The 57,671-nt window shown below is 68.4% G+C and carries 45 protein-coding genes (1 of these 45 only partly in view); 13 read left to right on the top strand and 32 right to left on the bottom strand.

The genetic code is table 11. The features are described 5' to 3' along the window. Window positions 1–281: 281 nt before the first annotated feature. Entirely contained in the window at window positions 282–878 is a 597-nt protein-coding gene (locus ACQP0P_RS33020; protein ID WP_433382237.1) for an HD domain-containing protein, read from the bottom strand. Window positions 879–1,075: 197 nt separating this feature from the next. Further along, on the bottom strand, window positions 1,076–1,504 hold the full coding sequence (locus tag ACQP0P_RS33015) for a hypothetical protein (protein ID WP_433362352.1): 429 nt from the start codon (window positions 1,502–1,504) through the stop codon (window positions 1,076–1,078). A gap of 624 nt (window positions 1,505–2,128) precedes the next feature. Between ACQP0P_RS33015 and ACQP0P_RS33010 the strand changes: the two genes are divergently transcribed. The 8 genes from ACQP0P_RS33010 (at window position 2,129) to ACQP0P_RS32975 (ending at window position 22,374) form a co-directional block, all read left to right on the top strand. Then, the gene (locus ACQP0P_RS33010; protein WP_433362349.1) at window positions 2,129–3,511 is read left to right on the top strand and encodes a cytochrome ubiquinol oxidase subunit I; all 1,383 of its coding nucleotides are present in this window, start codon (window positions 2,129–2,131) and stop codon (window positions 3,509–3,511) included. A gap of 4 nt (window positions 3,512–3,515) precedes the next feature. Continuing rightward, on the top strand, window positions 3,516–4,529 hold the full coding sequence (locus ACQP0P_RS33005) for a cytochrome d ubiquinol oxidase subunit II (protein WP_433362346.1): 1,014 nt from the start codon (window positions 3,516–3,518) through the stop codon (window positions 4,527–4,529). Window positions 4,530–4,767: 238 nt separating this feature from the next. Then, window positions 4,768–5,379: a hypothetical protein gene (locus ACQP0P_RS33000; protein ID WP_433362343.1), complete on the top strand. Its 612-nt coding sequence runs from the start codon at window positions 4,768–4,770 to the stop codon at window positions 5,377–5,379. Window positions 5,380–5,973: 594 nt separating this feature from the next. Beyond that, window positions 5,974–12,225, top strand: coding sequence for a protein kinase domain-containing protein (locus ACQP0P_RS32995; RefSeq protein ID WP_433362340.1), 6,252 nt, complete (start codon window positions 5,974–5,976; stop codon window positions 12,223–12,225). 44 nt (window positions 12,226–12,269) lie between these two features. Then, on the top strand, window positions 12,270–15,233 hold the full coding sequence (locus tag ACQP0P_RS32990; protein WP_433362337.1) for a helicase-related protein: 2,964 nt from the start codon (window positions 12,270–12,272) through the stop codon (window positions 15,231–15,233). Further along, a complete protein-coding gene (locus tag ACQP0P_RS32985; RefSeq protein ID WP_433362334.1) occupies window positions 15,233–19,591 on the top strand; it encodes an Eco57I restriction-modification methylase domain-containing protein in 4,359 nt (1,452 codons plus the stop codon). The genes ACQP0P_RS32990 and ACQP0P_RS32985 overlap by 1 nt, the downstream gene beginning before the upstream one ends. Window positions 19,592–20,155: 564 nt before the next feature. Beyond that, window positions 20,156–21,391, top strand: coding sequence for an AlbA family DNA-binding domain-containing protein (locus ACQP0P_RS32980; RefSeq protein WP_433362332.1), 1,236 nt, complete (start codon window positions 20,156–20,158; stop codon window positions 21,389–21,391). Window positions 21,392–21,507: 116 nt separating this feature from the next. After that, complete coding sequence (locus ACQP0P_RS32975; protein WP_433362329.1) at window positions 21,508–22,374, top strand: hypothetical protein; 867 nt, start codon at window positions 21,508–21,510, stop codon at window positions 22,372–22,374. 268 nt (window positions 22,375–22,642) lie between these two features. Here ACQP0P_RS32975 and ACQP0P_RS32970 read toward each other — a convergent pair whose 3' ends face one another. The 4 genes from ACQP0P_RS32970 to ACQP0P_RS32955 are packed head-to-tail and all read right to left on the bottom strand — an operon-like array spanning window position 22,643 to window position 24,170. Beyond that, complete coding sequence (locus tag ACQP0P_RS32970; RefSeq protein WP_433362327.1) at window positions 22,643–22,846, bottom strand: DUF397 domain-containing protein; 204 nt, start codon at window positions 22,844–22,846, stop codon at window positions 22,643–22,645. Between the two features lie 48 nt (window positions 22,847–22,894). After that, the gene (locus ACQP0P_RS32965; RefSeq protein WP_433362324.1) at window positions 22,895–23,098 is read right to left on the bottom strand and encodes a DUF397 domain-containing protein; all 204 of its coding nucleotides are present in this window, start codon (window positions 23,096–23,098) and stop codon (window positions 22,895–22,897) included. A 45-nt stretch (window positions 23,099–23,143) separates the two neighbouring features. Beyond that, a complete protein-coding gene (locus ACQP0P_RS32960; protein ID WP_433362322.1) occupies window positions 23,144–23,341 on the bottom strand; it encodes a DUF397 domain-containing protein in 198 nt (65 codons plus the stop codon). 7 nt (window positions 23,342–23,348) lie between these two features. After that, complete coding sequence (locus ACQP0P_RS32955; RefSeq protein WP_433362319.1) at window positions 23,349–24,170, bottom strand: helix-turn-helix domain-containing protein; 822 nt, start codon at window positions 24,168–24,170, stop codon at window positions 23,349–23,351. A 288-nt stretch (window positions 24,171–24,458) separates the two neighbouring features. On the opposite strand from ACQP0P_RS32955, the gene ACQP0P_RS32950 reads away from it, so the two are divergent. Beyond that, window positions 24,459–24,872: an ATP-binding protein gene (locus ACQP0P_RS32950; RefSeq protein WP_433362316.1), complete on the top strand. Its 414-nt coding sequence runs from the start codon at window positions 24,459–24,461 to the stop codon at window positions 24,870–24,872. Further along, on the top strand, window positions 24,869–25,105 hold the full coding sequence (locus ACQP0P_RS32945) for a hypothetical protein (RefSeq protein WP_433362313.1): 237 nt from the start codon (window positions 24,869–24,871) through the stop codon (window positions 25,103–25,105). Before ACQP0P_RS32950 ends, ACQP0P_RS32945 begins: the two co-directional genes overlap by 4 nt. A gap of 96 nt (window positions 25,106–25,201) precedes the next feature. Here ACQP0P_RS32945 and ACQP0P_RS32940 read toward each other — a convergent pair whose 3' ends face one another. The 6 genes from ACQP0P_RS32940 to ACQP0P_RS32915 all read right to left on the bottom strand — a co-directional run bounded on the left by ACQP0P_RS32940 (window position 25,202) and on the right by ACQP0P_RS32915 (window position 30,992). Further along, a complete protein-coding gene (locus tag ACQP0P_RS32940) occupies window positions 25,202–25,696 on the bottom strand; it encodes a GNAT family N-acetyltransferase (RefSeq protein ID WP_433362310.1) in 495 nt (164 codons plus the stop codon). 2 nt (window positions 25,697–25,698) lie between these two features. Further along, entirely contained in the window at window positions 25,699–26,010 is a 312-nt protein-coding gene (locus tag ACQP0P_RS32935) for a DUF1778 domain-containing protein (protein ID WP_433362307.1), read from the bottom strand. A 379-nt stretch (window positions 26,011–26,389) separates the two neighbouring features. Beyond that, a complete protein-coding gene (locus ACQP0P_RS32930; RefSeq protein WP_433362304.1) occupies window positions 26,390–28,033 on the bottom strand; it encodes an N-6 DNA methylase in 1,644 nt (547 codons plus the stop codon). A gap of 193 nt (window positions 28,034–28,226) precedes the next feature. Then, a complete protein-coding gene (locus tag ACQP0P_RS32925; RefSeq protein ID WP_433362301.1) occupies window positions 28,227–28,991 on the bottom strand; it encodes an ABC transporter permease in 765 nt (254 codons plus the stop codon). Between the two features lie 181 nt (window positions 28,992–29,172). Continuing rightward, window positions 29,173–30,156 (bottom strand): ATP-binding cassette domain-containing protein, encoded by a 984-nt coding sequence (locus tag ACQP0P_RS32920; RefSeq protein WP_433362298.1) that lies wholly within the window; start codon window positions 30,154–30,156, stop codon window positions 29,173–29,175. Between the two features lie 380 nt (window positions 30,157–30,536). Then, entirely contained in the window at window positions 30,537–30,992 is a 456-nt protein-coding gene (locus tag ACQP0P_RS32915) for a DoxX family protein (protein ID WP_433362295.1), read from the bottom strand. Window positions 30,993–31,553: 561 nt separating this feature from the next. Here ACQP0P_RS32915 and ACQP0P_RS32910 point away from each other — a divergent pair. Then, entirely contained in the window at window positions 31,554–32,429 is an 876-nt protein-coding gene (locus tag ACQP0P_RS32910; RefSeq protein WP_433362292.1) for an alpha/beta hydrolase fold domain-containing protein, read from the top strand. A gap of 58 nt (window positions 32,430–32,487) precedes the next feature. Here the strand turns inward: ACQP0P_RS32910 and fxlM are convergent, their stop codons facing one another. The 16 genes from fxlM to ACQP0P_RS32830 all read right to left on the bottom strand — a co-directional run bounded on the left by fxlM (window position 32,488) and on the right by ACQP0P_RS32830 (window position 49,682). Further along, window positions 32,488–33,663: a methyltransferase, FxLD system gene (gene fxlM / locus ACQP0P_RS32905; protein ID WP_433362289.1), complete on the bottom strand. Its 1,176-nt coding sequence runs from the start codon at window positions 33,661–33,663 to the stop codon at window positions 32,488–32,490. 264 nt (window positions 33,664–33,927) lie between these two features. Then, the gene (locus tag ACQP0P_RS32900) at window positions 33,928–35,508 is read right to left on the bottom strand and encodes a CoA-acylating methylmalonate-semialdehyde dehydrogenase (protein ID WP_433382234.1); all 1,581 of its coding nucleotides are present in this window, start codon (window positions 35,506–35,508) and stop codon (window positions 33,928–33,930) included. Window positions 35,509–35,535: 27 nt separating this feature from the next. Continuing rightward, a complete protein-coding gene (locus tag ACQP0P_RS32895; protein ID WP_433362286.1) occupies window positions 35,536–36,315 on the bottom strand; it encodes a Cof-type HAD-IIB family hydrolase in 780 nt (259 codons plus the stop codon). Then, entirely contained in the window at window positions 36,312–37,115 is an 804-nt protein-coding gene (locus ACQP0P_RS32890) for an inositol monophosphatase family protein (RefSeq protein ID WP_433362283.1), read from the bottom strand. Before ACQP0P_RS32890 ends, ACQP0P_RS32895 begins: the two co-directional genes overlap by 4 nt. Next, entirely contained in the window at window positions 37,106–37,870 is a 765-nt protein-coding gene (locus tag ACQP0P_RS32885) for an HAD family hydrolase (RefSeq protein ID WP_433362280.1), read from the bottom strand. Before ACQP0P_RS32885 ends, ACQP0P_RS32890 begins: the two co-directional genes overlap by 10 nt. Beyond that, entirely contained in the window at window positions 37,867–38,967 is a 1,101-nt protein-coding gene (locus tag ACQP0P_RS32880; protein ID WP_433362277.1) for an ABC transporter ATP-binding protein, read from the bottom strand. The genes ACQP0P_RS32885 and ACQP0P_RS32880 overlap by 4 nt, the downstream gene beginning before the upstream one ends. After that, complete coding sequence (locus ACQP0P_RS32875; RefSeq protein WP_433362275.1) at window positions 38,968–40,794, bottom strand: ABC transporter permease; 1,827 nt, start codon at window positions 40,792–40,794, stop codon at window positions 38,968–38,970. Window positions 40,795–40,852: 58 nt separating this feature from the next. Next, window positions 40,853–41,512: a DUF47 domain-containing protein gene (locus ACQP0P_RS32870; RefSeq protein ID WP_386317002.1), complete on the bottom strand. Its 660-nt coding sequence runs from the start codon at window positions 41,510–41,512 to the stop codon at window positions 40,853–40,855. Then, a complete protein-coding gene (locus ACQP0P_RS32865; RefSeq protein WP_386317000.1) occupies window positions 41,509–42,489 on the bottom strand; it encodes an inorganic phosphate transporter in 981 nt (326 codons plus the stop codon). The genes ACQP0P_RS32870 and ACQP0P_RS32865 overlap by 4 nt, the downstream gene beginning before the upstream one ends. Further along, window positions 42,489–44,327 (bottom strand): 3D-(3,5/4)-trihydroxycyclohexane-1,2-dione acylhydrolase (decyclizing), encoded by a 1,839-nt coding sequence (iolD, locus tag ACQP0P_RS32860; protein ID WP_433362273.1) that lies wholly within the window; start codon window positions 44,325–44,327, stop codon window positions 42,489–42,491. The genes ACQP0P_RS32865 and iolD overlap by 1 nt, the downstream gene beginning before the upstream one ends. After that, complete coding sequence (gene iolB, locus ACQP0P_RS32855) at window positions 44,324–45,172, bottom strand: 5-deoxy-glucuronate isomerase (RefSeq protein ID WP_433362272.1); 849 nt, start codon at window positions 45,170–45,172, stop codon at window positions 44,324–44,326. Before iolB ends, iolD begins: the two co-directional genes overlap by 4 nt. After that, complete coding sequence (locus tag ACQP0P_RS32850; protein WP_433362269.1) at window positions 45,169–46,050, bottom strand: Cgl0159 family (beta/alpha)8-fold protein; 882 nt, start codon at window positions 46,048–46,050, stop codon at window positions 45,169–45,171. Before ACQP0P_RS32850 ends, iolB begins: the two co-directional genes overlap by 4 nt. Then, window positions 46,043–46,987 (bottom strand): 5-dehydro-2-deoxygluconokinase, encoded by a 945-nt coding sequence (iolC, locus tag ACQP0P_RS32845; protein WP_433382231.1) that lies wholly within the window; start codon window positions 46,985–46,987, stop codon window positions 46,043–46,045. Before iolC ends, ACQP0P_RS32850 begins: the two co-directional genes overlap by 8 nt. Before the next feature lie 23 nt (window positions 46,988–47,010). Further along, the gene (locus tag ACQP0P_RS32840) at window positions 47,011–47,847 is read right to left on the bottom strand and encodes a TIM barrel protein (protein ID WP_433362267.1); all 837 of its coding nucleotides are present in this window, start codon (window positions 47,845–47,847) and stop codon (window positions 47,011–47,013) included. Then, window positions 47,844–48,815, bottom strand: a complete 972-nt coding sequence (locus ACQP0P_RS32835; protein WP_399528968.1) for a Gfo/Idh/MocA family protein — start codon at window positions 48,813–48,815, stop codon at window positions 47,844–47,846. The genes ACQP0P_RS32840 and ACQP0P_RS32835 overlap by 4 nt, the downstream gene beginning before the upstream one ends. 123 nt (window positions 48,816–48,938) lie before the next feature. Further along, window positions 48,939–49,682 (bottom strand): GntR family transcriptional regulator, encoded by a 744-nt coding sequence (locus ACQP0P_RS32830; protein WP_399528969.1) that lies wholly within the window; start codon window positions 49,680–49,682, stop codon window positions 48,939–48,941. A gap of 221 nt (window positions 49,683–49,903) precedes the next feature. Here ACQP0P_RS32830 and ACQP0P_RS32825 point away from each other — a divergent pair, with 221 nt between their 5' ends. Next, the gene (locus ACQP0P_RS32825) at window positions 49,904–51,076 is read left to right on the top strand and encodes an ABC transporter substrate-binding protein (RefSeq protein ID WP_433362263.1); all 1,173 of its coding nucleotides are present in this window, start codon (window positions 49,904–49,906) and stop codon (window positions 51,074–51,076) included. A gap of 207 nt (window positions 51,077–51,283) precedes the next feature. Here ACQP0P_RS32825 and ACQP0P_RS32820 read toward each other — a convergent pair whose 3' ends face one another. Together ACQP0P_RS32820 and ACQP0P_RS32815 are read right to left on the bottom strand one after the other, a co-directional pair. Next, entirely contained in the window at window positions 51,284–52,090 is an 807-nt protein-coding gene (locus tag ACQP0P_RS32820; protein WP_433362260.1) for a hypothetical protein, read from the bottom strand. Between the two features lie 403 nt (window positions 52,091–52,493). After that, window positions 52,494–53,675, bottom strand: a complete 1,182-nt coding sequence (locus ACQP0P_RS32815) for a phytase (protein WP_433362257.1) — start codon at window positions 53,673–53,675, stop codon at window positions 52,494–52,496. A 393-nt stretch (window positions 53,676–54,068) separates the two neighbouring features. Between ACQP0P_RS32815 and ACQP0P_RS32810 the strand changes: the two genes are divergently transcribed. Next, on the top strand, window positions 54,069–54,524 hold the full coding sequence (locus ACQP0P_RS32810; RefSeq protein WP_433362254.1) for a hypothetical protein: 456 nt from the start codon (window positions 54,069–54,071) through the stop codon (window positions 54,522–54,524). Between the two features lie 188 nt (window positions 54,525–54,712). Here the strand turns inward: ACQP0P_RS32810 and ACQP0P_RS32805 are convergent, their stop codons facing one another. Further along, window positions 54,713–55,705, bottom strand: coding sequence for an NAD-dependent epimerase/dehydratase family protein (locus ACQP0P_RS32805; RefSeq protein WP_433362251.1), 993 nt, complete (start codon window positions 55,703–55,705; stop codon window positions 54,713–54,715). Between the two features lie 68 nt (window positions 55,706–55,773). Then, window positions 55,774–57,671, bottom strand: partial view of a SulP family inorganic anion transporter gene (locus ACQP0P_RS32800; RefSeq protein WP_433362248.1) — the 3' portion only. 352 nt of this gene lie beyond the right edge of the window; only the last 1,898 of its 2,250 coding nucleotides appear in the window; its start codon lies off the right edge, out of view; the stop codon is at window positions 55,774–55,776.

Below are 57,671 nucleotides of genomic sequence, written 5' to 3'. Positions count from 1 at the left end.
AACCATAGGATTTCCACTGACCAGAGGGCTAAGCGCCCATGAGATTGGCTGGAGGGTCCTCAGGCGATGGCCAGGAGCTTGGCCAGGTCGGCGGGCAAGGGGCATGGGTTCGGTGAGCCCGACGCGGGTGCGGCCGGTGTGGTCTTCGGCGTAGCGGCCCAAAGCGGAGTCGGCTCCGAAGTGGGCGCGCAAGCTCACCGACGAGGACCGCCGAGCTCTCTCACCGCTGTTCTGGGTACATGTCAACCCATACGGATGGTTCAGGCTCGATGGAGAGCGTGTCACACCACGGCGTACCCGTACGTGGTGACGAACGGTTCGAGATCGGGAACTCCGAAGCTTTCGCACATCGACTTGAAGATCGCGGCCTTTTCCTCGCCGAAGCGGCGGACCTGAGTGGTGTAGAAGGTGGCGGAAACAAATGTCGGGGGGTCGGTTTTGCTGTGAAACTTGTCCGTGTACATCACAAGTTCTTCTTCGCCTGATTCCGCCATGTAGTCGGCAGGTGGCAGCGGGAGACCTTGTCGCTGTACGTCGTGACGGCTGATTCCCATCCCGGTGTGACAGGAGCAGAAGCGGCAGATCTTCTCCGGGAACCCCTCGCCAAGGAGAAGTTCGTGGCCGAGTATCCCGTGACGCACATAGCGTGCGTGATCGAGCTTTCCAGCCTGGTCGTACAGCCGGTACACCCCGATGTCATGAAGCAGGCTGCCGGCCCGCACCAGGTCCGGATCGAGATCGGGGGCGGCACGGGGGAGGAGCTGTTCCGCGATTCCACACACGATTTCGCAGTGGGTGTGGACGAGCTCGAACGCTTCCCGGGTGGGCGCGTACTTCGCGTGCAGCGCGCGAATCTCTCCGTCCGTTGGAATCCGCATGCCGGGAGTGTCCCGGTGATCCGCCGTCTCGGCAAGGCGGCATGCGTGCCCGCCGGTGCTGTCGCCGCCGAGCCGGCCTGACGCATAACCGCGCTCCAGGGCTGTCCACCCGGGTCGTGTCACCGGCCCTGGCGGATGCGCGATACGTGAGGTTCCGGTTGACGACGGCTGTGCCACGTCGCTCAAGGTGACATGAGTCAATACAGCTTCGGGGGATTCCCTTTGGTCTCCACTACTTTTCGGGTCTGGCTCTCCCATTTCCAGATGAGGTCACGCCACTCCGGGGAGTCGAAGTAGTCGTCCACGGGGGTGGAGGTGTCGAACTCCGGCATGTAGCTGCCCAGGACGCCTTTTTCCAGTATGCCGTCGGCGATTACCCCGCGCTCCCGCAGGATCAGAGAGGGAAGCCCCAGTTGGAAGGCCATGGCCGGCTCGATGTGCGACCAAGGGCTCGTCAGCCATTGGTCGCTGACGATGTAGGGGGAGCGGCCCGGTAAGTCGGCCAGATGGTTTCCAACGGCCCGCTCAACGTATGTCCGGCGGAAGACAATCGTGATCAAGGCGTTTGACTCAAGCATCAAACGGCGGATCGCTTTCAAGGGGGCGTCCATGTCGTAGTCCGTCACGCCCAGGGTTCGGAGTGCGAAACCGCGGTCGTCGAGATAGCCGCAGAGTGCTTCGACGAACGCCTCTTGCCGAGAGTTGCACGGTTTCGGATAACTCAGAAAAATGGATATTTTAAATCTGGACCGGGGGACGGGGCGGCGGCGCTCACGTCGGCAGCCTACAACAGGCCGCAGCGGCGCTATGTTCAAAATAGTGAGCGGGGAAGAATCAAAGCCTAACCATTGGTGCGGGACATCATCACCGGTCACTCGGACCCAGGGCGAATGGTCTACCGGGATCTCCGGACACCCCGAGGGGAGGCGCGGGTGATCAGGAGGTTTCCTTGATCTGGGTGATTCCGCACACCGCTGGCGTGCGGAATCACCCAGATCAAGGAACTGGCCTGTTTTTCATGGTGATAAGACTGATTTATCCCCATTCAGTCAGGGGCGATAACCATGACCGGTTCCCGGTGTGGCGTCTCGCGCCGGATCCGTGGACATGGCCTCCCGTCGTTTGCGGCTCACGCGTACCGGGAAGAGCGCTTCCATGCAGGTCAGATGCTGTTTTCAGATGCGGGGCGCGTGGCCGGACGCGTATGGGGAGACCGGCCACCGTGTCACGCACGCTGAAGTGTCCGTGCCGTGACGGGGATCGGCATGCTGGCCGGGGCGGCGAGCGCGATGGATCTGCTGGCGGCACGGCTGCAGATGGCGGTGTCGCTGGGCTGGCACATCGTGCTGTCGTGCATGGGTGTCGGCATGCCGGTCCTGTTGGTGTTCACCGAGTGGCGGGCGATCCGCACCGGCGACGACGACTACATGCGGCTGGCCCGCAAGTGGGCCAGGGCCGTGGGAGTGCTGTTCGCGGTCGGGGCGGTCTCGGGGACGATCCTCAGCTTCGAGCTGGGCCTGCTCTGGCCGGGTCTCATGGGGACCTACGGCCAGGTGATGGGGTTCCCCTTCGCGCTGGAGGGGATCGCCTTCTTCATCGAGGCCATCTTCATCGGTGTCTACCTTTACTCCTGGGACCGGCTACCGCCCAGGATCCACCTGCTGACCGGGATTCCCGTCATGATCGCGGGGACGGCGTCGGCGTTCTTCGTGGTCTCGGCCAACGCGTGGATGAACCAGCCGGTCGGGTTCGAGGCGCAGAACGGGAAGATCACCAGCGTGGACCCGTGGGGCGCGATGCTCAACCCGGCCACACCGCTGCAGACGACGCACATGATCGTCGCGGCGTTCATGGTCGCCGGGTTCCTCGTCGCGAGCGTCTACGCGGTGGCCATGCTGCGTGGTCGGCGCGACCGTTACCACCGGCTGGGATTCCTGGTGCCCTTCACGCTCGCCTCGATATTCACCCCGCTCCAGATCCTGGTGGGCGACCTCATCGCCAGGTTTCTGGCCACCAACCAGCCGATCAAGCTCGCCGCCGCGGAGGCTCTCTTCCAGACCCGCGCCGGTGCGCCGCTGAGCATCGGCGGTTTCGTGGTGAACGACGAGCTGCGCTACGCGCTGGAGATTCCCTACGGCCTCTCCCTGCTGGTGGGCCTCCACCCCGGCACCGTGGTCCAGGGGCTGAACATCGTTCCCCCGGCTGACCGCCCGCCGGTCAACCCTGTGCACCTGGCCTTCGACACGATGGTGGGGATCGGTTTCTTCCTGCTGCTGATGGCGGCCTGGTTCGCCCTGACCTGGTGGCGGCGGCGCGACCTGCCGCGCTCCCCGTGGTTCCTGAGGCTCGCGGCCGTCTCCGGCGTCGCCGCCGTCGTCGCGGTGGAGACGGGCTGGATCGTGACGGAGGTCGGCAGGCAGCCCTGGGTCGTGTACAACAAGCTGCGCACGGCCGACGGGGTCAATCCCGCCCCCGGGCTGTGGCTGGGCTTCCTCGCCCTCCTGCTGGTCTATCTGTTCCTCACCGTCGCCATCGGCTACGTCCTGCGGCGGCTGGCACGTGAACCCAAGGAGGTCCCGGCGGAGGAGATCCCCCGCGAAGTGCTCCTGCACGCCCCTCAGGAACGGGACTGATCCGATGGACCCGGCGCAGATCGTGTTGCTTGTGCTCTGGGTGGGGGTGACCGGCTACGCGTTGCTGGGCGGAGCCGACTTCGGCGGCGGCATCTGGGATCTGCTGGCCGGGCGCAGCAGGGCGGGCATGCCGGAGCGCAACCTCATCGAGCACTCCATCGGGCCGGTCTGGGAGGCCAACCACGTGTGGTTGATCTTCGTGCTCGTCATGTTGTGGACCGGGTTCCCACCGGTCTTCGCCGCTGTCATGTCGACCCTTTACATCCCGCTGACGCTGGTGGCGTTCGGCATCATCGCCCGGGGATCCGCCTTCGCCTTCCGTAAGGCCGCCACGGAGCTGTGGCAGAAACGCCTGTTCGGCGCCGCTTTCGCGATCGCCTCCGTGCTGACCCCCTTCTTCCTGGGCGCCGCCGCCGGAGGGGTCGCCTCGGGGCGGGTTCCGGTGGGCCTCGCGGCAGGGAACATCGTGACCGGCTGGCTGAATCCGACCTCCATGCTGGGCGGGGTTCTCGCGGTCGGCACCTGCGCCTACCTGGCCGCGACATACCTGTGCGACGACGCGGTACGGGCGGGGATGGCGCACCTGGCGGAGAGTTTCCGGACCAAGGCGCTGATCACGGGATTGTGCGTCGGAGTCGTCGCGCTCGCCGGCATCGCGGTGCTCCGCGCGGACGCGCCCCGCCTGTTCGACGGCCTCACCCACCGGGCGCTGCCCTTGGTGATCGCCAGTGCGGTGTTCGGGCTGCTCTCCCTGGTCCTGCTGTGGCGGCGGAACTTCACGCTCGTCCGGATCACCGGCGCGCTGGCCGTCACCGCGGTGCTGTGGGGCTGGCCGCTCGCGCAGTACCCCCTGATGCTCCCGCCGTCCCTCACGGTGAACGAGGCCGCGGCGCATCCGGCGGTGCTGACCGCGACGCTCATCTCGCTCGCCGTCGGGGCGCTGCTCCTGGTGCCCTCCCTGGCCCTGCTGTTCCTGCTGCAGGGGCGCTGGTCGTACCGTCCTGACGCGTCTGACTGACCGGGCCGGTACGGGGCGCCGGGACGCGGCCCCCGCAACCGGTCGAGGTCGTCGGCGGGGCCGCGGGGCATGCCCGGCCACTCCGCACCGTGCGGAGACCCATACCTGGGTCCGACCGGCCATCGGCGAAACCGGTCTCTTTTTCATTACATGATCCGATATGGCAGCGTGGACCGTTCCCAGCTGCCACTGTGGTCGAGCCGCGCCACGGCCTTCCCTTTCCTCTCTGGAGTTCCACATGCGTTTCAAGACGCCTCTGGCGATCGTGGCCACCGCGATCCTCGCGGTCGGCCTGTCCAGCGTCACCACCGCCTCGGCGGCACAGACCTCGGCCGCTGACCTCATCTACGCGTGCAAGGCCAAGAGCACCGGCTACGTGCGGCTCGTCAACGCCACCACGAAGTGCAAGCCCACCGAGGTCAAGGTGTGGTGGGCCAAGGAGTCCGCCCAGGGCCAGAGCTCGGTCGCGGGCCCCGGCCCCCAGGGACCCGCCGGGCGTGACGGCAGGAACGGTACGGACGGCAAGGACGGGGCCCCGGGCCCGGTCGGACCCCGTGGCTACACCGGCAAGACCGGCCCGCAGGGTCCCGCCGGTCCGGCCGGCCCGAAGGGCGCTCCCGGTGAGGCCGGCCCTGAGGGGCCCCAGGGCCCCGCGGGGGAGGACGGCGGCCTTCCCGCCGTCTACGCCTACCGGGTCGGCCACATCTGGACGACCTGCAAACTGCTGAGCGGGTACGCCATCGCCGCCTACGACTGCAAGATCACCAAGGAGCCGGCGAAGGAGAACCCCGCTCCCACGCCGTCGGGCACCCCGTCGCCCTCCCACACGTCGAGCCCTACCCCTCGGTAGGCCGCGTACGGCGAAGAGCCTCGCCCCTCCACCGAAAGGGGCGGGGCTCTCCGTCTTCTCTGCGCTCTTTTCCGTGCCGATGGAGAGGGATCGGCCGAACACGCGCCCGCTCCCGAGGGCGCTGTGTCAGATGCCACGGTGCATCGCCCTGGTACCCATGGCACCAGTCCCAGAGCGCGTAGATGCCGGCCTGGCCCCGTGCGTTGTCGTCGTGGTCGGGTGATTCCAACTGTGGGCGTCGCTCGACGACTTTCGGAGCCGGATGGCCCCGGGTTCATAACGATCGGCGTATCGGCGTAACCCCAGCCCGCCTGGGCGCTGATAAGACGGGCATGTACCCACCCGCATGGGTTCGCCGTCGTCGCCTCAGGTCCCCGTCGTCTCGATCAGCCGGCCCGCCCGTTCCGCTCATGGAGCCAGGTGCCACAGATAACCAGATATGTGTGTTGACACTGTAAACGCATAATACGTGTCACATTTCACGGTGATCGTGTACTTTGCTGGGGATGGCGGGGTTCTGTCGACGCACGGTGCGGGAGCCCGCCGATTGCCGCTGGGCTCCGTTCCCAGCCTGGAGCGCAGGGAGACCGACGAGTGCCTGTGAACATGGACCGGGTGGCGAACCGGTTCCGTCTTCTGGGAGCCATAGGCAAGGGAAACATGGGGGAGGTCCACCGCGCGGAGGATCTCCAGGCGGCGGACGCCGAGAACCGCGTGGTCGCGGTGAAGCTGATCCTGCGCAGCCGCTCCGGCGCGATCATCGACTCGCGAGCCGACGCCAAGGCGGTCCAGCGGTTCGACCGCGAGGTGCGCATCATGCGCAAGCTCGACCACGCGAACCTTCCGCACATCGTCGACGGCGGTGTGGACGACACCGGCCTGCCCTATCTCGCCATGGAGTTTCTGGACGGGGAGACGCTGCGGGATCTGGTGAACGAGCATCCGCAGCTGCCCATCGCCTGGGTCGCGGCGCTGGGCGCGCAGATCGCGGACGGCCTGTCCGCGGCGCACACCGCCGGTGTCATCCACCGCGACCTCAAGCCCGCCAACGTGATGCTGCTCCGTGGCGGAGTGGTCAAGGTCCTCGACTTCGGCATGGGGCGGATCCTCGACGACATCGAGAGCGGCAGGGTGACGAGCACCGGTGTCACGGTCGGCACCGCCCGCTACATGGCCCCCGAACAGTTCCTCGCCGCGACGGTGACCCAGGCGGCGGACCTGTACGCCCTCGGCTGCATGCTGTTCGAACTCCTCACCGGTGTTCCGCCGTTCCACAGCGAGTCCGCGTACGAGCTCGGCCAGAAGCACCTCACCGAACCGGCACCCCCGGTACGGCTGCTCCGCTCCGACGTCCCCGAGGAGCCGGCGAGGCTAATCGGACAGCTGCTCGCCAAGGACCCGGCCGACCGGCCCGCCGACGCCGTCGCCGTCCGAGAGGCCCTGGCGCCGTTCGCGGTGGGGGAGGTGGACGTCCCCGGCTGGCGTGAGTCCGATCCGGTGCGTCACCTCACGACCGTGCGCGCCGAGGACCGCGTCGCCCGACCGGCCGTCGAGCCGGCGGACACCCCCGAGGCCCGGCCGGCCGGGTCCGGTATGGATGTCTTCGGAGTGCACAAAAAGCTCATTGAGGACTACCGGTCGTTCACCGAGGGTGGCACGATCATCCGCGATGACCGGATCGCGGCCTTCGTCGAGGACGATTTGGACGCCAAGTCCCAGTGGCCCGACCCCTGGCTGTCACTGAACCCGTTCTTCGCCTCGGGCGGCACCGTTCTCGAACTCGCGAGCGAAGGGGTGCTGCACCCGGAGTGCGCGCGCATCTTCCAGGCGGGCAAGACCAAGGACGGTACGGTGTGCGACGGCCGTCCGCTCACGCTCCACCGCCACCAGCGCGAGGCGATCGACACCGCCCAGTCCGGTGACTCCTACGTGCTCACCACCGGCACCGGCTCGGGCAAGTCCCTCTCCTACATCGTGCCGATCGTCGACAAGGTGCTGAAGGACCGCGAGCGGGAGGGCTCCAAGGCCCGCAAGCGGGTACGCGCGATCATCGTCTATCCGATGAACGCCCTGGCCAACAGCCAGATCAAGGAGCTCGACAAGTATCTGCGCGATGGCTACGGCCTCGGCCGCGAGCCGGTCACCTACGCCCGCTACACCGGTCAGGAGAACGACGAGCGGCGCCGGGAGATCCGCGACAACCCGCCGGACATCCTGCTCACCAACTACGTGATGCTGGAGCTGATGCTCACGCGTCCTGAGGACCGGCGCTCGCTCATCAGGATGGCGAAGGGGCTGGAGTTCCTCGTCTTCGACGAGCTGCACACCTACCGAGGCCGCCAGGGCGCCGATGTGGCCCTGCTCATCCGCCGGGTACGCGAGGCCTGCCAGGCCGAGCGCCTGCAGTGCGTCGGCACCTCCGCCACCATCTCCAGCGAGGGCACCGCCGAGGACCAGCGGGCCGTCGTCGCGCACGTCGCCACCACCCTGTTCGGCACCGAGGTGAGCCCCGGGAACGTCATCGGTGAGACGCTTGTCCGCGCCACCGAGGAACCCCCCCACGCGGTGCCGGTCGAGCGGCTCCGGGCCCCGGGAGCTCCGCGCGCCTACGCCGACCTGGTGAAGGACCCTCTCGCCCGCTGGATCGAGACGCGCTTCGGTCTTGCCGCCGAGGCGACGGGGCGCCTGGTCCGGCAGAGACCCGCCAAGATCGAGGAGGCGGCCGCCGAACTCGCCACGGACAGCGGGCTGACCGAGGCCGACTGCGTGCGGGCGATCCGCCACACCCTGAAGGCCGGTTCGGAGGCCAGGAACCCGGTCACCGAGCGCCCGCTGTTCGCCTTCCGGTTGCACCAGTTCCTCTCCAAGGGCGACACCGTCTACGTCACCCTTGACGACAAGCCGGCCCGCCACCTGACGCGCGACTACCAACTGGTCCAGCCCGGCTCGGACGGCAAGATCCTGCTGCCGCTGGCCTTCTGCCGCGAGTGCGGGCAGGAGTACCTGACCGTGTGGCGTACCGAGAAGAACAACCGGGTCGTCTACGAGCCGCGCCGGGACACCTCGGCCACCGGCGGCCGTGCCGGGGACGGCTACCTCTACATCGACTCCGACCGGCCCTGGCCGCGTACGCCGGAGGAGGCCATCGCCGACCGCCGCCTGCCCGAGTCCTGGCTGGAGATCGACGAGCTGGGGCAGGAGGTCGTGCGCGCCTCCTACCGGGTGCGGCTGCCCAGCGCCATCACCGTCGACCCGTACGGGATCGAGGGCCGGGGCGAGCTGAAGGCGGCCTTCATCCCCTCGCCGTTCCTCTTCTGCCCGCACTGCGGGGTGAGTTACGAGCAGACCAGGGGCAGGGACTTCGCCAAGCTCGCGACCCTCGACCAGGAGGGCCGCTCCTCGGCGACCTCCCTGGTCTCCGCCTCCATCGTCCGCTCCCTCAAGGCGGCTCCCGCCGAGGCGCTCAAGAAAGAGGCCCGCAAGCTCCTCACCTTCGTCGACAACCGGCAGGACGCCTCCCTTCAGGCCGGTCACTTCAATGACTTCGTGCAGATCACCCAGCTGCGCAGTGCCCTGTACCAGGCGGCCGTCGAGGCGGAGAAGGCGGGTGAGGGCGGAATCAACCACGAGGAGCTCGCCTCCCGCGTCGCGGGCGCCCTGGGCCTGGAGGTCGCCGACTACGCCGGAACCGCTGACCTGCCCCCCTCGCTGGCGCGCAACGCCGCCAAGACTCTGCGGGACGTCATCGCCTTCCGCCTCTACCTGGACCTGGAGCGCGGCTGGCGCATCACCATGCCCAACCTGGAGCAGACCGGCCTGCTGGAGATCCACTACGAGGACCTCGAATGGCTCGCCGAGCAGCAGGACCGCTGGTCCAGGACGCACCTGAGGCTGCGTGAGGCCGAGCCCGGCCGGCGCGCCGAGATCATGCGCACGCTGCTCGACGAGATGCGCCGTGGCCTCGCCATCGACGTGCAGCACTTCCGCGAGGACTTCGACACCCTCCAGCGCGCCAGCGAGGAACGCCTCGTCGGCCTCTGGGCGCTCTCCGCGGGCGACCGCCCCAACGTCGGCACCGCCTACCCGCGGGGGTCCCGGCCCGGCCTGGACCGCTCGGGCCTGTTCCTGTCCGGACGTGGCAAGTTCGGCAAGTACCTGCGGCGGATGCACTTCAAGGACCTGCCGGTCGACGACGTCCAGCAGATCATCGTGGAGCTGCTGAAGGTGCTCGCCAAAGCCGGCCTGGTGAAGGAGATAGACGCCTCTCCGCAGCGTGCGGGACGTTTCCGGGGACCCGCAGGCCCGGCCATCACCGGCTACCGCATCTCGGCCGCCTCGCTCATCTGGCGTGCCGGAACGGGGGAGACCGGCACCCATGACCCGCTGACCCGCACCTACGCCAGCGGCGACGGCCCGCGCGTCAACACCTTCTTCCGCGACCTCTACCGGAACACGGCCGACACGCTCAGCGGGCTCGCCGCCCGCGAGCACACCGCCCAGGTCGCCCCCGAGGAGCGGGAGAGGCGCGAGGAGGCCTTCCGTAAGGCCGACTTGAAGCTGCTGTACTGCTCGCCGACGATGGAGCTGGGTGTCGACATCTCCGAGCTCAACGCCGTCATGATGCGCAACGTGCCGCCCACCCCGGCCAACTACGCCCAGCGCAGCGGCCGGGCCGGCCGGTCCGGGCAGCCCGCGCTCGTCACCACCTACTGCGCCACCGGCAACAGCCACGACCAGTACTACTTCCGCCGCTCCGAACGCATGGTCGCCGGAGCCGTCGCCCCGCCGCGCCTCGATCTCGCGAACAGGGACCTCGTACGCTCGCACGTCCAGGCCATCTGGCTCGCCGAGGCAGGGCTCAAGCTGGGCCGCGCCATTCCCCGGATCATCGACATCGGCTACGCCGAGGACGCCCGCCGCCCCGACCCCGCACTCGCCCTGCAAGACGACATCGTCGCGGCCCTGCACGACACCGGTGCGCAGGCTCGTGCCGTGGCGGCCGCCCGCAAGGTCTTCGGCGGGCTGCTGCCCACCTTCGCCGACACCACCTGGTGGGACGACCAGTGGATCGAGCAGGAGATCCGTACCGCACCCGAGAGGTTCGACCGGGCGTTCGACCGTTGGCGCGACCTGTTCAGGGCCGCCCTCGTCGACCAGGCCGAGCAGAACCGCCGGGTCCTGGACCATACCCTCTCCGAACGCGACCGTAAGATCGCCGTCGGTCGCCGCCGGGAGGCCGAGACCCAGCTCAACCTCCTCAAGAACGAGAGCGTGGACAGCAAGTCGGTGCTGTCCGACTTCAACCCCTACCGCTACCTGGCCAGCGAGGGCTTCCTGCCCGGTTACTCCTTCCCGCGCCTGCCGCTCGCCGCGTACATCCCCACGGCCGGGTCCCGGTTCGGCGAAGGCGACTACCTCCAGCGGCCCCGTTTCCTGGCCATCCGCGAGTTCGGGCCCGGCGCCCTCATCTACCACGAGGGCGCCCGCTACCAGGTCACCCGCATTCAGCTGCCGCCGGACGCCACCGGCGACATCGTCACCACCGATGCCCTCCGGTGCACCGGCTGCGGCTACCACCACGACACCCATGACCTCGTCGACCGCTGCGAGATGTGCGACGCGCCGCTGAGCGAGACCACGTACGGGCTGCTCCAGCTGCACACGGTCTACACCAAGCGCCGTGAGCGGATCTCCTCCGACGAGGAGGAGCGTCGTAAGGCGGGCTTCCGGCTGGTGACCTCGTACTGCTTCAACAGGCACGGCAAGCGCCCCGGCCGTCAGGACGCCCTCGTCTCCGACGCCGCCGGCAGGCTCGCCATCCTGTCGTACGGCGACTCGGCGACCGTCCGCATCACCAACACCGGCCGGGTGCGCGCCAAGCCGGACGAACCCGCCGGTTTCTGGCTCGACCCCGCCGACGGCCGATGGATGAACGAGCGCGACGCCGGTGAGGCCTCCGGCGACTCCGGTGAGATGCCCGTCATCGACGCCGAGGGCAATGAGAGGCGGCGCAGGAAGCGCGTCATCCCCTACGTCCAGGACACCCGCAACATCGTGGTGCTGAAGCTGGACGAGCCGCTGGAGAAACCGGTCGCGCTCTCGCTGATGTACGCGCTGGAACGCGGCATCGAGGCCGCCTTCGAACTGGAGGACTCCGAGCTGAGCAGCGAACTGCTGCCGCCGGACGACGGCCCCCGGGACCGGATGCTGTTCACCGAGGCGGCCGAGGGCGGTGCCGGTGTGCTGCGGCTGATGCAGTCCGAGCCCGGCGCGCTGGCCCGTGCCGCCGCCGAGGCCCTGGCCATCTGCCACTTCGCCCCCGACGGAACCGACCTGGGGGGCCCGCACCCCGACCGCCCCTGCGCCCTGGGCTGCTACGAGTGCCTGCTCACCTACGGAAACCAGCTCGACCACGCCTCCATCGACCGCCACCTGGTACGTGACCTGCTGCTGCGCCTCGCGGGCGGCCAGGCCCTGACGACCGGCCAGGGCGAGTCCCGGTCGGAGCAGCTGGCGCGCCTGACCGCGCGGTCGGACACCGCACTGGAGGCCAGGTTCGTCACCTGGCTCAAGGGGCGCGGTCTGCGCCTGCCCGACGAGGCGCAGACCCTCGTCACCGAGGCACACGCCCGTCCCGACTACGTCTACCGGCTGCCCGGCGTCAACGTCGCGGTCTTCGTCGACGGGCCCGTCCACGAGCACACCGCGGTCGCCGAGCGCGACCGCGAGGCCGAGGACCGGCTGTTCGACCAGGGCTGGGACGTGGTTCGTTTCCCCCACGACGCCGACTGGTCCGCCATCGCGGAGCGGTTCAGGCGCTACTTCGGCCCCGGCACAGGCGGCTGAACCAGAGAAGCGACAGCACCCCTACCCGAGGAAGTCACCCCCCGATGACGACCGTCTACACCGCCGGTTCCCTGGTCTCCGCCCGTGGCCGCGACTGGATCGTGCTGCCCGAGAGCGCCCCCGACATGCTCGTGCTGCGCCCGCTGGGCGGGGCGGACGACGACATCGCGGCCGTCTTCCCCGGCTTCGAGGACGTCACGAGCGCCGAGTTCGCACCCCCGTCGGCCACCGACCTCGGTAACGAACGCACCGCGGGCCTGCTCCGCTCGGCCCTGCGCATCGGCTTCCGCTCCGGTGCCGGCCCCTTCCGCTCGCTCGCCGGGATCGCCGTCGATCCCCGCGCCTACCAGCTCGTACCGCTGATGATGGCGCTGCGCCAGAAGACCGTACGGATGCTGATCTCCGACGACGTCGGTATCGGCAAGACCGTCGAGGCCGGTCTCATCGCGAGCGAGCTCCTCGCCCAGGGCGGTGCGAAGGGACTCGCCGTGCTCTGCTCGCCCGCGCTGGCCGAGCAGTGGCAGCAGGAACTGCGCACCAAGTTCGGCATCGACGCCGAACTGGTCCTCGCCTCCACGGTCTCCAGGCTGGAGCGCGGCCTGGACCTGGGCCAGTCCCTCTTCGACCGGCACCCCCACGTGGTGGTCTCCACCGACTTCATCAAGTCCACCCGGCACCGCGACGACTTCGTCCGGCACTGCCCCGACCTGGTCATCGTCGACGAGGCGCACACCTGCGTCGCCGCCGACGAGAGCGGCTCGGTGCAGAACCAGCTCCGCTACGAGCTCCTTCAGCGCATCGCCGACCCCAAGGCCGACCGTCACCTGCTGCTGGTGACGGCGACCCCGCACAGCGGTAAGGAGAGTGCGTTCCGCAACCTGCTGGGCCTGGTCCGGCCGGAGCTCGCGACGGTCGATCTCGGCTCGGAGGAGGGCCGCAAGCTGCTCGCCGCGCACTTCGTGCACCGCAAGCGGGCCGACGTCCGCCGGTTCCTCACCGTGCACGACGGCCTGGCCGACAACAGCCTGGCCGAGGAGACCACGTTCCCCTCGGACCGGTACTTCAAGGACGAGACCTACAAGCTCTCCCCGGCCTACCAGGCACTCCTCGACGACGCCGTCGGCTACGCCCGCGAGCGGGTGACCGCCGCCGGTGACCAGGGTAAACGGGAGGCCCGGATCGCCTGGTGGTCGGCGATCGCGCTGCTGCGCTCCCTGGTCTCCTCACCGCGTGCCGCCGCCCAGACGCTGCGCACCCGCTCGGCGGCGGCGAAGGCCGGCACCGCCGAGGAGGCCGACAAGCTCGGTGCCCCCCTGACCAGTGACTCCTCCGACAACGACACCCTGGAGGGTCTCGACGTCGCACCCGGCGCGGAGATCGACCAGGCGGGCGCGCGGCTCGCCGAACTGGCCGACCGGGCGGCCGAACTGGAGGGAACGGCCCAGGACCTGAAGCTGGCGGCCCTGGTCAGGCACCTCAAGGGGCTGCTGGCCGAGGGCCACCACCCGATCGTCTTCTGCCGCTACATCCCGACCGCCGAGTACGTCGCCGAGCACCTGGACGGCAAACTCGGCAAGAAGACCGTCGTCCGGGCCGTCACCGGAACGCTCTCCCCGCAGCAGCGCCTGCAGCGCATCGAGGAGCTCGCCGACGAGGCGGGCGACGAGGCCGCCGCCCGCCGCGTCCTGGTCGCCACCGACTGCCTCTCCGAGGGCGTCAACCTCCAGCATCACTTCGACGCGGTCGTCCACTACGACCTGGCGTGGAACCCCACCCGCCACGACCAGCGCGAGGGCCGGGTCGACCGCTATGGCCAGAAGCGGGACATCGTCAAGATCATCACTCTCTGGGGCAGCGACAACGGCATCGACGGCAAGGTCCTCGAAGTCCTCATCAAGAAGCACCGCCAGATCCGCAAGGACCTGGGCATCTCCGTCTCCGTCCCGGACGCGGCCTCCTCCGGGGTGACCGACGCGATCGTCGAGTGGATGCTGATGCGCGACCGGCATCGCGAGCAGGAGACCCTCTTCGGCCTGGAGGAGCTCGGCGCGATCGATGCCAGGGCCGCCGAGCTGGAGACGGAGTGGAACTCCGCCGCCGAACGGGAGAGGACCTCCCGCTCCCGCTTCGCCCAGCGTGCCATCCACCCCGAGGAGGTCGCCCGCGAGGTCGCCGCGATCCGCGACACCCTCGGGCGGTCGAACGAGGTCCGCGGCTTCGTACGGCATGCCCTGGAGGCCCTCGACGGCGTCCTGCGCGACGACGCGGGCGGCACCGGCGACTTCACCGTCGAGGTGGGCGGCACCCCCGCCGGGCTCCGCGACGCGCTGGCCCCCGTCCTCGGTGGCGACGCCGTCGAGCTGGGCCGCCCGGTCCCGTTCCGTACGACGGCGGCGGTGGCGCGCGGTGAGGTCGCCATGGTCCGCACCGACCCGGTGGTCGGCGCGCTCGCCGGGTACGTCCTCAACGCCGCCCTGGACGACAAGGCCGACGGCCCCCGCCCGGCCCGCCGCTGCGGAGTGGTCCGGACCAAGGCCGTCGGTACCCGCACCACGCTGCTCCTGGTCCGCTACCGCTTCCACCTCACCCTGCCCTCCAGATCGGGGGAGCGGGAGCTGGTCGCCGAGGACGCCCGGCTGCTCGCCTTCGAGGGTTCACCGGCGAACGCGGTGTGGCTGCCCGCCGAGGCCGCGCTGGGGCTGCTCGACGCGACCGCCGACGAGAACACCGACCCCACCTTCGGCGAGCGCACAATGAGCCGAGTGCTGGACGGTCTGCCCGCCACGAAGGCACGTCTGGAGGCGTACGGCGAGGAGCTCGCCGCCGAACTCCTCGCCTCGCACCGCCGGGTCCGCAGCGCCTCCGGCGAGATCGTCCGGGGTGTGGACGTCACCGCCCAGGAAGGTGCCGACATTCTCGGCGTCTACGTCTACCTGCCGACCTCCGGCGCCGTCGCTCCCGCAGTCACCCCCGCCGTTGTCCCCGCCGTCGCCGGAGGAGCAGCCTGATGTCCGCCACCGCCCGCAACCAGGTCTTCTCCGCCGTGCACACCATCGGCGGCCTGCTCCCCGCCGACATGCTGGTCCGCATCTCCGAGGGCAGAGACGTCAAGGGCTCGCTGCCCGCCGACTACCGCGTGATCGGCTCGCGCTCGGTGCGCGACGACGCCGAGCGCCGCTGGGACTATCTCAAGTCGATCTGGAAGGAGCTGCGCGCGAAGCTTCCCGTCGCCCCGGAGGCGGAGACCCCGGCCGACCCCACCGGCCTGGCGATCACGCAGTGGCTGGAACCGCTCTTCGCCGAACTCGGCTTCGGTGACCTGACGGCGGTCGGCGCGGCGGGCATCCCGTCCGACGACGGTGGCAAGACCTTCGCGATCAGCCACCGCTGGAGCCAGGTCCCGCTGCACCTGACCGCCTGGAACGCCGAGCTGGACCGGCGCCCCGGCGGCGCGGGCACGGTCCCGCCGCAGTCTCTCGTCCAGGAGTGCCTGAACCGTACCGAGGCGCACCTGTGGGGTGTCCTGACCAACGGCCGCCGGCTCCGCCTGCTGCGCGACTCCAGCGCGCTCGCCACCGCCTCGTACGTCGAGTTCGACCTGGAGGCGATCTTCGACGGCGAACTGTTCAGCGACTTCGTCCTGCTCTACCGGCTGTTGCACGTCTCCCGCTTCAAGGTCGAGAAGGATGTGGCGCCGTCGGCCTGCTGGCTGGAGAAATGGCGGATCGAGGCGATCGCGTCCGGCACCCGGGCGCTGGACCACCACCGCGACGGGGTCCAGAAGGCCATCACCGCGCTCGGCACCGGCTTCCTCAAGCACCCCGACAACAAGGACCTCCGCAAGGACCTGGACGTCCACGCCTTCCACGCGGCACTGCTCCGCCTCGCCTACCGGCTGATCTTCCTTTTCGTCACCGAAGACCGGGACGCGCTGCACCCGCCCACGGCGGGTGAGGAGGAGCGTCGGCGCTACGCCGCGTACTTCTCCTCCGGCCGGCTACGCCACCAGGCGAGCCGCCGCCGGGGCACCGCGCACACCGATCTCTACCAGACCCTGCGGATCGTGCTCGGGGCACTCGGCAACGAGGACGGTCACTCGAAACTGGGGCTGCCCGGCCTCGGCGGCCTCTTCGACGACACCGCCGCCGACGCCCCGCTGCACGGCCTGTCGCTCTCCAACGTCCATCTGCTGGAGGCGGTACGCCATCTCGACCGGGTCCGGGACGTGGCATCGGCCCGCTGGCGCCAGGTGGACTACCGGAACATGGGGGCGGAGGAACTCGGCTCCATCTACGAGTCGCTCCTTGAGCTCGTCCCCAAGCACAGCGCCGTCGATCGCACCTTCGAGCTGGTCAACCGCCTCGGCAACGACCGCAAGAAGACCGGCTCGTACTACACACCGGGCTCCCTGATCGAGACCCTGCTCGACTCCACGCTCGACCCGGTCATCGACGACGCGCAGAAGCGCGGTGAGCTGAAGGCGTCGGCGGCGGGCGAGCCCGACCCGGCCGAGGCCATCGTCGCCGAGCTGCTCTCGCTGACCGTCTGCGACCCGGCCTGCGGCTCCGGCCACTTCCTGGTCGCCGCCGCCCGCCGGATCGCCAAGCGCGTCGCCGCCATACGGGAGCGCAACCCCGAACCCACCCTGGACGCGGTCCGGCACGCGCTGCACGAGGTGATCGCCCGCTGCGTGTACGGGGTCGACCTCAACCCGATGGCCGTCGAGCTGGCCAAGGTGTCGCTCTGGCTGGAGGCCCTGGAGCCGGGCAAGCCGCTCGGCTTCCTGGACGCGCACATCAAGCACGGCAACGGCCTGATCGGGGCGACACCCACGCTGCTGCGTGACGGTATCCCGAACAAGGCGTTCAAGCCGGTCGAGGGCGACGACGTCAAGTACGCGGCGTCCCTGGAGAGGCAGAACGACAAGGAGCGGGCGGGACAGGGGGGCCTGTTCGACCTGAATGAGGAGACGAAGGTAGCCAACACCACCTTCGCCTCCGGCCTGCGCCGCATTGCCGACGCCGCCTCCGACACCCTCGAAGAGGTCCACCGGCAGGCCTCGGCCTACCGTGACTGGGAGACCTCCGCCGCGTACGTCAACGCCCTGCACGTGGCCGACGCCTGGTGCGCGGCGTTCATGTGGCACAAGACCAAGGACGCGCCGCCCGCCATCACCCATGACGTCTTCCGCGCCCTCCAGGACCCGGACGCTGCGGCCGCCTCGGGGGCGACCCACGACGAGATCGTACGGCTCCGCAAGCAGTACCGTTTCTTCCACTGGCACCTGGCGTTTCCTGACGTCTTCACCGTCCCGGACGGCGGCTCCGACGCGGGCGTGGACCCGGCTACCGGCTGGGCGGGCGGTTTCTCGTGTGTCCTGGGCAACCCGCCGTGGGACAAGGTCGACTTCGAGGACAAGAAGTACTTCAGCGTGGTGGAGCCGTCGATCGCTGAGATCTCAGGTACGGCGCGGCGCACGAGGATCGTCGAGTGGTCCGAGGAGAACCCGGACGCGGGTGAGCGCTATCAGGCCGAACGCCGCAAGGTGAAGTCGACATTCCACTTCACCAGCAAGTCTGGGGCGTTTCCTTTCTGTCAAAAAGGTCTCAGCGCCAAGGGGGTCAATTCCCTGTTTGTGGACCATCTCTTTGCGGAGCGCTTCTCGTTAATCGTCGCACCCGTGGGGCGCTTCGGGTGCATCACCCCGACTTCTATTGCGACGGGTGCAGGGGCGCAGTATCTGTTCGGCGACCTCACCCAGCGTGGTGTCGTCGCTTCCCTATACGACTTCGAGAACAGCAAGCCGCTGTTCGTCGGCGTGCACTCCAGCTACAAGTTCTGCCTGCTCTCGATGACCGGCCGGGATCTGCGCGAACCGGCGGCGAAGTTCGCTTTCTTCCTCGAAGATGCCCTTGAGCTCGACGACGCTGAGCGCGTATTCGCGCTCAGCCCCGAAGAGATCGCTCTCATCAGTCCAAACACGGGAAGTCTTCCCATCTTCCGAAGTCGCCATGACGCCGAACTCACCACTGCGGTCTATCGTCGTATCCCGGTTCTATGGAATGAGGCCATAGGGAACGGCAACCCTTGGGGGATGAGCTTCAAGAACCTTTTCAATAGCACTGATGACTCGGACCTCTTCCGTACCCGTGAAGTCCTAGAGGCAGAGGGGTGGAAGCGAGAAGGAAATATCTTCGTGCGGGGGAGCGAGCGGATGCTTCCGGTGTACGAGGGCAAGATGGCGCACCTTTTCGATCATCGGTGGAACCGGTACTACGGTCTCGGGGACAACGACTATGAAGCCGTCCCATCGGAAAGAAAGATCGACGCATATGAGGTAACAAATCCTCGTCGCTGGATCAAAGAAGGGGGATTCGTTTCGACCGTTCGCAAGAAGAAGGATATTAAGGTTCCGGGCGTGTCTTTCAGGCTGGAGGAAGAAGGGTGGAGTAGTGAATGGCTATGCGGTTGGCGAGACGTCGCTCGCACGACCGATGAGCGTACCGCGATCCCTGCCTTCGTTCCTCTTGCAGCAGCCGTCGAGACCTTTCCCCTTATGTTGCCGTCAACTGCTCCAACGCTTACTAGCACTCTTATCGCAGCACAGTCCTCCATAGTCTTCGATTTTGTGGCCCGTCAGAAGGCCAGCGGAGCCCACATGGGACGCAGGCTTTGGAAGCAGCTCCCTGTGCCCACTCCTGATGACATGACCCCCCACATCCCCTTCCTCACCCCTCGCGTTCTCGAACTCGTCTACACCGCTCACGACATGGGCGGGCTTGCCCGCGACCTCGGCGACTCCGGCGCTCCCTTCCGGTGGGACGAGGACCGTCGTGTCCAGCTCCGCGCCGAACTGGACGCGTACTTCTTCCACCTCTACGGCATCGACCGCCCCGACGTGGACTACATCCTGGAGACCTTCCAGACCGAGAACGGCGGCCTCAAGAACAACGAGATCGCCAAATACGGCACGTACCGCACTAAGAACCTCGTCCTCGCCCAGTACGACCGGATGGCCGCATCAGACGTAAGCCTCACCAATCCCTTAATCGACGGCGAGAACTACACCTCCACCCTCACCCCACCCCCCGGCCACGGCCCCCGTCACCCCAAACAGTCGACCACCACGACCTTCCGAGGCTCGGAGAGTGCGGTCGTGATCGGCGAAGCACCCGAAGCGGCCCCCTATATCGATCCCGAAGTATCGGAGGAGCCTCCAACCCCGGAAGTGTGTCCGGGGACCGGCCAGAAGGGGCGCCTGGAGTTCCGGGATGGATGGGAGGACTGGTACGTCCACTGCCCCGCCTGTAGATCAACGTGGGTGGGCGGTAGTTCCGTGATCGTCCCGCACGAACCCCGGGGGTGACGTCGAGCCTGGGTGCCTTGAGCCGAGGAGATCGCTGTTCCCATGCCAGGCGATGACCGTGTGACCTTAACTGCTGGTTGTACCGACACCGAGAGGGCCTGATGTCCAACCCCCACCCCGAATTCCAGCTCCGTCTGCCCGATGGTGGACCCGTCGCGCGCGGCCGGCTATTGGACGAGAAGGGGGTTAATGGCAGCCAGAAGTTCCTGGTGCGCGCCGACTCACCCGTCCGGCCGGTGGGCGTGCCGTCGTTCCCTATCCGGATGCTGTCTTCGTATATGTCCTGACCGGCCGCAGTGGCAGCGGATGGCTTGCATGGAAGATCGTTTACAGGCGTCCGCGGGGAGACGTCCTGCTGCAGATGAAGTAGAGCCCAATTGAGACGGCTAGTTCGCTTGATAAGCGGAAGGTCGACGGGTTTCCTCTCTCTTCCAGAGAAGCCTTGTTTGGTTTCCAGATCCCTCGGATAACATCGGTGTCAAAGTGTTTGATTCACAATCTCACATGAAAGCAGGTTTGATGCATCCCTTATTCACTGCTCCAGTCGACCGAGTTGATCTCACTATGATCGAAGATTTCGTAAGTCTCCAGATCCCAGAAGGATTGACAGTCGAGTATAAGCGAGGAGGCGACAAGGCGATCGATACAATTGCTGCATTCGCCAACACCTATGGCGGTCTCCTGCTTTACGGTGTGACGGAGGTCGGGAACCAGATCCCTGATGAGATTATCGGGGTTGATCGCAAAGCTAAAGACAGCTTGGTCAACAAGATGAGCAACTCCTTCGACCCCCCTTACTGGTCTCCAGAAATCATTGAGGTGGAAACAAAAGAAGTGGGGAAACTTGTCCTAGTCATCAGAGTGAGTGCGAGCGAGGCGCCCCGCCCCATCGTTCTCGACGGAGCGATACCCGTTAGGTTGGATGGCAGAACCATAAAGGCGCCACGTCAGATGATGCGGAGCCTGCTAGTTGAGGGGGAGGTCGGTAGCATGAATTCTTCTTACCTCAAGCCGACGCATCATCCGCACCATCGACCGTCGGTTTTCAAGCAGCAGACAACCGATCCAGATTTGGTGATTCGTACTATCACCCATCAGCCGCTGTGGAGAGGACACCCGCAGGGGCGCTTTGCTCCTGGCACAGATACGGTCATGATTGAAGCACTAGCCAACAGTTTGTTTACTGGAAAGACAGTGTACCTGGCGGCACAAGAGGTAGAAAAACCGCAGGTCACCGAATGGCAAGTGGATCCGACCTATGTTTCAAGCCGGAGCTTAAAGTTCTGGTGCACAAGCAGAAATCCATCTGGGAGCTCTGAAACACCTCCAGGGATGCGAGCCGAGTGCATTATTCAGATTCAAGGAGAAGGGCCGTTCGAACTAGAAGTTTGTCTTGACCAATATCTCTGGCTTCCCAGGGAGAAGAAGCTCGGAATTCCGACTCTTGAGCATATGCTAATGCGGGAAATCCAGGCTCTCATAACCACGATCTTCCCAAAGGCAATGGAATCAGCCACTGGAGTTTCGCAGATACCGGTACCCCTGGTGGAGGTTCACGTGGCCGCGCGACATGATGTCATCCATGACCCGGAAGTGGAAAAGGCCTGCATCGAGCGGTTTCTGGAGGTGTCAAGCCTCGGGGTGCAGGCGACCCACGAACGCCACTATGGAGGAAGCGCCATGCTCCTTCCCGAACTACTTCAAGATGAGAAATGGGCTGATGCTGTTCACGACGCCCTAACCACGATGGTGATGGACTGGGGGTTTCCGTCTCCTCAGTTCCAGTGGGCGTGCTCGTGATCCCTGTGAGCGGCCCGCGAATTAATATGAAAGGAGGCAGATGTAATAACGCTCGTGACGATGACTCAAGCTAGTGGCTTCGCCTGTAAACATTTTGGCTGAACAGAAGGTTGGGCATGAAGCGGCAACGGGCAATTGAACTGGTAGAACAGATCCTTCGGAATCTCGATTCCTATCATGATGAGTGGCCGTTTAGCTTGGTTACTGAGGTGAAGATCTTTGGTTCATTCGCACGGGGCGCGATGAATCCCCGTGATGTTGACATGGATATCGAGCACCAGACTTCCCGTGAATGGGCCACTACGAGTACCAGCATGCGGATACAAGGTAGAGACCCGTACTCACTCTTCCGTCGACCGTTGCTTGAAGGTCGTAGGGGGTGTGAGATGTTCTTCAATTTCCAGAACGAAGTGGACTTCGAGATGATGCCGCTCTGGCGTCGTGGCGACACGCTTCAGTCGGCCATTGATCGTTTGCATGCTATCCCGATAGATCCGGCTGCTGGCCGCGCCCCACGTGACGCGATGCTTCCCGAGTTCGAGGGTTTGGACCGATGGTTGCCTCTGTACGCACGGGAGCAGATCATCTCAGCCATCGACAGCGGAGCGATTCACTTGGAGAGGTTTCAGCTAGAGGATGCCGTTGTATCCGATCCGGATGCGGCCTGGGTGATCCGCCGCCGGTGGGATAAAGGAAGCCCTTTGCTTCGAGCTGCGAATGCCGTACTTGCTCACTGGGAAGAGCGTGGTATCAAGGCTAGATTGATTCACCTTCACGGCAGGGACATGGTGCGGGGGCAGGAGACACCTTATTTTGCGAGCTTCGCCGGCAGGTATCTACGAGCGATTCCGTGGTGCCTGTCTGAGCACGGCGGTGTGGAGTGGATTGAGGTCGTGCATCCGACCCGCACCCGTCCACTCGAATGCCTCAGAATCCTTCCGCTCGATCCGGAAAAGCTAGCAAATTTACACAACTGGAGGTAATCCCCTTCTTTGGTCCACATCTCGGGCAGCGGCCACTGTATCCTTTGGGCCGCCCGTTGCCTCAACGAGCGTCAGACGATCCGGGTACTTCCTGATCTCGCCTAGTAGGCCGACGGTATCCCGCACGCCGCCCACCGCGTCCGGCACACCCGCATCACCATCCACCAGCACGCTCTCGAACTCGACCAGCCACCGGCCGGGCTACTCACCGAAGCGAAAGCCCTGGCCCGGCGACTGGTCGCGGTCATGCCCGTATAGCCGGTGTCCGTCAGCCGAACTCGCCGTTCCTGACACCGCTGACGAACGCGGACCACTCGCCCGAGGTGAATTTCAGGACGGGGCCGCCGGGGTTTTTGGAGTCCCGCACGGCCTGACCTCCCTCGGGGAGTGCCGCGACCTCGACACAGTTGTCACCGGAGCCGGAAAGGGAACTCTTTCGCCAGGTCAAGGAGTAGGGTTGGGCAAGATACATGATTTCCCCTCGGCTCATCGCGATTATGTCTGTGCAACGAGGTTTTGGTCAGTCGAAGTGACCGTCCCTGACACCGCTGATGAATGTGGACCACTCGCCCGAGGTGAATTTCAGGACGGGGCCGCCGGGGTTTTTGGAGTCCCGCACGGCTTGACCCCCACCGGGGAGTGCCGCGACCTCGACACAGTTCTGTCCCTCTGCCGAGCTGAGGGAGGATTTACGCCAGGTGGGATTGAGCTGGGTAAGGTCCATGTTTTTTCTCAGCTCCTTGTGGTTATATCCGTGGAGGGTCTGTGATCAGTCGAAGTGGCCGTTCCGTATACCGCTGACGAAGGCGGACCACTCCGAGGGGGTGAAGATCAGGCTCGGCTTGTCGGGGGATTTCGAGTCACGTACCGCGACGATGCCGGGAAGGTTGCGGGCGACTTCTACGCAGTTGTTGCCGTCGCCCTGACTGAGGCTGCTCTTGTGCCATTCGGCACCGGATAGATCCATGGGTGTCTCACAATCGGTCGATGAGTTCGGACAGATAAGCGATCGAGGCGTCAGCTCCAAGTGCATTGGTAACGAGGCGCTGCATCATCAGGTTATAGCGTTCGAGATGTACGGGCTCTTCAAGATAGAGATTGTCTGTAGGGGTTTCAATGTAGACGACGTTCTGATCGGTGGGGTCAGGAAACCCGAGAATGACGAACTGACCCCACATGCCTACATGAGGGCCCACCGACATTGGAATGACCTGAATGGTCACGTGCTCAAGCGGATGGGTGTCGATCAACTTGCGAAGTTGGTCGCGCATGACCTCCGTATCACCTACTGGCCGTAGCAGGGCTGCCTCATCGATGATCGCCCGGTACCGGGGCGGGTTCGGACGCCGCAGGATCTCCTGTCGGCGCATCCGCGCTTCCACGCGCTTGTCGAGCTCGGCAGGATCATAAGACAGAGAGGCTCGGATCAGTTCGGCTGTGTACGCGGAGGTTTGCAGCAAGCCGGGGATCACGAGGGGCTCGAAGGTGTCGATTGAGGATGCCTCTGCTTCGAGCCCTACGTAGCTGCCGGTGAAGACACCTTTGTACTGCTCCCACCAACCTCGCTCGCGAGCACCCCGGACAAGGTCCATGACCGCTTCCCGATGAGCATCCTCTGCCCTGTACAGATCAAGGATGTCCCGGATGTCGCGAGGTCGTGGCCGGGCTGTTTTGCCTGTTTCGAGGCGCGAAATCGTGGCCCGCGACATGTCCAGCGACTGAGCGACCTCTTCCATGGTCAGGCCGGCGGCCTCGCGCAAACCCCGGAGTTCGGCAGCCAGACGCCGTCGGCGCACCGTTGGACTCTGGCCACTGTATGTCATCGGTTACCTCCAGGGCGTAGGGAAGTCGATCGTAGAGCACTCGGCGCAAGGGAAGACATATCGGTCGAGTTTCAGAATGAGAGTTGCAGTTTGAGCCGTACAGGCCACATGATAGGCGCGTCAGCGAACACGCTGTGTAAGGAGATCGTGATTCTGTGCGACATCAACCGTCGGCTAGGTCGGATTCCGGTCTTGTGTCTCTGAACCGCGCATGCCAAGTGCGGCACTCCCTCTGTCGGCCTCGCCCCCGCTGGAGCACTTATGAAGACACCTCGCAACGCCCTCAAAGCATGCTGGGATCTGCCCGCCGATCCCGAGGCGGTCGGTAAGGCACGTGGCCTCGCGCGTGAGGCCCTCGCCGCCTGGGACATGTCCTCCGTGGCGGAGAACGTGACCATGGTGGTGTCCGAGCTGGTGAGCAATGCGATCCTGCACGGGAAGGCGCCGATCACCCTCGCCCTGTACCGGTACGGGCGGGTCGTACGGGGGGAGGTCACCGACCACAGCACGGGGTGGCCGAACCCGGTCCCGGCCGGTCCGGATGAGGAGCACGGTCGCGGGCTGGCGATCGTCACGGCCTACGCCGATCGCTGGGGCGTCGTACCGGCCTCGGAGGGCAAGCCGGCGGACGGCAAGACCGTCTGGTTCGTCTGCGCGGAGTGGAGGTCCCGGTGAGCGGTCCGCTGCCCATCCTGGATCTGCCCGACGGGGTGCGCCTCTGCGCGGGGTGCGGAACCCGCATCGTCACGCTGGCCGCCGCGGTACGCCTGATCTGGGCCGACGTCACCGACGACACGATCTCGGCCGAGGCCGTCAAGCAGATCACCGCGCCGGTCGCCGACATCTGGGTCGACGTGCTGTGCAACCCGTCCTGCCCGCCGGGCGATCACGAACCGTACCCGGGCTGACTCGAAGCCACCACACCGGGCGGCCCTCCCCGTCCGGTACCGGCCGCAGGGCATCACCACCTCGTCCGCCTCGTCTCTGACCAAGGGGGCAGACGTTCAGCCGCTGAGGTCGGCTTCGATGTCGCTCATTTTTCGAACCAGTCGCATGTTCCCCGGGACACGGATGAACCCGTACTTCTCATAGAAGCGCGCCGCCTCCTCGTCGAGGGCGTCGACGACGACCAGGCGAGCGGCCACGCTCCGAGATGATTCCAGGGCCGTGCTGAGGGCGTGGACGAGCAGGCGACCGCCCAAGCCGCCGCCCTGCAATGTTTTGTGGAGTGCCAGTCGCGCCAGGATGACGGCGGGAATCTGGCTCGGGCCGCCCCGGCCCGCCTTGGAAGGGACCTCGTCTTTCTGCAGCAGATGGCCGGCAAGAGAGTAGTAGGCGACGACGTCGTGCTCCCCATCCGAGGTCCACACGAAAGTACGGGCGGTGCGGTTCCGTTCAGCCTGCAGGGCTGACGTGCTCAACCAGAAGTTCAGTTCCTCCTTCCCGCAGTCGAACGAATCCATGCGGTGCTGCTGGTCGAGCGACTGGGGGTCATACACCGTTACTTCCTTTTCGGAATCTCTCGGCTCTCCCGCGCAGCACGGGCCAGCGCCTCGTTCCGCTGAGGAGGTGCATCAAGTGAATCGATGATCGCCTCGAAGAAGTCGGGGGGCACCACGGTGATTCGTTCATGGCGCATGACCTCTTCGGCCGCGTCGAGAGCGGCGTGCAGAACGAACCCGGTGACGGTCTCCCGTCTGGCGCGGGCGGCCTGTTCGATCAGGTTCTTGTCTTCCGTGCTGATGCGGACTTCGAGTCGGCTTCTGGTGTCATGCCTGGGGAAGGCGGTGCTGCCTGGCGCGGGACGGGTCATGACTACTGGCTCCTCCATAGCGGGTGCCGGCATTGCGTCGGCACCGGTCGGGCGGTCGGCGCCGCGGTGCGCGGCGCTCTTCAACCGCAGGGAGATCACTCCCCGCCGCTTAGGTTTCGTACGGACAGTGTCCGTACAAGTTGGCCGGATGTCAAGGCGGAGCACAGGGGCGTCCGGATCTCCACTAAAGGTGTCCTCAATGGCGGCGTGCTCCAGCATCTGCACGACCAGGGTCGGCAGCGTGGACGAGGACGTCGGTTTGCCGATCGGCTGGGCGTGGTCGGCGTGCGACGTGTGTGGCGAGCCGGTAAAGGCTTCTGGCCCGTTGGCCGCTGTTCTGGTCGGGGCCGGACACGTCGGCGGGGAGATGCCCCGGTTCTCACCGGTCGGTGCGGGGGCGCAGGGCTCCGCCGGTGAGGCCGTCGCGGGCCAGCGAGGTGGCGCGGTCGCTCAGTTCGGTGAGTTCCCTGACGCGCTGTTCGAACTCGCCGAGGACGCGGAAGGCGGCGCCGTACCGGCGCTGGTCGTCGATGCCCATCTGGGGGATGCGCGAGCCGCGAACGTCGGTGCGGAAGCTGCCGCTGGCGCTGGTGGAACGCCGGGTGTTCGCGGCGCTGCGCAGGAAACCGTGCAGGTAGTCGGTGTCGAGCTGGTCACTGGTGGAGACGGCCCCACCCTCGATGAGTTCGACGAGTCCGGCACGGGCCAGGTCGGCCATCCTGACCGTGCCGCCCTCCAGGTAGCCGGGACCGGAGGCGAGAGGTGGCAACAGCTCCAGCAGTTCGTGGAGCCGGCCCACCAGGGCCTCGCGGATGGACAGGTACTCCGCGAGATGGTCGGTACGGGCCGCCGCGACGTAACGCGAAGGGGTGAGATCCACCGTCTCGTCGAGCAGATCGATCAGCGGCACGTCCACGACCTGCTCTGGAGCGGGCTCGAACGGGCCGTCGGGGTCGTTGGCCGTCAGGTCCGCCATCCGGACGAAGGAGGCCGAGCTCTCGGGGGAGGACGGCCGGGCCAGCAGCCAGAGATGCACGGGCTGGGCGTGCGAGGCGGCCATCCCGGCGGGCAGCGCGACGAGATCGGTGAGGATGCCGCGCCGTACCAGCTCGGCGCGGATCCGGCGGCCCGCCTTGCGGTAGGCGGCGGAGGCCGATGCCACGAAGACGACCCTGCCGCCGGGTGCGACGTGCGCGTAGCAGTGCTGCAACCAGGCCAGTTCGGCTTCGGCCCGGGTGGGGACGCCGAACTCCCAGCGGGCGTCGAGCAGCAGGTCCTCGCGCCCCCAGTCGGGCACGTTCACCGGCGGGTCGCACACCACGAGCGCCGCCCGCAGCTCCGGTCGGCGGTCCTCGCGCAGCGAGTCACCCACCCTGATCGTCACGTCCGCATGCCCGGCGAGCCGCGCCCGCGACTCGGCGAGCCGGGCGGCCGACGGATCGACCTCCTGCCCGGCCAGGGTGACCTCCGGAGCACTCCCGAGCGCGAGGAGCAGGGAGCCGATTCCACAGGCGGGGTCGAAGACGGTACCGCTCACCGAACCGGCGAAATGCCGTACGGCACGGGCCAGCCGGGCGGTCGACACCTGCTCCGCGCCCGTCCGGCCCGCCGAGCCCATGAAGCGTTCGGTGAGCCCCGCGACGACGTCGGCGGGTGAACTCCGCGCGGCCAGGTCCTTCACCAGCGACCGGACCTCGATATCCAGTGACTCGGAGAATCCGGTGGTGAGCAGTTCGGCGACATCGGCGAGGCCGCGCGCCATCTCGTCGCCGTACTCACCGCGCAGGGCCTGCCAGATGAGCACCTCGCCGGAGACCTCACTGCCCTTGCGATGCCGGTCCAGCCAGCTGTGCACCTCGGGCAGGGCGAACAGAACATTGTGCGCCCCGCCACCGGCAGGCGAGGGAAAGTCAGCGTGCCGCCTACGCCAGTTGGAGACCGCGGCCCGCGTCACCCCGGCCAGCTTCGCGATCTCCACAGCCGAGACCAGGGAATCAGCCCCGGCCTGGGAATCGACATTCACGGAGGTAACAGTACACGGGGCAGAAGAATCTTCTGAGAGAAGGGTCTATTGACATTGTCAACACGGGGCTGGATCACACAGGGCGGCCCGGTTCCCAGCCGCTGACCATGCCGGGGGTCACGGGCGAGCATGACCACATCGCCCTCTGAGTAGGGACAGGCCGAACACGGGCCCGCTTCCGAGGGCGCCGTGGTCAGATGCCGCGGCGCATCGCCCTGGTGCCCATGGCCAGGCCCACCGCGGCGACGACGCAGGCCCAGAGCATTCCGTACAGCACCGACAGGTCCGCGAATCGGCCGGAGAACAGTGCCCGCTCCGCCTCGACGATGTGGGTGACCGGATTCAGCGTGGCGGCCGCCTGGAGCCACGCCGGACCGAAGTCCATCGGCAACAGCACGCCGGAGAGCAGCATCAGCGGGAACAGCACCAGCTGGGTGACCCCGTAGAACAGGTTGCCGCTCGGACTGGACGCGATCGCGAGGACGAAGGAGAGCGAGCCCAGGCCGATCCCGAACACGACCAGTATCGCCAGCCCGGTCAGCACCCCCGGCAGGTGCGGCCGGAAGCCCAGCGGCACCGCGAGTGCGATGATCAGTGCGGCCTGGGCCAGCAGGATCACGAACTCCTTCATCGTCCGGCCGACCAGCATCGCGGTGCGGTTCAGCGGGGTGACCAGCATGCGCTCCATCGAACCGCCGATCAACTCCACCAGCAGGGAGTACCCGGCCATCATCGGCCCGGACAGGCACATCATGATCAGAATGCCGGGCACGAACCACTGCCACGGCGATCCCTGGCCCTCGAAGCTCTGCGTTCCGGCGAGCAGCGGACCGAACAGGAAGAGGAAGAGCAGCGGCTGCCCCATGGTGAAGAGGAGGCCGAGGGGTTCGCGCAACACGGGGACGAACTCGCGGGAGAACACGGTCGAGGTGTCACGGAGGAAGAGTCGTACGCTCACGGGGGTGACCTTTCTTGCCGGTGGGGGAGGGGCCGGTGGCCCTCGCGGTTCGGCGGGAGGGGCATGGCACCGGCGGCCAGGCGCTGTGCGGGTCGTGGCCGGCCAATGCGGGAAGCACGGCGCCGACGGCCGGGTGCCGCGCGGATCGTGGTCGTTCAGTGCGAGGGGGCGGAGCCGACGGTCAGGCGTCGTGCGGCGCGGTCCCGTGGCTCTCGTCGCTCTCGCGCAGGCTGCGGCCGGTCAGCGCGAGGAACACGTCGTCCAGCGTGGGCCGGGCGGTCTCCGCGGTGGCGACCTTCACCCCCGAGGCCTCCAGGGACCGCAGGTACTCCGGCAGTGCCCTGCCCGCGTGGGGCACCCGCAGCCGTACCGTCCTTTCGTCGACGGTGACCGCGTCCGATCCCGCGATCCGTTCGGCGGCCTCGGCGGCCCTCGCCGCCCCCGGCTCGTCGTGGACGGTGACCGTGACGCGGTCGCCGGCCAGCTCGCCCTTCAACTGCTCGGCGGTTCCATCGGCGATGATCCGGCCATGGTCGATGATCACCACCCGTTCGGCCATGGTGTCGGCCTCCTCCAGGTAGTGAGTGGTCAGGAAGAGGGTCGTGCCGTGTTCCTCGCGCAGCCGCAGGATGTGCTCCCAGATGTTGGCGCGGCTCTGCGGGTCGAGGCCGGTCGAGGGCTCGTCCAGGAACAGCAGGCCGGGCCGGTGGATGAGGCCCAGGGCGATGTCGAGGCGGCGGCGCTGGCCGCCGGAGAGGGTGCCGGGCTTCCGGGTGGCCAGCGTCTCCAGGTCAAGCAGGCCGAGGACCTCGTCGGCCCGCCGCCGCGCCTCGGCCCGCCGCAGCCCGTAGCAGCGTGCCTGGGTCACCAGCTCGTCGCGGACGCGGAAGTTCTCACCCGCGCTGCTCTTCTGGCCGACGTAGCCGATGCGGGCGCGGACCCCGGCCGGATCCGACACGACGTCGCGGCCCGCCACGGTCGCGGTTCCCGACGTCGGCGGGAGCAGGGAGGTCAGCATGCGCAGGCTGGTGGACTTCCCCGCGCCGTTCGGACCGAGGAAGGCCACCAGCTGGCCCGCCTCCACATCGATGTCGAGACCGCGCACGGCGTCGACGACTCCTTTTCCGACCTTGAATCGCCGGGTCAGTCCTCGGGCATGGATCATCGTCCCCTCCTCGGGGTGGTCGGTTGCCGGCATGCCGAAGAAACCCCTGGTCGGGGGTTCGGCTGGAGATGATTCATCTTTACCCACGTGATCCGGATCAGGCAAACGTGAAACGTACATTCACATTTGGTCTGACCTGCGAAAACTCGCGCTCCCTCGGATCGGTGAAAGGTCCTTTCCGCCACCCGCCCGAACCGGGTTCTCCACGCTGACCTGGGCTTTTCCGAATCCGGCTGGAGCAATGAAAAAAGTGTGAAATTCCCGTTACGCCCCGGGAAGCCGGGCCCCGCCGGCGCCCCCTGAGCCGCCGGAACGTGAGAGAGCCCCAGGCGCCGGATCGGCGCCCAGGGCTCCGGTACGCTCCTGGGAAAAGGTGCCGGTCAGGTTCCCTCGGCGTGCGCGGGGGCGTGGATCCGGCGGGGGGCGGTCAAGGCGCCGCGGCGGCGCCGGAGCAGGGTGTCGATCGCCCAGGGGCCGGGGCCGAGCACGGCGATGATCAGGAACGACCAGCAGAACAGCGCCGCGAGCTCGCCGCCGTTGCGCAACGGCATGAAGTCCTGTGGCAGGTGCACCACGAAGTACGCGTAGGCCATCGAGCCTGACGCGAGCGTCGCGTTGAGGCGAGTGAGGAACCCTGCGAGGACGAGCCCACCGCAGACCACCTGGATGAGCGCGGCCCACCAGCCGGGCCAGGCGCCGAACGCGAGGGCCTGGCCGGTGCCACGGTTGCCGCCGAAGACGCCGAACATCGACGCCAGGCCGTGGCACAGGAAGAGAAGACTTGTCACGATGCGGAAGAGCGAGAGCACCGGCCCGTTGAATCGGTTGATCTGCATGGAATCACCCCTGATTTTCATGGAGCCGCGTATCCGTTGCTTCCACACGGCATCGCCGGGCCACATTCCACCCTCGCTCCGTACGGTTCGATGACACGGCGGCCCGCATCCTTGTTTACCCTTTTGTCAAGGTTGATGTCATGGTAGATCATCGCAGGCGTGATGTCTGGAGTCGACGATCATTACTGATCGGTAAAGAATGAGTTAAGTGCGAAAATTGCAGCTGAACCGAATGGATCGCCTTTTACCGACAAATATTCTACTTAACTATTTAATGTATGTTTCAATCACATGGCTGATTGGCGCGTTCCATGCGCGGCCGTGACCCGTCACCTGTGTACCCGGGACGCGGAGGTTGTGGACGTCGCCCGAACCGTGCCCCCATCGACAGGCGAATTCCAGTATTCGTCGTACCACGCCGACCGGATACTAAGGTGCCGCGCAGCGTGCAGGTGGTGGGCGACGTGCCGCGTACCCCATGGGCAGGGCCGATCGCGGGCGGCAGCCGGCGCGTCCGCAAGGGACGGATATGAATGAGCCACAGGCTCCGCAGGAGGCGTGATGAGCGTGCAGATGAGGGTCCTGTCGGTGCTGCTGCGCAGGCTGTACAAGCCGCGCATGGCCACCGCCGAGCGGGCCCGCAAGGCGATCAACGCGGTCAAGGCCGACCCGGCTCCCCCGGCCCGGGTAACCGCACGGCACCGGATGCACCGGCGCAGCCTGGAGGGGTTCGACTGCTACACCGTGGTCCCGCGCTCGGCCCCGGCCAAAACGGTGATCTACCTGCACGGCGGCTCCTACATCAATGAGATCACCAAAGAGCACTGGAGCTTCATCTCCGCACTCGCCGATGCCGGGATGCGGGTGGAGGTGCCCATCTACGGACTGGCTCCCCGGCACACCTACCGCGAAGCCTTTCCTTTCCTCACCGCCGTCTACCGCGACCTGCTCCAGACCTACGAGGCGGAGGCCGTCTTCCTCGCCGGAGACTCAGCCGGAGGCGGCCTGGCGCTGGCCCTGGCGCAGGACCTGGCCGCCTCCGCGCTGCCCCGGCCCGGCAGACTGATCCTGCTGTCACCATGGTTGGACATCACCATGTCCCACCCCGACATCCCCGTCGTCGAACGGCGCGATCCATGGCTCAGCAGCGTCGGCCTGATCGAGGCCGGGCGTGCCTGGGCCGCGGGGGACGATCCGCGCGGCCCGCGGCTGAGCCCCGTCCACGGTGATCTGACCGGCCTGCCACCGGTCGAGCTCTTCGTGGGCACGCACGACGTGCTCTATCCCGACGCCCTGCTCCTGCGGGAGCGCGCCCCGGACGGTGTGCAGGTGAACCTGCACGTCGTGCGGGGAGCCTTCCATGTCTACGTCCTGACCCCGGTCCCCGAGGGCCGCCGCGCCATCGCGACGATCGCGCAGATCCTGCGGAAGAGTTGAACGCGGCTCCGCCGCGATCGAAGCGACGGCCGGCGCCACATGCGCCAATGGCAACCCGCTACGAGTCCTGCCACGACAGGGCCAGGGTGGAGTGGCGCTTGCGGAGGAGCAGCCCGCCGCGTGGAGGATCACCCAGGTAGGCGTCGATACGGAGTCCGGTCGTCATGGGGCGATCCGCCATGTCCCACGCCTGGACGTGGGCGACCAGCTCGCCCGCGAGCCGCAGCCTGTCCGGCCCGTGGCCGCGAGCGATCAGGGTGCCGTCCGGTGACGGCTCCAGCATGCAGAGGTTGTCGCGCTCGACGATCCCGACGGCCATCCGGAACCCGGTCAGGTCGAGCGGGGGCGAGGCCAGCCACCCGGGCCGTGCCTCCGACACGGTGCACCACCGGGGCTCGTGCACCGCCAGCCAGAGGCTCAGCCCGTCGAGGAGCTGGGAGAAGCCGACGCTGATCTCGGTGGAGAGCTCGACCACGGGTCCGTCGAGCGCCGCCAGCACGTCACCGATCTCGCTCGCCTCGGGCAGCGAGATCGTCAGGTCGGACTCGCGGTCCAGTACCAGCGTCGTCTCGGGGCCCGCGAAGGGGCCGCGCATCCGCATGAACCCGCAGGGCAGCACCGAGCGGCTCGTCCAGTACCCGTCCGCTCGCTCCATCGCCACCGAGCGCTGCACGCCCCGCAGGTCCAACGGGGCCACCAAGCGCCCGCCGGGCCCGAGCTGCTCAAGCCAGGCCGGTGCCAGGTCCCACACGCCGACGGTGGCGATCATCCGGTCGTAGGGCGCCCCCGGCGGGAATCCCCCGGATCCGTCGGCGCACACCAGCCTCACCTCGGGGTGTCCCGCGACCGCCAGGTGCTCCCCGGCGAGCGTGACCAGCTCGGGGTCGATGTCGACGCTCACGACCTGGCCCTCCGGCCCCACCAGATGGGCGAGGAGCGCGGCGTTGTAGCCCGTTCCGGTGCCGATCTCCAGCACGCGCTGCCCCGGTTCCACCCCGAGCTGGTCCAGCATCAGAGCCATGATCGCCGGCTGCGAGGAGGAGCTGATCGGCTGGCCGTCCGCGTCGCGTTTCGTGACGATCGCGTCGTCCTGGTAGACGGTCTCCGCCGGCAGGTCCGGCAGGAAGACATGTCGCGGCACCGCCCGCAGCGCGCCGGTCACGACCTCGCTGATCCCCCGCGTGCGCACCTGTGAGACCAGCTCTTCCCGTAACGCGTGCCACTGAGCCATCATCGACCTCCGTGCCCTATGCGCATCTGGTGCCCTGAGTTATATGCCCCGAAGATGTGACGTTCCCGTGGCGCACCGATGTCCGGCGTTCCGCGCCGGAGTTGGAGGGGGAGAACATGGGGCCCGGGGGCCGTGACGGTACTCCGCATGCGAGTGCCGCGCAACGCCCGCCGACACGAGAGGCCGGCGGGCGGCTCCCGCCTTCCGGCCCGATGGGAGAGGACCTGGAAGACCGGGAGCGGATGACATCACCGCGGGGAGATGCGCCTACCCGTTGGTGGGGAAGCCGAGGTTGACGCCGCCGTGGCTCGGGTCGAGCCAGCGGGAGGTGACGACCTTGCCCCGGGTGTAGAAGTGCACGCCCTCGGTGCCGTGCACGTGGGTGTCGCCGAAGAGCGAGGACTTCCAGCCGCCGAAGCTGTAGAAGGCCATCGGCACCGGGATCGGCACGTTGATGCCGATCATGCCGACCTCGACCTCGTTCTGGAAGCGCCGGGCCGCGCCGCCGTCGTTGGTGAAGACCGCGGTGCCGTTGCCGTACTCGCCGCTGTTGATCAGCTCCAGGCCCTCCTCGTAGGAGGAGACCCGGACGATCGCCAGGACCGGGCCGAAGATCTCCTCGGTGTGCACGCGGGAGCCAGGCGGGACGTGGTCGAGCACGGTGGGCCCGAGCCAGAAACCGGAGGTCCCGGCCGCCGCCGCGCCGCCGAGGACCGGGGTCAGCCTGCCGTCCACCACCAGCGTCGCCCCTTCGGTGACGCCCAGGTCCAGGTAGGACGCCACCTTGTCGCGGTGCGCCTCGGTGACCAGGGGTCCCATCTCGGAGCGGGGGTCGTCGCCGGGGCCGACGGTCAGCTTCTCCACCCGGGAGACGATCCTGCCGACCAGTTCGTCGCCGACCGGGTCCACCGCCAGCACGACGGAGATCGCCATGCAGCGCTCGCCGGCCGAGCCGAAGCCCGCCGAGACCGCGGCGTCGGCGACCAGGTCCAGGTCGGCGTCGGGCAGCACCAGCATGTGGTTCTTGGCGCCGCCGAGCGCCTGGACCCGCTTGCCGTGCGAGGTGCCCCGCTCGTAGACGTGGCGGGCGATCGGGGTCGAGCCGACGAACGACACGGCCTTCACATCCGGGTGCTCCAGCAGCCGGTCCACGGCCTCCCTGTCACCCTGGACGACGTTGAAGACACCGTCCGGCAGCCCGGCCTCCTTCCAGAGCCGGGCCATCAACAGCGAGGCCGAGGGGTCCTTCTCCGACGGCTTGAGGACGAACGTGTTGCCGCAGGCGATCGCGACGGGGAACATCCACATCGGCACCATGACCGGGAAGTTGAACGGGGTGATCCCGGCGACCACCCCCAGCGGCTGCCGGATCGAGTAGGAGTCGACCCGGGTGGAGACACCCTCGGAGAAACCGCCCTTGAGCAGGTGCGGGATGCCGCAGGCGAACTCCACGACCTCCAGGCCGCGGGCGACCTCGCCCAGCGCGTCGGAGTGGACCTTGCCGTGCTCCGCGCTGACCAGCCCGGCGAGCTCGTCGCGGTGGGCGTACATCAGCTCGCGGAAGCGGAACAGCACCCGCGCCCGTCGGGTCAGCGAGGTGTCCCGCCAGGCGGGGTAGGCCGCGACGGCGGCGGCCACGGCCGCGTCCACCTCGGCGGTGGAGGCCAGGTGGACCCGTCCCGTGACCTCCCCCGACGCCGGGTTGAAGATCTCGCCGAGTCGCGCCGAAGGTGTGCTCCCGATGTCATGGGGGGAGTCCCCGGCGGGGAATCCGTTGATCCAGTGAGTGATGTTCTTCACGTTCTTGTGCTCCTTTCGTGCCTGCGGCGTGACGGCGAGGATCAGCATCCGCAGTTCGGGGCTCGATCTCACGACCTACGCAGGGGAGCCGAGGGCCAGTTTCACCACGTCGGCGACGGCTCCGTCCGCGCAGGCTCCGACCACGACATCGGCCACCGCACGGACCTGCGGGTGGCCGTCGCCGACCGCGACCCCGAGTCCGGCTGTCATGATCATGTCGATGTCGTTGGGGTTGTCGCCGACGGCCGCGATCTGCTCCAGCGGTACGCCCCGGGAGGCGGCCAGCTCGCGGAGTGCGGTCCCCTTGGTCGCGCCCTCGGGCAGCACCTCCAGATAGGTCGCCTCGGATCGAACCGTGCTGGTTCCTGGAATGTCCAATTCGGGAAGCCGATCGCCGATCAGCATGCATTTGGTGATCTCACCGGGGGGCAGTGCCGACCAGTCGCCCGGATCCCGCAGGGTGATTCCGTCGCGTCGGGCGTAATCCCGCAGTTCGGGCACGTCGTGGACGGCCAGTGCCTCGCCGCCGGAGAACGCCACCGGGTAGACGCCCCGCGGGAGTTCTTCGAACAGGCCGAGCAGCGCCTTCCACGCGTTCACCGGCAGATGGCAGGAGCGCAGCACGGTTCCGGTGCCGAGATCCACGGTGCGAGCGCCGTTGTAGAGGATCGCCGCCCCGGTGAGGCCCAGCTCCTCGTAGTAGCGGAGGGCTGACAGCTCCATCCGCCCGGTCGCGATGACCACCTCTCCGCCCGAGGCGACGAAGCGGCGGAGCGCGTCCCGGCTGGAGGGCACCATGGCCAGGTCGCGCCCGACGAGTGTTCCGTCCAGGTCGGTGACGATCCAGCGGATCACGAGGCGGTCCTCGCCGAGGAGACCTCGGCCATCACGGAGCCTGCGAGGTCGAATCCACCGACGCAGGCGAGATAGCCGCCGGGGGTGAAGATGCTGCCGGACAGCGGGATGTAGACGCCCCCGGCCTGCTCCACCAGGAGCGAGCCGGCCGCCACGTCCCAGGCGTTGACGTACGTGCCGTACGCGACGTCGGACCATCCGGCGGCGACGTGCGCCAGCTTCAGCGCCGCGCTCCCCGGGCGGCGCGTGGTGGCGAAGGCGTTGACCATCCGGGCGAAGCGGTGCAGCGCCGCCTCTCCCTCCGCGGCCAGGTCGCGTGGGGAGGGATAGCTCGACAGCAGCACCGCCTCCCGGTCCGTGCGTGCGCCGGCGCTGCGGATCGGCGCGCCGTTGTGGAAGGCCCCGCCGAGTGAGGCGGTGAACTCGTCGTCGCGGACGGGGTCGTAGACGACGCCCGCCACCACCTCGCCGTCCACGACCGCCCCGATGGAGGTGCAGAAGAACGGCAGGCCGGCGGCGAAGTTCGCGGTGCCGTCGATGGGGTCGACGTACCAGCTGATGTCGCCCTCACCTCGGACGCCGTCCTCCTCTCCCACCACGACGCTGCCCGGGCACAGCCGGTCCAGGACCTCGCGGATACGCTCCTCGGCCGCCTTGTCGTGCTCGGTCACCGGGTCGTGGAAGTCGCGCTTGGTCTTCACTTCGGGCCGGGAGCGGAAGGCCTCCCTGAGCCGGTCGCCGACCGCCCTGGCCGCCTCGACCGCGATGGCGGCCAAATCGCGCGAGGTGTTCAGGTCCATGTCTCCTCCAGGAGGCTCAGCAGGCCGCGCGGGTCCTCGACTGTCGCCTGAGGGCGCTGCCGCACTTTGTAGGGGATCTTCTCGGTGCTCCGGGAGACCATCAGGATGGTGGCCCCCACCCGAGCACGGGCTCCGCAGACCACGTCGCGGTCGTAGTTGTCGCCGACGTACCAGGTCTCCGCGGGGTCGACGCCCAGGGCCCGGCAGGCGATCCAGATCATCTCCGGATTGGGTTTGCGGACGCCGACCTCGTCGCTGTAGACCTGCACCGCCACCTGGCGGTCGAGGCCGTTGAGGGCCATGTAGTCGCGGTGGACGGCTCCGCACAGGGCGTTGCTGACGACCGCGGGCGTGACGCCGTGCGTCCAGCAGGCGGCCAGCAGTTCCTGCAGCGCGGGCCGGGTCTTGCGGTCGCTGCGCAGCTCGCCCATCCGCCTGCAGAGCGGGGTCGCCTCGGCGATCACCAGTGCGCGGGCCTGCTCCGGCCAGTCGCCCGCGACGTAGTCGGCCCAGAACCCGCGGTGCGTCATCTCCGCCGGGGCGAACTGACGGGAGGTGGAGTCCTTCCAGTACTTGTCGGCGCGCGCGCCCGCCAGGATGTCGTTCTCCACATCGTCGAGGCCGAGGCCGTGGAAGCCGGCCCTGGTGAGGAGCTCGTGCACCTCCGCGGCGAGTTCGGCCGCCCACGACGGGCGCCGGGCGGTCTCCACGATCACCCCGCCGAAGTCCAGCAGCAACGCCTTGGGCCGGATCACGCGCCGACCCCCGTCCTGTCCCAGGAGGGGATCCGCGTGCCGTCCGCGCCGAACAGGTGCATCTGGTCGGTCCAGCAGGTCAGCACCTCGCCGGCGGCGGCCTCGACCGGCGTGTAGGAGAGCGCGTACAGCTCGGTGTCCAGGACGCGCAGCCGTACGGTCCAGGAGGAGCCCGCCGGCAGCACGGCCTCGACGGTGGCCTCCTCGGACCAGGCGGAATGGGGTGGCGAACCGAGGCGCAGCGCCTCTGGACGGACACCGACGGCGGCGGGGGCGACGCTCTGCCCGGCGCGGGACTCGACGAAGCGCATCAGCGAGCCGGCCAGACCGGTGGGAGAAGGGCCGATCTCGACGATCGCCATCGGCGGGCTGCCGACGAACTCGGCGACGAACCGGTTGGCGGGTCTGGCGTACATCTCCATCGGCGGGGCCAGCTGCTGCAGCTCGCCCTCGTTCATGACCGCGACGTCGGTGGCCATGGTGAGTGCCTCCAACTGGTCGTGGGTGACGAAGACGATCGTCGCCTTGGACTCCTCGTGGATGCGTTTGAGCTCGGCGCGCATCTCCAGCCGGAGCCGGGCGTCGAGGTTGGACAGTGGCTCGTCGAGCAGCAGCACCGTGGGGTTGATCGCCAGCATCCTGGCCAGCGCGACACGCTGCTGCTGACCACCGGACAGCTGGGAGGGATAGCGGTCCATGGCGGCGTCGACGTGGACCATCTGCAGCGCCAGCTCCGCCCTGGCCCGCCGCTCGGGAGCGGGCACCTTGCGCATCCGCAGGCCGAACTCGACGTTCTCGCGCACCGACAGGTGGGGCCAGAGGGCGTAGTTCTGGAAGACCAGCCCCATGCCGCGCTTCTCCGGCGGGACGTAGAGTCCCTGCTCGACGGAGTCGAGGACCCGGTCACCGACGGCGATGGTGCCGGCGGTCGGCTGCTCAAGCCCGGCGATCATCCGCAGCGTGGTCGTCTTGCCGCAGCCGGAGGGGCCCAGCAGGCACATGAACGCGCCGTCGGGGACGGTCAGGTCGAGGTTCTTCACGGCGTAGTCGCCACCGCCGTAGCTCTTGGCGATTCCGCTCAGGGTGATGTTCGGCATCTATCCTCCTAGGCCGGACGCCAGGCTGCTCTTGGTCAGACGCTGGGTCAGGTAGGTCATGGTGAAGGAGACCAAGGCGATCATGAGCACGACCGCGTTGGCGAGCTGGGTGTATCCGTAGTCCACGAGGCCGATCGACAGGGTGGTGAGGAGCTGTGTCCCGGTGGTGGTCAGCATGATGACGATGCTGAGTTCCTTGAGCCCGGAGATGAACGGCAGCACGATTCCGGTGACGAGGGCGCCCTTCTGGATCGGGAAGATGATCCGCCGCATCCGCTGCCACCAGGAGGCGCCGGCGATCTGCGCGGCCTCCTCCGGTTCGCGACCGAGTTGCATCATCGCCGCGATGCCCGAGCGCGAGCTGTACGGCAGGTGCGTCACGGCCATCACCAGGATCAGCAGGAACGTCGTCCCGTACAGCGCGGGAACCGGCCCCCTGGCGACGGCGAACAGCGACAGCGAGGCGGCCGCGAACGCGATGCCGGGGATGAGGTAGGGCAGGAAGGAGACCTGGCGGAGGAACGCGGCGACGCGCGGGGCCGTTCCGCGCACCACGACGTACCCGATCAGCAGGCCGGCGACCGCGCAGATCAGCGAGGCCAGGCCGACGATGCGCAGCGAGTTCCAGGCGGCCTCCCACAGTTCGGAACCGCGGAAGACGCCGTGTGGGAAGCCGACCGCTCCGGGCAGCTTCTCGGCGAACCAGTAGTCGAGGGTGAAGGTCGACAGGTCCAGGGGCGTGCGGGTGACCGTGGAGACCAGAAGCGTCAGGACCGGGACGAGGACGCTCACCGCGAAGACCACCAGGCCGAGCGCGAAGGCGGGCCAGCGCCAGCGGCGCAGATCGCCCAGCCGGTCCATCGCCCCCTTGCCGCCCACGGTGACGAACCGGCGGTGCTCACGCATCATCCGGGTGTCGACGAGGACGATCAGCACCCCGATGATCACGATGACGGTGGCGAGTACGGAGGCCACGCCGGTGCTGCGGTCGCGGATCGACTGGAAGAGCCCGGTGGACAGCACCCGGTAGTCGGCCGGCAGGCCGAGCACGTAGGGCGTACCGAACGTGCCGAGCACCCGGCCGACCACCAGCAGCACGGCCGAGGACAGCGCCGGGAGCATCAGCGGCAGCACGATCCGCCGGATGACGGTCCGCTGCGAGGCGCCGAGGATCCGCGCGGAGTCCTCCAGCTGCGCGTCGATGCGGCGCAGCGCGTTCCCGACCAGGAGCAGCACGAACGGGTAGTAGTGCAGCCCCAGGGTGATGATGATCGGTACCGCGCCGTAGGCGAGCCAGTCGGGTGTCCGGATGCCCTGGGCCTGCAGGAAGCCGACCTGCCCGGCGGCGCGCTCGTTCTTGAACAGCGACAGCCAGGCCAGGGAGAAGGTCCACGACGGCAGCATGTAGGGGACCACCAGGGCGCCGGCGAGCCACTTGCGCCCGGGCACGTTGGTCCTGGTCACCAGCCAGGCCATGCCGCCCCCGAGGACCAGCGCGAACAGGGTGGTGCCCACCGCGATCACCAGCGTGTTGAGCAGCGGTTCCCAGAACAGCAGGCCGCTGATCTGGGAGCGGAACACCCGCCACAGGTAGTAGCCGGTCCATTCGCCGGTCTGTTGCCCGGCGTGCACGTCGTCGCCGTACTGCAGACGGAAGGCGTCCGACAGCACCGCGATCAGCGGCGCCACGACGAGGTAGGCGAGCAGGATGACGAGGATCAGTCCGAGCGCGGCGGTCGGATCGTGGCGCAGCACGCGGAGCCGGTACACCAGCCTGCGCCGCCTCGGGGGAGGTGGCGGCGTTTCCGCCTTGGTGAGAAGAGCCATGGGTACTTCCTTCGGGGGGTTCACAAGGACCGGCGCGGTGCGTGGTCCGTCAGCTTCCTCAGTGGCTTCGCTTGAGCATCGCGTCGGCGAGCGCGTCGGCGGCCTCGCCGAGCCGCCGGCCCACGGCGTCCAGGCGCGACAGCAGCTCGCGTTCACGCAGGGTGTCCATCTCCAGCGGCCCGGTGAACAGCTCGGTGAGCCGGGTCTGGTAGAGCTGGCGGACCCGGCTGCAGGCCTTGCGCGTGGCCAGCACGGCCACGGTGACCGAGCCGGGATCGTCGATCATCTTCAGGACGGCGTTCTCCAGCTCATCGAGGCCGTCGCTCACCACCTGCAGCGGCTCGACGGCGAAGCCGAGATCCTCCGGTCCGAACAGGTCGGTCTCGCGCACGTAGTCGCGCAGGTGGTCCAGCACGTCGTCGATCGACCGGGAGAGCCGGAACAGGTCCTCCCGGTCGATGGGGGTCGCCAGCACCCGCCGCAGAACGCGCACCAGTTCGGCCCGCGCCTCGTCGCCCTCATGTTCCACCTCGGTCATCCGGGTGCGGGCGGCCGATCGCCCGATCGTGCCGGAGGCGGTCGAGCGGGCCAGTACGGCTCCGGCGCGGGCGACGGCGACCTGTTTGCGGACCAGTTCGACGACCCGCCGTCCGGATCGGCCGCGAAGGTCGTCCCAGGCCCGCGCGAACCGCCGGGCGCGACCGCCCGCGCCGCTCACAGCAGCCTCATCGCGAGCCCGGCCAGGCAGCCCAGGGCCATTGACGACGGCAGCGTGACCAGCCATGCCGTACCCATGTTCACGACGCTCTGCCATCGCACCCTCCTGGCTCCTTCGCTTGCCGCCACGCCGACCACTCCGGCTGTGATGGACTGGGTCATGCTCACCGGGCTTCCCAGGGCCGAGCTGCCGAGGACGGCGCCGGTGGCCGCCGTCTCGGCCGAGACGATGTGCAGCGGCCGGGTGATGACCAGGCCGCGGCCCAGTCGCTCTCCCACCCGGGTGAGACTGGTCAGGGATCCGGCGAGGAACAGCAGTACGAGGACGGCCATCCACACCGGCGGGACCTCGATGGGGCCGACCCCGCCCAGCCCGTCGCGGCCCACGTTCAACGCGACGCTGACCACCGCGATCATCTTCTGGCCGTCGTTCACCGCGTAGGCCACGCACTGGCCCGCGTAGGCCAGCAGATGGGCGGAGAGCAGGAGCCGGGGCATCCGGTGGTAGGACGGCACCCGGCGCGACAGGGTTCCCAGCAGGTGGCCCAGGACCAGGCCGACCAGGGGGGCACCCGCCCCGACAGCCAGGACGGTGCCCAGACTCCGCCACGACACCGGCAGTCCCGCGCCGAGCCCCGCGCCGCTGATGCCGCCGATGACCGCGAGCGTCAGGCTGGTCGGCAGCCCTTTGCCGGTCAGTACCGCGACCACGATCACCGCGGTCACCACCCCGGCCAGGAACGCCGTCGCTCCGCCACTCGTGCCGAGCCCCGCCAGCCTCTCGGTGAAGGTCCGCGCGACCGAGACCCCCAGCACGTACGGCCCGGCGAAGAGCGCCACCATGAGAAGCGCGGCGATCGCCCATCCCGGCGAGCGGGGGAATCTGAGCCCCAGCCCGATCAGGGTGGCTCCGTCGTTGGCTCCGCTGACCAGCACGAAGAGGACCGCCATCGCGGCGAACGCCGGCGTCCAGCCCATCACAGGTAGGGCCGCTGATCGCGTTTGGCCTCGTCGTAGTGTTCCCGCGCGGCCCGGGTCTGGGCCAGTTCCGACACCTCGGCGATCGGGACGTCCCACCAGGCCTGGGCGCCGGGGCCGCCGCCGGGGACGGTCTCGACGTAGACGACCGTGGTGCGCGCGGACGCCACCGCCTTGGCCAGCGCGGCCCGCAGCGCCTCCGGATCGTCGGCGCGCAGCACGTCGGCGCCGAGGCTGGCCGCGTTGGCCGCCAGGTCCACGGGAAGCCGGTCGCCGTCCAGCTCTCCTTCCGAGCCGCGCATCCGGTAGGCGGTGCCGAGTCGCAGGGCCCCCACCGACTCGCTGAGGTCGCCGATCGAGGCGAAGCCGTGGTTGTCCACCAGGACGATCACGAGCTTGACGCCCTCCTGCACGGCGGTGGCGATCTCCTGGGCCATCATCAGGTAGGAGCCGTCGCCGACCAGCACGAACACCTCGCGCTCCGGGTCCGCGAGCTTCACCCCGAGCCCTCCGGCGATCTCATAACCCATGCAGGAGTAGCCGTACTCCACGTGGTAGCCCCTGGGGTCCCGGGCCCGCCACAGCCGGTGCAGGTCACCCGGCATGGACCCGGCCGCGTTGACGACCACGCCGTCCTCGGCGATCTCGTTGAGGATGCCGAGCACGACCGGCTGGGTCAGCTCCGTCCCGGCGTAGGTCCGGCTGATCTCGGCCTGCCAGCCGGTGGCCAGGGCGGCCGCCTGACGGGTCCACTCGGGGTCGGCCCGCCAGTCCGTCCGGTCGAGGGCGCGCAGCGCCTCGCGGGCGTCGGCGACGAGCATCGCACCGGAGTTCTTGGCCGCGTCGAAGGCGGTGACGTTGACGTTGAGGAACCGGGCCCGGCCGAAGAGGGTCCGGGAGGCGGTGGTGAAGTCGCTGTAGCGGGTCCCGATGCCGATGACCAGGTCCGCCTCCCTGGCCAGGGCGTTGGCGGCGGCGGTGCCGGTGTGGCCGACCGCGCCGACCGCGCACGGGTGGTCGTAGGGCAGCGCGCCCTTACCCGCCTGGGTCTCGGCCACCGGCACGCCGTGGTTCTCCGCGAAGCTGAGCAGTTCCGCGCAGGCCCGGCTGTAGGCGACCCCGCCTCCGGCGACGATCAGCGGTCTGCGCGAGCCGCGGGTCAGTTCGAGCGCCCTGGCCAGCGCGGCGGGCTCAGGCGCCGGCCGGGCCACGTGCCACACCCGCCGGGCGAACAGCTCCCCGGGCCAGTCGTAGGCCTCGGCCTGCACGTCCTGGGGGAGCGCCAGGGTGACCGCGCCGGTCTCGGCCGGGTCGGTCAACACCCGCATCGCGGCCAGGAGGGCGGACGGCAACTGCTCGGGCCGGTTGATCCGGTCGAAGAAGCGGCTGACCGGGCGCAGCGTGTCGTTGACCGTCACGTCGTAGGAGCGCGGGTCCTCCAGCTCCTGCAGTACCGGGCCGGCGACCCGGGTGGCGAAGACGTCGCCGGGCAGCAGCAGCACCGGGAGCCGGTTGATGGTGGCCAGCGCCGCGCCGGTGACCAGGTTGGTGGCGCCGGGGCCGATGGAGGTGGTGCAGGCGAAGGTGGAGAGCCGGTCGCGCGTGCGGGCGTAGCCGACGGCGGTGTGCACCATGGCCTGCTCGTTGCGGGCCAGGTAGTACGGCAGCGCGTCGCCGGTGCCCGCGCCCTGCTCGGCCAGGGCCTGGCCGACGCCCGCCACGTTACCGTGGCCGAAGATGCCGAAGACGCCCGCGATCAGCCGCTGCTCGACGCCGTCGCGCTCCGCCCACTGGTTCGCCAGGAACCGCACCAGCGCCTGAGCCACCGTGAGCCTCATGAGGTACCTCCAGGGAGTCCGCTCCCGGCGTCCGCGACGCGACGCGAGACACGGGGGTCGACCGGCTGATCCGCCCAGGAGGAACGGATCCACGCGTGCCGGGGGTCGTCACAGAAGGCCATGGACCGCTGCTCGGCGGGTCCGGCCAGCACGTTCAGGTAGTACAGGTCGTAGCCGGGGGCGGCCATCGAGGGGCCGTGGTAGCCGTGCGGGACGAGTACCACGTCTCCGCCGCTCACCTCGGCCAGGGTGTCGTGTGTGCCGTACACCCGCTGGTAGCCGGGGCCGCCCTCGAAGTAGTAGATCTCCTCCAGTACGGCCTCGTGCTCGGAGGCCGTGTCGTGCTTGTGCGGCGGGTAGGACGACCAGTTCCCGCCGGGGGTGAGCACCTCGACCGCGACGAGCTTGTCGCAGTCGAAGGCGTCCGGCGCGCAGAAGTTGTTGACCTGGCGACTGGCCTGCCCGGCGCCGCGCACCTCCACCGGGACCTGCTCCGCCGGGCCGTACCGGACCGGGAAGTGCCGGGTCGCCCGAGCCGAGGGGAGCGCGACGCGGCCGTGGCCGGTGATAACCGCGGACGTGTCGATCGGCAGGTAGGCGAAGTCGGTCACCGCGTCGAAGACCGACGCACGCCCGGACAGCGACAGCCGCAGGCCGCCCGCGGTGACCTCGCACGAGCCCGACAGCGGCAGGACCAGCATCTCCTCCCGGCCGGTGGAGAAGTGCACGGGGTGGTCCGGCAGATCCACCACCCGCAGGCCGGCATAGGTCCAACCGGCCGACTCGGGGGTGATCTCCACTGCCCACGGGGGCGAGGCGGCGGTGCCGTGGGGGATATGTGTCACGACGACTCCAGCAGGCTCGCCGCGGTGTCCACGGCCGCCGCCACGTCGTCGCCCGGCGGGTAGAGCAGCGCCCGGCCGACGACCAGACCACGTACGCCGGGCAGTCGCAGTGCCTTGCTCCAGGAGCCGAAGACCTGTTCGGGTGCCTTGTCGGGGTCACCTCCGAGCAGCAGCGTCGGCAGTGTCGTGGCCTCCATGACCCGCTCCATCCCCTCGACCACCGGGATCTTCAGCCAGGTACGGGCGGAGGTCGCGCCGAGCCCCTGGCCGACGCTGATGGCGTGGATCATCGCCTCCGGCGACAGATCGTGCCTCACCACGCCGTCGACCCGCCTGGACCAGAACGGCTCGATCATCGCCATCAGCCCGTAACTGGCCAGCCGGGTGACGGCATGCCCGCAACTCGCCAGGGTGGCGGCGGTCGAGGCGTCCTCCAGCGCGATCCTGCACAGCATCTTGCCGCCGTCGAAACCCATCGCCGCGATCGACTCGGCGTCGTAGGCGGTGAAGCGGTCGTCGAACTCGAACACCGAGCCCTGCACGCCGCCCCGGTTCATCGAACCGATCACGATCTTGCCGTCGAGCGCGCCGAGCAGCAGCAGGTCCTCGACGATGTCGGGCGTGGCCAGCAGCCCGTCCACGCCGGGCCTGGCCAGGGCGGTCATGAGCCGATCCAGCAGACCGGCACGGCTCTCCATCGCCATCGGCTCGCCGCCGACGCCGAGCGAGCCCCGCGCCGGGTGATCGGCCGCGATGATCAGCAGCTGGTCACGGCCGGTCGGCAACGGCCTGCGCCTGCGCTTGGCGGCCGCCTCGGTCACCCGCTCCGGATGCCAGGCCCGGTCTTCGAGCAACCGCCGGTAGTCCTCTTCACGCATGCGCGGCGTCCCCTTTCGGAAATCCGTCTGACAGGACGTTCTCGATCTCGTCCACGGCCGGCATGGCGGGGGCACAGGCCAGCCGACCGGCCACGATCGCCCCGGCCACGTTGGCGAACCTCAGTACCCGCTCCAGCGGCCAGTCCTCCAGCAGGCCGTGGCAGAGCGCCCCGCCGAAGGCGTCGCCCGCGCCGAGCCCGTTGACGACCTCGACCTTCACCGGCGGCACCTCCACCGTCTCGGTGGCGGTCATGCCGAGCACCCCGCCCGGGCCCTGCTTGACGATCGCCAGCTCGACCCCGGCCTCCAGCAGCGCCCGGCCCGCCTCGTGGGGCTTGCGGGTGCCGGTGGCCACCTCGGCCTCCTCCAGGTTGCCGACCGCGACGGTGACCTGTCCGAGCGCCGCGCGCACCTGGTGGCGGGCCTCGCGCTCGTCCGGCCAGAACATCGGCCGGTAGTCCAGGTCCAGCACCGTGTGCGGCACCCGTCCCCGGGCCCGCCAGGCGGCCAGGTGCGCGCTGCGGGACGGTTCCGCCGACAGCCCGGTCACGGTCGTCCAGAACACCCCCGCTGACGCGATCGCCGCGAGATCCAGCTCCTCGGGGAGGATCTCCAGGTCGGGAGCCTTGGGATAGCGGTAGAAGTAGAGCGGGAAGTCGTCCGGGGGCAGGATCTCGCAGAACGTCACCGGTGTGGGCAGGCCGGGCACCTCGGTCACGTGGCGGTCGTCGACGCCGTAGGCGCGCAGCGCGTCGTGGACGAACAGGCCGAACGGGTCGGCCCCGGTCCTGGTGATCACCGCGCTGGAGCGACCCAGCCGGGCGGCGGCCACGGCCACGTTGGTCGGGCTGCCGCCCAGGTACTTGCCGAAGGTCTCCACCTCCCGCAGCGACACCCCGACCTGGAGCGGGTAGATGTCCACCCCGACCCGGCCCATCGTCAGCACCTCGGCGGGCACGCTCACCTGAGGCCTCCGAGATAGGCCAGGCTGGTGCGGACGTCCTCCATCGGGTTCGCGTCCCCGGAGTCGAGGACGACGTCCTGCTCCAGCACGTACCAGCCGGGATAGCCGGCCGCGGTCAGGCCGGTGACGATGCCCGCCACATCGACGTCGCCCTGGCCGAGCGGACGGTAGATCCCCGCCCGCACGGCCTGGGTGTAGGTGAGAGCGCCCGTCCGGACCCGCTCGGCGAGGGCTGCCTCGACGTCCTTGAGGTGGACGTGGGCGATCCGCCCGGAAGCCCTGCGGACGACGTCCAGCGGGTCGGTGCCGCCGATGAGCAGGTGGCCGGTGTCCAGGCAGAGCGCGACGCCGCAGCCGTCGAGGATCCGGTCCACCTCCTCGCTGGTCTCGATCATGGTTCCGACGTGCGGATGCAGGGTGACCGGGCGGGCCGTCTCCTGACGGATCCGCTCCAGATTGGTCAGGAGCGTGCGCCAGCCCTCCGCGTCCAGCACGGGGCGCGTGTCGTAGCCGTCCACGCCGGTGGCGGCGGCCAGGACGGCTACCGCATCGTCCTCGAAGGAGGCCAGCGTGGCCCGCAGACCCGGCAGCGGGTCGTGGGCGGGGTCGTGCAGGACCACGGGGACGAAGCCGCCCACGGCGCGCAGGTCGTAGCGGTCGAGCAGGCGGGCACGGCGGCCGGGATCGGCGGGCAGGAAGCCGTCGGGGCCCAGCTCGGTGGCCGTCAGGCCCATCTCGGCCATCTCGGTCAGCACCCGCTCGGCGGGCAGCTGGTATCCCCAGCCGGGCACCTCGCAGACCCCCCAGGAGATCGGTGCGGCGGCGATCCTCACTTCGTCACCTCCAGGAGGCGGATCGGCCGCCCCTCGCGGAGCGACAGATCGGCCGCCTCGGCGAGGTAGAGCGCGGACAGGGCGTCTTGGACCGTGCAGGGGCTCTCGCGCTCACCTCGCACCATCGCCAGGAACGCGCGCATCTCCGCGACGTACGCGGCGTCGAACCTGGCCTGGAAGTCCGGCCACGGGTCCCCGCCCGTGTCGAAGCCCTCGGCCGAGCGCAGCGGGGTCCGGTCACCGAGCCCCGCCGCCCAGGTGGCACGGGTTCCGGCCAGCTCCATCCGCACGTCGTATCCGGCGCCGTTGTAGCGGGAGCCCTGCAGCGTGACCAGCGTGCCGTCGTCCATGGTCATCAGAGCGGCGCTGTTGTCGACGTCTCCGGCCTCGGTGAAGAAGGCCTCGCCCCGATTGGAGCCGGTCGCGTAGACGGTGTCCACCTCGCGGCCGGTGACCCAGCGCAGGATGTCGAAGTCGTGGATGTGGCAGTCACGGAAGATGCCGCCGGACAGCGCGACGTACTCGGCGGCCGGGGGCCTCGGATCGGCGGTCAACAGGTGGACCCGGTGCAGTTCACCGAGCTCACCACCGCGCAGCGCCTCGCGTGCGGCGGTGTAACCGGCGTCGAAGCGCCGCTGGAAGCCGATGTGCACGGCGATGCCGCTACGCCTGACCGCTTCGGCGACCCGCCGGGTCTCCGCCACGGTCGGGGCCGCGGGTTTCTCGCAGAACGCCGGCACGCCCAGGTCGGATGCCCGTAACAGCGCCTCCGCATGGGTGGAGGTCGGGGTCGCGATCACCACCGCGTCCGCGTCGAAGGGATCTCCGACTCGGGCCTTGAGCCGTCCCGCCACCTCCTCGGCTCTGGTGTGATCCACGTCGGAGACGACGAGGTCATCGACAAGAGTCGAGAGGGTGGCGGCATGGAACATGCCTATCCGGCCAAGGCCTAGCAAACCCACACGCATGGCGGCTCCTTGTGACAGGGGCCTCCAGTTCTAGATGAACGACAGGTGAACCGTCAATGATTTGTCCTGACATTCTGACTAGCTATCATCATCACTATGATGAAGCCGGAAGGGATGACGCGCTCAGCGCTCCACGAGGGTGACCTCAAGGGAGTAGTGGGAGGCGCGGTAGACGTGTGAGCCGTGCTCCACGGCCCTGCCCTGGTCGTCGTAGGTCGTGCGGACCATGGTGAGCAGTGGGCAGGCGCGACGCTCGTTCAGCAGCCGCGCCTCGGCCGGGGTGGCGGCACGAGCGCTGATCCGCTGGTTCGCGACCCGCATCCGGACGCCGGCCGAGCGCAGCAGCTCGTAGAGTCCGCGAGCCTCGAGCATCTCGGCCGACAGGGGCGTCAATCCCAGGGGCAGCCAGTTGTGCAGCAGGGCGAGCGGCTCCCCCAGTGCGTATCTGAGCCGCTCCAGCTGGAGCACCGCGGTGCCCGGCGCGACCCCGAGGGCTTCGGCGACACTCTCCTCGGCGGCGACCGTGTCGATGGACAGCACCTGGGTCATCGGCTTCTGTCCTGCCCTGCGCAGGTCGTCGTAGAGACTGGTGAGCTCGACCGCCCGCTTGACCTGGCCGTGTACGACCTGGGTGCCGACGCCGCGTTTGCGGACCAGTAGCCCCTTGTCGACGAGGTACTGGATGGCCTGGCGGATGGTCGGGCGCGAAAGCCCCAGTTGGTCGGCGAGCTGAATCTCATTGTCGAGCCGGGAACCCGGGAGCAGCTCGCCTGTCTGGATCGCCTCCGCGATCCGCTCGGCTACCTGGAAGTACAGGGGAACCGGGCTCGACCGGTCGAGGTCGATGTCCAATCTCGTCGCAGTCACGGTCAGATGGTATCTGACGTCAGAATGTCCTGACCAACGGCCGATTCAGGCCCGCTCGCCGGGCCGCCCATCCGGTAACGAGAGTGTGTCGGATACTTCATCAAGGTAAGAATGTCTTGACAAGCTATTCACGTGATGTTCATTGTTGAGCCCATTGCGGCGCCGAGTCGGGGTGCTTGGCGGCGCCTACCACCCCGATGGGCAAAAGGAGTGACGCTACCGTGAGGCGTACCAAAAAGATCATCCCTATGGCGCTGCTGGCGCTTGCCGCCGCAGCCTGCGCGCCTTCCACGGCCACCGGCGCCCCTTCGCCGGCGACGACCGCCCAGCAGCCGCTGCCCGGCCCCTCACTCGACGCGAACTTCGACCTGGACGCGCTGGTCGCCGCGGCCAAGAAGGAAGGCAGCGTGCTGGTCTACGACTCCAGCGGTGACATCGAAGAGGTGGCCAAGGCGTTCACCGCGAAGTACGGCATCAAGATGGAAGGGGTGAAGTCGGACACCCCGCAGACCGCCGAGAAGATGCTCAGGGAGCATGCCGCCGACAACATCACGATCGACGCGGCGATGTACGAGGACGGCGGCGTGCTGGTGGGCCAGCTGATCCCGCAGGGCGTGGCGCGGACATGGGTGCCCGGCGACCTCACGGACCAGATCCCGGCCGAGAACCAGAACCCGCTGCTCGCGCTGTCGAAGGCCACGGTCTTCGCCTACAACACCAAGCTGTCGCCGGAAGGGTGCCCGGTGAAGAACGTCTGGGACCTGACCGAGCCGGAGTGGGCCGGCAAGCTGGTGATGCAGGACCCGCTGGGCAAGCCGACCGTGCTGTCGTTCTTCACCCAGATGGACGCGCACGGCAACCAGGCGCTGGAGCAGGCATACCAGACCAAGTACGGCAAGGCCCTGGAGACCGGGGAGAAGAGCGCCGCCTATGAGTGGATCAAGCGGATGGCGGGCAACAAGCCGGTGCTGACCGGCTCCGACGAGGACATCTCCGGTGCGGTGGGCGCGCCGAGCTCCACCGACAAGAAGATCGGATTCATGTCGATCTCGAAGTTCCGTAACAACGAGGACAAGGGGTACACCCAGGCGACGTGCGAGGGGATGGCACCGTTCGTCGGCTTCAGCTACCCCAAGTACGTGGCGATCGCCGCCAAGAGCAAGCACCCCAACGCCGCCAAGCTGTACGTCCACTTCATCATGACCGAGGAGGGCGTCAAGCACGAGATCGGCGAGGGCGGCATCTCCGGCAACAGCACGGTCAAGCCCCTGGTCACCCCGCCCGGGCTGTCCGACTGGAAGGGGCAGCTCTTCCACACCGATCCCAAGGGACTCCTCGGAGACCTGCAGGGGCGCCAGACCGTCTCCGACTTCTGGCGGGTCAACCACGGCTGACCCGGTGAAGGCGCCCGTGTCACCGTCAAGCACCTAAGTTCCCGCGGCGACCCCCTTCGGGTCCGGCCGTGTACGGCCGGCTGCGGCCAAGGTATCCAGGCGTTGTGGTGGGCGGCGCTTGGCCTGGATACCTCCCCTGCCCTGCTCGCCGGCTTCGAGCACGCGCTCGCCGCTCAGCAGGCCGACGTTCGGGAGAAGACCGCCGTTTCAGCGCGAGGTGAGCACCTCGGCCTGGAACCGCTGGACCAACGCCCGTGCCTCCTCCTCCCGCCCGGGAGGCACCGCGACGTCAGTGAGCGGCCGCAGCTCGCCCTTCGCCATCACGGTGAATCGCAGGAACGCCGGGGTGCCCCTGGTGGCATCGACGAAATCCACCTCGCGCAGCCCGAAACCGGGCGCGTACAGCGCCGCGTACCCGCCCGGCCGGCGGTAGACACCGAGCGGGCCGATGTACACCTCGCCCTCCGGGCGGACGCGTGCCATCAGGGTGCCGCGCCCCAGCTCGGTGGTTCCCGCGGCCGCGACGAACAGAAGCGCCACGACCGCGATCGTCACACCGATGGCCGCGACTCCGTGCACATCCGCGGCGGCCCCGGCGGCCATGAGCACCAGGCCGGCGGCCACCGCGAACAACGGGGCGGTGTAGGAGATCCGTTGGTCCCGTTCGCGGCGGCCCTCGATGTCGTTCGCGGCCTTCCAGCCGGCCTCGTCGTACCGCCAGTGCGCCCAGCTCTGGCCGGCCAGCATCCGGTTCATGTCCCGCAGATGCGTTTGCGGTCGTAGCGCCACCGCGGACAGGTACGAAGCCACCGGCAATGCCGCGATCGGCATACCGAGGGAGACGAGCCAGGCAGCGCCGGAGCCCTGGTCCCAGTCACGGAACCCAACCCGAAAGCCCACGACCATCAGCATCGTGACGCCGAGGAGCACCACCACTGTTGACCGAAGGTGCAGGATCGAGAACAGCCGGATCACGGTGAAGACCGTCACCCGCCTGTTTCCGGATGTCGTCAAGATCTCGCTCCTCATCGTCACTGGTATGACCGGACCCGGTGCCTGTCGCGCCGCACCAGGCGCGGAACCCGAGGATGAGGTTAGGAGCCGGCGATGAAGAACGGCTTGTCGATCACTGGGATGACCTTGAACGACGCCCCGCGCCTGACATCGGCCGTCGAAGCCGTCGGCGAACGTGGTGCGGTCGATCCGGACATGACCCGGGAGGATCGGGACGTTGACCGTGTCGTCCGGCCGGTCGGCGAATCTCAGGCCTGTTCCCACATCGGCCGTCCAAGGCCAGACACCCGGCTGGGAAATCCCAGCCGGGCGTCTGAGCACACCGTTCACGGCTTGATCAACCGATTACGGCCACCCGGCGGATTCTCGAATCCGCCGGGTGGCCGAGGGCTTTGCCCGCTGCTCAGTCGCGCGGGTCCCAGCCGTCGGTGTCCACGTCCAGGTCGAGTTCGTCGGCGATGTCACTCCAGTCGGCGAACTTGAAGTTCGTGTTCTCACGGTCGGGCGCGGTCGGCGTGTTGGCGCCGTCGTGTGAGATGAACAGACCTTCCTCGAAGTCGCCCAGCGGGACGTTCAGCACGGTCGAGCCGTCGCTGTGCTCGACGCCGTCGACGCCGTTGTGCGATCCGATCCTGAACTGACCCAGGTAGGCGTTGGAGCCTTCCCTGCGGTAGACGGCGAAGGTGTTGTCGCCCTGGCTGGAGGCCAGCAGGTAACCCTTGCCGTCCTCTCGGTAGTAGATCGTGAGACCTTCGGCGTCCGCGGTCAGACGCTGACCGCCGTAGCCCGGGTCCGTACCGGGGGTGCACTCCTCTGTCGCCGGGTCGTAGGTGGCGGGCACGCCGTACTCGCGGACCTTGTCCATCAGCACGGGTGTCCCGGTGAGGTCCGCGCGCATCCGCCAGATGCCGACGTCCTCCTGGGCCGCGTAGAGGACGTCCTTCTCCTGGTCCACGACCATGCCCTCGACCTGCGGCTCCCGGCCCGGCTCGTCACAGGGCGTCCAGCTCTGGCCGTTCGGCAGGGTGAACGACGGGGGCAGGTTCAGGGTCTTGACGAGCTGGTAACCGACCTTGTCGTTCGGCTTGGGCAGAAGCTTGACCAGGCCGATCGAGGTCCGGTGACGGCGGCTGACCAGCGCGTAGGTGCCGGTGGAGTCCTTCCAGGTGGCCAGGCCGTACGCGGTCTCGGCGTCGTTGACCTGCTGCTGGGTGGTGTTGAACACGAACGGTGCGGCCGGGTCGGTCACGTCGGTGAGCTGGCCGTTCGCGATGGCGTAGATCCGCAGCTGGTCCCGGCCACGGTCGGAGACGACCGCGAGGTCCCGCCCGCCGAAACCGTAGGTGACGTCGACGTTGTTGAACCGTCCGACCTCGTCGTCAGGCCCCGGGGCCGCGGGCGCGGCGAGGTGCTGAATCTGCTGCCCGGCGAGGTTGTAGACGAAGAGCCCACCCTCCTTGGCGGTGCCGATCACCACGCTCTTGCCGGACTTGGACGGATGGACCCAGATCGCCGGGTCGTCGCCGTTGGAGTTGCCGCCGGCTTCGTCGTCGTACAGGGCGGGGGTCTCTACCTGAGGATCCACCACCAAAACACTATGACTGGTCGCGGGGAGCGATGCCCCTCCTACCAGTGAGAACGTCAGGGCTGCCAGGAAAAGCCTGGACAGAGGACGCATTGCGCCTCCTCGTTTGGGGGATGAGGTTCAACAAGAACGTAACGACGAATTCACCATAAATCAATAGGACGTACGTATGTCATGACATAGGCCCTGTAAGGGGTGCTCGCGCTGTCGTATATCCGGTTCGAGGGGGGATGAAATCACCCGCTCGTCGCCCAGACGGTCGGTCTCGTGCCCGACGGGTGGGTTGAGGCGGAGCTCGTCGGCGACGTGGCGGGGCACACTGACGGGCGGATCCGCCGGCGTCCGGAGTTCCCGCGTGCCCCAAGTGTCAGTGAACGGTTCTAACCTTCTGGCATGAACAGCGACTTCGACTTCCTGCACGGCACCTGGGACATCGACAACCGTAGGCTCGTCAAACCCCTGAGCGGGAGGGACGAGTGGGAGGAGTTTCCCAGCGTCGCCGTCTGCCGCGGCTTCTTTGACGGCGCGGGCGTCTTCGACGAGATCACCTTCCCCACGAAGGGCTTCAAGGGGGTGTCGATACGGACCTTCGACGTCGAACGCGAACTGTGGGCGATCTACTGGATCAACAGTGAGACCGGAATCCTCCACAGTCCCGTCTTCGGCACGTTCGCCGACGGGAAGGGGGTGTTCCACGGCGATGAGACCCACGAGGGCACCCCCGTCCGGATGCGGTACACGTGGTCGGAGATCACACCGACATCGGCCCTGTGGGAGCAGGCGTTCTCCGCCGACGGGGAGAAGACCTGGGAGACCAACTGGACGATGAGGCACACCCGCCGCGCGTGACATGGCACGGGTGAAGGGGTGGGTGGAGGACGGTGTCGGCAGCCCTCCACCCTCGGCCCCGGGAGCGTGGACCGCTGTCCGGCGTTCGGGGGACGGAGCCGGACAGCCACGACCCTATGCGTCAGCCGATCCGGCGTCTGCGTAGAAATACACCCCTGCCGCGGGCGGATCGTGGTGACCGGGAATCCCTACGCCCACTCGGCCAGGATCGCGGCCTCCTTCTCCGGATCGATGCCGTGCCCGCGGAACGCGCGCTCGCCAGGCGGGACCTCACGCAGCCACGCCCAGGTGTCGCGGACGGTCTCGGCGACCGGGCGGCAGGTCAGCCCGGCCGCGATGGCCTTCGCCGACGAGGACAGCCAGACCCCGGCGAACTCGGGGCCGTCGGGAGCCCAGATCGGGAACTCGGTCCACGGCGACACCTTCCGATCGAGCAGGAAGCGGTCGTCGACCCAGACGAACTCGGCGTCCGAACCGGTCGCCGCGCGGCACTCGGCCAGCCAGTCACCGTAGGTGGTGTTGCCGCGCACCCCGCCGGTGAGGAATCGGTCGGCGGTCCCGGCCTCGGCATGGGTGAGGACGAACGCGGCGATGTCACGGACGTCGATGACCTGCATCGCCCGGTCCGGGTCACCCGGGGCCAGCACCCGCCCGCCCCGGGAGATCCGGTCCAGCCACCAGGGCAGGCGGCCCACGTTCTCGTACGGGCCCAGGATGAGACCCGGCTGGATGATCAGTACGTTGCCGTCGAAGCCCTCCTCCACCGCACGCTCGCAGCCCGCCTTGAGCATGCCGTAGTGACCGTCCTCGGGACCCGCGTCCGGCGCGCACTCGAAGAGCGGTGAGCTCTCGTCGCACTCCCGCTCGGGGAAGTCGGAGAGAGCCGAGATGCTGGAGATGTACGTGTAGCTGCCCGCCCGGCCGGCGAGCCTCCGCACCGACTCGCCGACGACCCTCGGGACCTGCCCGTGGACATCGATGACGGCGTCCCACTCCCGGCCCGCCACCAGGCGATCCAGGTCCTCCGGCACCTCACGGTCGCCCCTGACCGCCTCCACGCCCACCAGGTCGACTCCGTTGCGACCCCGGTTGAACGTCGTGACCTCGTGCCCGCGCCGCAGCGCCTCCTGGGTGATCGCCCGGCCGAGGAAGACCGAACCACCCATGATCAGAATTCTCATAGCGCCTCATTCTTGGCGCCCGGCGGATATCGGACCACAGGCTTTCGCCCGTAGCGCAAGCCATCCGCTCACAGCGGATGGCTCGCGATCGGTGGATGCTCCAGCAGGTGCACCCGGGCGGTGCCGATGTCGAAGTACATGCCGACCAGCTCCAGGTGCCCGGCGCGGAACAGCCGGTCCACCTGCGGGTAGGTCCGGAGGTTCTCCAGCTGCTGGATCACGTTGACCCGGCAGAGGCGGTCCAGCGGGCCCTCGTCGTCGCCGGTGCTCTCGCTCTCGATGAACCGTGCCAGGGTGTGGTTGCCGTGGCGTAGCCAGCGGCCCAGCGCCGGCAGGTCCGCCGCCTTCTCCCCCCCGCTGAGCAGGGCGGTCATCGCCCCGCATCCCGAGTGTCCGCAGACCGTGATGGTGCGGACGTTGAGCGCGTCCGTCGCGTACTCGATCGTCGCGGCCACCGAGTCGTCCGCCGGCACCGAGCCCAGCCGGGGCACCAGGTTGCCGACGTTGCGGAGGGTGAACAGGTCTCCCGGGCCGCTGGCGGTGATCAGGTTCGGCACGATGCGGGAGTCCGCGCAGGTGATGAAGAGGTGCGAGGGCTCCTGCCCGCGGGCCATCCCGTGCAGGAGGGGACGGACCAGCGGTGCCGTGCGCAGGTGGAACTCCCGCGCCCCGGCCAGCAGGTCGGGCACGGCGGGACTGCCGCCGCGGGGCACGTGCCGGGTGGCGACCAGCGGATGGCGGGTCGAGCGCCGCCCGCTCCGCCGGTGGGACCAGGGCAGCCACCACCGGTCAGGTGCCAGGGGCGGGGTCTTGGCGGGGAACATCCGGGCGCCGCTGGCCGCCATGGCGTACCACTCGTCGTGGATCTCGTCGATGTCCACGCTCCCACCGCCGCGCTCGTGCTCGTGCCGCCAGTCGTGGATGGCCTCAAAGGCCGCGTTGTCCATGAAGTCGATGTTCAGGTCGAGGTCGACCGAGGCCCCGGCCGGGATGGCCCGCAGCTCCGAGGTGAGCGTGGGCACCCCCAGGAAGGTCAGCGAGCCGCCGATCACCACGTGCCAGCGGCCGTCCGGCTCGGCGGTGGCCCGCACGGTCACCCGGGTGAGGCGGCGCAGCGCGAACAGCGCGGCGAGGCCGAGGCCGACCAGCACTCCCTCGGCGAGGCCGAGCAGCACCACCCCGGCCATCGTGACGACGTACACCGGCACCTCGCTGTGGCCGCGCAGGTTACGCAGATGCCCCATGTTGACCATCTGCACGCCGATGAAGACCAGCAGCGCGGCCAGCGCCTCCATCGGGATCAGGGCGATCATCCACCCCAGGCCGACCGCGAACAGCAGGATCCACACGCCGTGCAGGATCGCCGACCAGCGGCTGCGCGCCCCCGCCCTGACGTTGGTGGTGCTGCGGACGATGACCCCGGCCACGGGCAGGCCGCCCAGCGCGCCGGTCATCACGTTGGCCACGCCCTGGCCGATGAGCTCCCTGTCGAGGTCGGAACGCCTGCCCTCGTGCAGCTTGTCGACGGCCACCGAGCAGAGCAGCGACTCCACCCCGGCCAGCAGCGCCAAGATCAGCACCGCGGCGATGATCCCGTGCCAGTCACCCGTGGGCCAGACCGGGGTGGCCCAGGAGTCCAGGCTGGCGGACAGGTCGATCCGGGTGACCTCCCAGCCGAGCACCCAGGCGGTCACCGAGGCGGCGAGCAGGGCCGCCAGCGGCGCTGGGAAGGCCCGCACCCGGGCCGGCAGACGGGTCCAGGCGATCAGGACCGTGATGGTCAGCAGGCCGACGAAGACCGCGTGCGTGTGGTTGTGGATGATCTGCTGGGGCAGCTCGATCAGGTTCTCGATCGCGGAGCGCTGCGGGTTCCCGCCGAGCACCACGTGCAGCTGGGCGAGGGCGATCACCACGCCCACTCCGGCGAGCATGCCGTGCACCACGGCGGGCGAGACCGCCAGTGCCG

The sequence above is a fragment of the Streptosporangium sp. CA-115845 genome (assembly GCF_050943795.1).
Lineage (GTDB): Bacteria > Actinomycetota > Actinomycetes > Streptosporangiales > Streptosporangiaceae > Streptosporangium.
The sequence above is the reverse complement of the archived record's forward strand: the minus strand, read 5'-3'. Positions and strand labels throughout refer to the sequence as shown.

Coding starts and splice junctions, on each gene's coding strand:
- ACQP0P_RS33020 (WP_433382237.1), bottom strand. CDS start 878: ATGCGGATTCCAACGGACGGAGAGATTCGCGCGCTGCACGCGAAGTAC.
- ACQP0P_RS33005 (WP_433362346.1), top strand. CDS start 3,516: ATGGACCCGGCGCAGATCGTGTTGCTTGTGCTCTGGGTGGGGGTGACC.
- ACQP0P_RS33000 (WP_433362343.1), top strand. CDS start 4,768: ATGCGTTTCAAGACGCCTCTGGCGATCGTGGCCACCGCGATCCTCGCG.
- ACQP0P_RS32990 (WP_433362337.1), top strand. CDS start 12,270: ATGACGACCGTCTACACCGCCGGTTCCCTGGTCTCCGCCCGTGGCCGC.
- ACQP0P_RS32985 (WP_433362334.1), top strand. CDS start 15,233: ATGTCCGCCACCGCCCGCAACCAGGTCTTCTCCGCCGTGCACACCATC.
- ACQP0P_RS32980 (WP_433362332.1), top strand. CDS start 20,156: ATGATCGAAGATTTCGTAAGTCTCCAGATCCCAGAAGGATTGACAGTC.
- ACQP0P_RS32975 (WP_433362329.1), top strand. CDS start 21,508: ATGAAGCGGCAACGGGCAATTGAACTGGTAGAACAGATCCTTCGGAAT.
- ACQP0P_RS32970 (WP_433362327.1), bottom strand. CDS start 22,846: ATGTATCTTGCCCAACCCTACTCCTTGACCTGGCGAAAGAGTTCCCTT.
- ACQP0P_RS32965 (WP_433362324.1), bottom strand. CDS start 23,098: ATGGACCTTACCCAGCTCAATCCCACCTGGCGTAAATCCTCCCTCAGC.
- ACQP0P_RS32960 (WP_433362322.1), bottom strand. CDS start 23,341: ATGGATCTATCCGGTGCCGAATGGCACAAGAGCAGCCTCAGTCAGGGC.
- ACQP0P_RS32950 (WP_433362316.1), top strand. CDS start 24,459: ATGAAGACACCTCGCAACGCCCTCAAAGCATGCTGGGATCTGCCCGCC.
- ACQP0P_RS32935 (WP_433362307.1), bottom strand. CDS start 26,010: ATGACCCGTCCCGCGCCAGGCAGCACCGCCTTCCCCAGGCATGACACC.
- ACQP0P_RS32920 (WP_433362298.1), bottom strand. CDS start 30,156: ATGATCCATGCCCGAGGACTGACCCGGCGATTCAAGGTCGGAAAAGGA.
- ACQP0P_RS32915 (WP_433362295.1), bottom strand. CDS start 30,992: ATGCAGATCAACCGATTCAACGGGCCGGTGCTCTCGCTCTTCCGCATC.
- ACQP0P_RS32910 (WP_433362292.1), top strand. CDS start 31,554: ATGAGCGTGCAGATGAGGGTCCTGTCGGTGCTGCTGCGCAGGCTGTAC.
- fxlM (WP_433362289.1), bottom strand. CDS start 33,663: ATGATGGCTCAGTGGCACGCGTTACGGGAAGAGCTGGTCTCACAGGTG.
- ACQP0P_RS32900 (WP_433382234.1), bottom strand. CDS start 35,508: ATGCTGATCCTCGCCGTCACGCCGCAGGCACGAAAGGAGCACAAGAAC.
- ACQP0P_RS32890 (WP_433362283.1), bottom strand. CDS start 37,115: ATGGACCTGAACACCTCGCGCGATTTGGCCGCCATCGCGGTCGAGGCG.
- ACQP0P_RS32880 (WP_433362277.1), bottom strand. CDS start 38,967: ATGCCGAACATCACCCTGAGCGGAATCGCCAAGAGCTACGGCGGTGGC.
- ACQP0P_RS32875 (WP_433362275.1), bottom strand. CDS start 40,794: ATGGCTCTTCTCACCAAGGCGGAAACGCCGCCACCTCCCCCGAGGCGG.
- ACQP0P_RS32865 (WP_386317000.1), bottom strand. CDS start 42,489: ATGGGCTGGACGCCGGCGTTCGCCGCGATGGCGGTCCTCTTCGTGCTG.
- iolD (WP_433362273.1), bottom strand. CDS start 44,327: ATGAGGCTCACGGTGGCTCAGGCGCTGGTGCGGTTCCTGGCGAACCAG.
- ACQP0P_RS32850 (WP_433362269.1), bottom strand. CDS start 46,050: ATGCGTGAAGAGGACTACCGGCGGTTGCTCGAAGACCGGGCCTGGCAT.
- iolC (WP_433382231.1), bottom strand. CDS start 46,987: ATGGGCCGGGTCGGGGTGGACATCTACCCGCTCCAGGTCGGGGTGTCG.
- ACQP0P_RS32835 (WP_399528968.1), bottom strand. CDS start 48,815: ATGCGTGTGGGTTTGCTAGGCCTTGGCCGGATAGGCATGTTCCATGCC.
- ACQP0P_RS32810 (WP_433362254.1), top strand. CDS start 54,069: ATGAACAGCGACTTCGACTTCCTGCACGGCACCTGGGACATCGACAAC.
- ACQP0P_RS32805 (WP_433362251.1), bottom strand. CDS start 55,705: ATGAGAATTCTGATCATGGGTGGTTCGGTCTTCCTCGGCCGGGCGATC.